Below are 57,671 nucleotides of genomic sequence, written 5' to 3'. Positions count from 1 at the left end.
CCGACAGTGAAGAAGGTGGCGCTTGAACTCGGTGGCAAGAACCCCAATGTCGTGTTCGCCGACGCTGACTTCGACGCTGCCCTCGACAACGCCCTCAACGCCGGATTCCTGGATTCCGGCCTGGTGTGCTCGGCAGGGACCCGTCTGATCGTGCAGGACACGATCAAGGAGAAGTTCGTCGACGAGCTCGTCCGGCGTGCCGAGGGCATTGTCCTCGGCGGGCCATTCGATGACACGGCCGAGGCCGGTCCTCTGATCTCCGAGGAGCACCGCGACAAGGTCACCGACTACGTCAAGCGTGGTGTCGAGGCAGGTGCCGTCCTGCGCACCGGCGGAAACTGGGGCGGCCCGGACTTGGAGAAGGGCTGCTTCTACCGCCCCACGGTGCTGGACAACTGCACCAGTGACAACCCGGCCGTCGTCGAGGAAGGCTTCGGTCCCGTGATCACCGTGGAAACCTTCACGACCGAGGAGGAAGCGGTCACGATCGCCAACGACACCGAATACGGTCTGGCCGGTGCGGTCTGGACGTCCAACCGTGGGGTGGCCAACCGGGTGTCCCGTGCACTACGGCACGGGACGATCTGGATCAACGACTACCACCCCTATGTCCCGCAGGCGGAGTGGGGTGGTTTCAAGGCGTCCGGCAACGGCCGTGAGTTGGGGCACACCGGTCTCGAGGAGTACCGGGAGGCCAAGCACATCTACGAGAACACCGAACCAGCCGCGACCGGTTGGTTCCCGGCAAAGTAAGAGAAACACAGGAGACACAGGAGACATGGGAGATACCGTGTGTGACAACTACGACTACATCGTCGTCGGGGCCGGCTCGTCCGGCGCTGTCGTGGCCGCCCGACTCAGCGAGGATCCGGAAGTGACCGTCGCACTCATCGAGGCCGGCCCCACCGACGTCGACAAGCCGGAGGTCCTCAACCTCGACGAGTGGCCCGGACTGCTGGAGTCCGGCTATGACTGGGACTACCCGATCGAACCGCAGGAGAACGGTAACTCCTTCATGCGTCACGCCCGCGCCAAGGTGCTCGGCGGATGTTCGTCCCACAACTCCTGCATCGCCTTCCACACCCCGGCACAGGACCTGGACAACTGGGTGACCCTGGGGGCCACCGGCTGGGACTCGGAGACCGTCCTTCCGCTGATCAAGCGTCTCGAGAACAATGAGCGCGGGGGAGACCACCACGGCCACGATGGCCCGGTGCGCCTTCGCTCGGCGAACTCCGGTGACCCGGTCGGCACGGCTGTCCTCAAGGCCTGTGAGGAGCAGGGGCTGCCTACCGTCCCCTTCAACGAGGGTGAGACGGTCAACCATGGTGCGGACTGGTTCCAGATCAACGCCAGCGACGAGGGAACCCGAGGTTCATCCTCGGTGTCCTACCTGCACCCGATCCTGGACCGGGATAATCTGGACATCCTCACCGACCGCCAGGTCTCGCGTGTGCTGATCGAGGACGGTACGGCAACCGGAATCGAGTACCTGGACAACCCCTTCGGTCGACTCAAGACCCTCGACGCCAACCGGGAGGTCATCGTGTCTGCCGGGGCCATCGACAGTCCGAAGCTGTTGATGCTCTCCGGTATCGGTCCGGCCGAACATCTCGCCGAGTTCGGTATCGACGTCCTGGTGGACAGCCCCGGGGTCGGATCCCACCTGCAGGACCACCCGGAGGCCGTGATCTCCTGGGAGTCGAAGGTTCCGATGACAAGGAACTCGTCCCAGTGGTGGGAGATCGGTGTCTTCACCCAGGTCGACGAGGGGGGTGCCAGCGGCCTGGGGTTGCCTGACCTGATGATGCACTACGGTTCCATGCCTTTCGACATGCACACTCGACGCCAGGGGTACCCGACGGCAGACGAGTCCTTCTGCCTGACCCCGAACATCACACATTCCAAGGGCCGGGGTACTGTCCGTCTGCGCTCGACCGACTTCCGCGACAAGCCGAAGGTCGATCCCCGGTATTTCACCGACGAGGAGGGCTACGACATGCACATCGCAGTGGAGGGCATCAAGCTCGCCCGCAAGATAGCCGCGCAGCCAGCTCTTTCCGAGTACACCGGACGTGAACTCTTCCCGGGCGCAGATGTCCAGTCCGACGAGGACATCGCCGACTACGTCTCAAAGACCCACAACACGGTCTATCACCCGGCGGGCACGGTGCGCATGGGCGCGGTCGACGACGACCAGTCGCCGCTGGACCCGGAGCTGAAGGTCAAGGGTGTCACCGGTCTTCGTGTGGTAGATGCCTCGGTGATGCCGCAGCTGACCGCGGTGAACCCGAACATCACCTGCTACCTGATCGGGGAGCGGGCCGCAGACCTGATCCGTGGCTAGTCACTGCTGGAAGTCCTGCTGGCAGGACGCCACGGTGCCGTTGGTGTAGCCGGTGGTGAACCACTGCTCGCGCTGCTCGGAGGAGCCGTGGGTCCAGGCGTCCGGGTTGACCTCTGCGCCACTTCCGCTCTGGATGGCGTCATCGCCGATCGCCTGGGCCGAGGTGATCGCCTGGCGGACCTGCTCCTCGGTCACCGGGTCGAGGACGGCATTGTCGCCCTTGTCGGCGTGCGCGGCCCACACCCCGGCGTAGCAGTCGGCCTGCAGTTCCATCTTCACCGCATTGGAGTCCTCACCGGGGTCGTCGTAGTCCGACAGTCCGAGGTTTCCCTCCAGGTGCTGGATGTGGTGGCCGAACTCGTGGGCGACGACGTACATCTGGGCGAACGGGCCGTCCGACCCGCCCATCTGCTTCAGCTGGGCGAAGAAGTCGTCGCCGATGTAGACGGTCTCGTCACCGGGGCAGTAGAATGGGCCGGTCTGGGCGGTGGAGGCGGTACCGCACCCGGTGTTGACCGTGCCGTCGCCGATGGTGATGGCTGGTTCGACGTAGTCGATACCGGCCTGTTCGGGCAGTAGCTCGGTCCACACCTGGTCGAGGGAGATGGCGGTGCCCTCGATACGGCAGTCATCGTAGTTGTTGGCGTCCACGGGCGTCTGGCAGTGGTCGAGACTGCCGCCGGACTGGCTGGAGACGTTGCTGTTCTGGCTCCCCCCGTTGCTCCCATTTCCCTGGGTGAACAATCCGAGTCCACCGTTGACGAAGAAGAGGATCACGCCGACGATGAGGATGCCGGGGATACCGATGCGCCTGCCCATCCGACTCACCAGCAGCATGGTCAGCAGGTTGCTGCCGCCACCACGGCGGTTGTTGCCACCGACGAAGCCGGGTCCTCCGCCACGCCTGCCGCCCCCGCGACTGCCCCCGGACGATGCGCGTTTACCCATGCCGGAGAGATTGTTGTTGAAAGTCATGGATGAAGTGTAGCGGGGGACGGCGTCGGCTGCGGGTACGTCTACAGTGGACAGCATGACTGACGCCACCGCCTCGCCTGTGTCCGCTGCTGATGTCGCCCTCGTCTGTGAGGGCGGTGGTGCCCGCAACAGTTTCACCGCTGCCACCGTCCACGAGTTCATGGCCTGCGGCGTGCGCTTCGGCTGGATCGGTGGAGTGTCCGCCGGAGCGTCCCACACGGTCAACTACCTGGGGCACGGTCTTGACCGGACACGGGAGAGCTTCGTGGAGTTCACCGCGTCCCCGGCTTCCGGCGGGGTGGGGTCCTTCATCCGAGGCGACGGCTACTTCGACGCCGAGTACATCTACGAGACCTCCGGACTGCCGGGCAGCGATCTGCCGTACGACTTCGACGCCTTCCTCGCCGACCCGACCCCCTTCCGGATCGAGGCGACGAATGCGTTGACCGGCGAGTCCGTGCGGTGGGGCAGGGAGGACATCACCGACCGCGAGTCGCTCTTCAAGCGGGTCCGTGCGTCCTCGACCCTGCCGGTGATCATGAACACCCCGGAGGTCGACGGGATCCCCTATGTCGACGGTGCACTCAGCGGCTCGGGTGGGATTCCAGTCGATGCCGCCGAGGATGACGGCTTCGAGCGGTTCATCGTGTTGTGTACACGTCCCCGCGACTACGTCCGTCCCCAGGTGAAGTACCCGGCGGCGATCCGCCGGCTGCTGGCCCGTCACCCCGCGGTCGCCGAAGCGGTGCTGGGACGCCCCGACCTCTACAATGCGACGAAGCGGCGGCTGTTCGAGCTGGAGAAGCAGGGCAGGGCGCTGTTGTTCTTCCCCGAGCAGATGCGGATCTCGAACACGGAGCGCAACCTCGACAAGCTCAAGGCCAGCTACTACGACGGGATGGTGCAGACCTCCCGGGACTGGGATCGGATGATGGAGTTCATCAGTGACTGACCAGGCCTGACCGGGGATCACGGGGGACGGTCCTCGCCCTCGGTGTCGGCACCGCCCCCCCCCAGGCGCTTGCGCAGGACGAGCCGACACCCCAGGTCGACATCGATCTCGGTGGCCTCAGCGACCTGCTGGAGAACGAGGTCATCCTCGACTACATCGAAGCCTGTCAGACCGGCGACGGAGTCGCCCCAGCAGTCGACCCTGATGTCGCCCCGGTCACCCTCGGCAACGACATCATGTGGATCCGCGAGCAGCTGGGTTAACTTACGCTACCGGCCCTGGGCCCGTAACTACTGCGGGTCGGGCTCGACCAGGGTCGCGTCGAAGATGGTGGCGATCTCCCCGCAGCCGTCGCTACCCAGTTCATCGGTGGGGCCGCAGTCGAAGACCCAGTTCTTTCCCATCACCACGCCCGGGGTCTCCGGGGAGCGTTGGAAGGTCACCGTCGCCGTCGAGGTGGGGTTTTCGGTGATGTGCACCCCGTGGATCCCACGGTCGTCCGGCAGCGTGAGCCCTGCGTCCTGTGCCGGATCGGCGCCGGAACTGGTGCCGGCGTCCGATCCGGAACCGGTATCGGCATCGTCCCCACCGCCGCAGGCGGTGAGGGCCACCGCCAAGGCGGAGGTGACGGTGAGCCGGAGCGTCCTGCGAAGAAAATGCCCCTTTTTTCGAGAGGCTACCGGTCAGCTCAGTCCGACACGGTGAAAGTGACCGACTGGGTGGTCACGACACCGTAACGGTCGGTGCCTGTGATCGTCGCGGTGTGCTCACCGGCCGCCAGGTCCGCCGGCAGCGCCAGGCGCCACACGTGGGGGCTTCCCGCCGGAGCACTGCCGCTCTCGGAAACCAGGTTGTGCGTGGCTGTGATCGTCTCCGCGTACTCCAGGTCATCATTGAGCGCCTCGCCTTCAGCAGGCTGGGTGTGCTCGGCAGGCTGGGTGGTGCCATCCAGCTCAACCTCGACCGTCGACTCGGTGGAACCGCCGAAGAAGGTGGTGGACAGGAAAGTTTCGCCACCGGCCAGGTCCGCGCGGGCGACCTCCAGCGGGTTGATCTCCTCCGGGGCGTCTCCGACCTGGTCGTTCTCCTGCCACTGCTGGGCGTCCGCAGCCCATTCGCGCCAGCTCGGGGAGTTCACGCCGGTGAGGAACTGGTGATCCTGGTCCTCGTTGCGCACCGTGTAGTACTCGCTGCGTCCGTCGGGGCGGAACTGGAAAGTGAGGATTCCGGGCTCGGACGCGTCCTTCATGTAGGCGTGGGGGACGCCGTTGTCGTTGAGCTCGCCAGAGTACCAGTCGCCCGAGACCGCGCCGGCCACGATCTGGTCGTGGGTCAGCTCGCTGATCGGGCTCTCGGCGTGTTCTGCCCACTCTGCGCGCTGATCACCGGCAATGAGGTGCTCGAGGGTGTGGGTGTGACCACCGACGGTCACCGCGTTCGGGTAGTCGGCGAGGATCTCGTAGAGCTCGTTGGCGTTGTCGGTGACGACGTCAACGTAGTTGACGATCGGGGCGTGGGCGGCGACGACGATCTGCTGGTCATTGTCGACCGTGGCCAGGTCGTTACGCAGCCATTCCAGCTGCTTCTCGTCGATCTTCTCCAGGTAGCCGCCGTTGCCGGAGCCGTCGTCGCCGTTGTAGATGATGTTGTCCAGGGCGACGAAGTGGGTCTCACCGACGTCGTAGGAGTAGTACGGGGCACCGAAGTCACGGCGGTAGGTGTCGGTGGAGTTCACGTCGTCGGCGGCGTCGAAGTCGAGGTCGTGATTACCCGGCAGGGCGCGGACCGGGCCGTTGGCATCGGCGTAGAGCTGTTTGAGATCCGGGTTCAGCGAGAGGTCGTCTCCGACGTTGTCGCCGAGCAGCAGGATCCCGCAGCCGGCGTAGTCGGTGCGCTGTGCCAGATCCGCAGGGGCTCCCTTGCTCGCGTAACCGACCTCCTCTTTGTCGTAGGTCTGGGTGTCGGCGGCCATCGGGCAGGACTGCTCGGCGGCGGCAGTGGCGTCGGACGCAGCCAGCGGGAAGTTCACCGCGGTGGGGACGTCCCCGGTGGGGTCCAGTCCGCCGAACGTCAGGTCGGGTGACCCTTCGGGGTAGTGCTCGTAGCTGAATTGGGCGAAGTTGTGCTCGTCGACAGGGGTCTGCCAGCCGGCAGGCTGGGTGACGGACACCGACATGTTGCCGCGGACCGGGAGTTCGTAGCGTCCCTCGGTGTCGGTGCTCACCACGTCGATGCCGTTGGTGACGTTGACTCCTTCGATGCCGGACTCGTCATCGTCGAGGACGGAGTTCTTGTTGACGTCGTCGAAGACCTGGCCGGTGATGACCTGCTGGTTGTCGGCGGCACCATCGACGACCTGGATGGATCCCTCGTAGAGTCCGTCGTTGGTGGTGGGGGAGTCGGGTGTCGAGGAACCGGGGACTGAGGACCCCGGGAGGGCTCTTGAGAGTGAACCTCCGGTCGAATCCTGATTCGAGACGGCATTGGGGTCCCCGTCGGATTCCTGGCTGGATTCCTGGCTGGACCCCTGGTCGGAGCCGGGGAGGTCGGGGTTCTCCTGGGCGTGTGTGGGTGTGATGGTGAGGATGACGGCGGCGGCGAGTGCGGCGCCGGCGGGCATGCGGAATCTCCGCGGGGACATGGGCAATCTCCTGGTCAGAACGTGAGGGGTGTGACGTGCACGGTCGTGCGCGGTAGTGCGCGGTCGTGCACGGGACACGCTAAACGGACGAGGTGGACCACAGGTGAACGGCAAGGGGACGCGCGGACAACGTCCGGCGACACAGGGCTTCTTTTCGTCTCGACATCATCTATTCGAACACGTGGTTGACAGTCAAGATCTGGCCGACTAGTGTTTTCGGTAGTAAACGTAATGGTGGAGGACGAGGGGAGGTGCTTGACGATGACAGTCGATGTCGGAACCGGGTCATTGTCGGCGGTGCTCAACACCACGGCTGGCGAACTGTCTGGTCATCTCAATCGCGGCGAGATGGCGCTGACGCTTGTTCTGGCGGACCAGCCGGAGGACGTGCGGTGCTCATTGGCGGAATCCTCTCGGGGCCGGGGGCGCGCAGAGGCCGTCCGCTTCGCTCATGCGGCCGATATGGTCCTGCGCATACCGGAGACCTTCATCTGCGTCGCGGAGTCCGGACGGTTCAGCGTGGCTCACCTCGACATGATCTACGTCCGCATCCAGCGCCACATGCGCTCGGTTGCCAGTGCGATGCGCAACGAGGTCCGGACAGTGCTGGACGCGGCCGTGGATGCGGCGCTGTCCTCCTGGCTGTCTGAGGGGGCGGCCGAGGGGGCGGTCGTACACCTCAAAGTCGTCCAGGACCTGGTGGACGCGGTGTTCGCCGAGGTGGCGACCGATATTGCGGAGGCCACCGATCGGCGGGAGGCGGATTCGGCGGAACTGACCCGTTCAGGGACGTCGCTGCGGCTCAACTGCGGTTCGGAGACCATCGCCACCGCGACCTGGGACGCGATCACCCAACGGGCACTCGAGATGCACACCGAGCTCTCGGATGCTGCAGAGAAGGTCGGCCTGGATCTTGACCCTGCGGAGGCGGCTGCCGACGGCACGATAGAGGTGTCCGCCGCGACGGCAGTGGTTCCGACGCTGGGCGAATGCCGCGCACGCGTCCTTCTCGACCTGTTGGGTGATACCGCCGAGACGATGAAGGTCCAGGTGAACCTCTTCCGGCTGTCGACTGACGGAAAAACCGGGGTGGGGCCGGGGTACGTCATTGGCCAGGGTTGGGTCAGTGAAGGTACCGCAGCAATGCTGGAAACCGCGGCCACGAAGACGGTTGTCCTGGAGGATGTCGACGAGGTGTTGTGCGCCGAGTCGGAGCAGTACCGCTTCCCCTTCGTTACTCAGCTGCAGATGGAGGGTCGCGACGGATTCTGCCGGTTCCCGGGATGTGAGGTCCCAGCGTGCCGATGCGACCACGACCACATCGTGGCCTCGTCCCATACCGACCCCGGGTCGGACGGGCCGACGAGCCTGGCGAATGGCATGTGTTTGTGTCGGCGACACCACGTGTTGAAGACACGGGGAATCTGGCGACCGGTCACCGAGGACGGTGGTCTCACCGTGGAGTGGACCGGGCCCGACGGAGAGAAGGTCATCACCCGGGCCTCGGGACCGCTGGCCCAGGTGATGCGACGAGAGATGGAGTCATCCGATCCGGACCCGCCGGATACATCAGACCCGCCGGATACGCCGGGGTCATCGGAACCAGATGGGTGAAACTCTCGTGCGGGGATGCAGAATGTGCCCCAGGTGAGGGAGGGGGAGTGGCGCCGATGTGCCCTCCCCGGGACTTACCTCCGGGGTTTACGGGCGGTAGTTCGACCACGCATTGGGGATCACGGCATCGAGCATGCGACTGAGTGCGTCCCAATTGTTGAAGGCGAACCAGTCAGCCCGACCCAGGAGGGGGTCATTGGCGGCGGAGATCAGGAAGTCAATGTTCATGCCGCACACCGTAACAGGTGTACGGCACGATTGTTGTGTTACTGGAGTGAAAGATGTGACGGAGCTACATCACCCCGGCGCCCTTGAGGTCACTGCCGATACGGGACAGCAAGATACCGATGATCGACAACATGCTGATGATCAGGAAGGCGATCCCGGCCAGCAGTGAGTTGTCGGAATCCACAATTGCACCGATGATGATCGCGATGGTCGCCGCTACCGCGGAGATCCACAGTGCTATCTGGCAGACCAGCCAGAAAAACCGGTAGGGGTCCCGGCGGTCCAAAGGGGTGACCACGGTGTCTTCCAGCGTCACCTGGTCTGGGATCCCGTCGGAATCAGGGTGGTGTGGTGTGGGATCGGGTTGTGTGTTGTCGGTGCGATCGGTCATCGCGAAATTCCCTCCAGTCAGGGCAGTGGACGTGTTACCCCTCCAGCATGCCACCACTGTTCCCAGGGCGGCGGCTGGGTAGTAGGATGAAGCGTCGTTACACGCATGCTTTCGGGGGTGTGCCCCAGAAGTGTGCCTCGGACGGGACGGGGACCGGCAGAATGCCGGTTTCCTTTCGTCCGGACCTCGACATGACCGGGCCGGCCGAGCTGACTGACCGGACAGAACGACTTGAAAGGACAATGCGACGTGCTTCGCACCCATCTCTGTGGTGATCTTCGCCCTGACCACATCGGCGAGGAGGTCACCCTCACCGGTTGGGTCTCCCGTCGTCGGGACCACGGTGGCGTGATCTTCGTCGACCTGCGTGACCGGTCCGGACTTGCCCAGGTCGTGTTCCGCGAGAATGAGGTCGCCGAGCGTGCCCACGCCCTGCGCAGCGAGTACTGCCTGAAGGTCACCGGTGTCATCGAGGCACGTCCGGAAGGCTCCGAGAACCCGAACCTCGCCTCTGGTGGGGTGGAAGTCAACGTCTCGGCCCTGGAGATCCTCAACGAGTCTGCGGCTCTGCCGTTCCAGATCGACGACTCCGCCGCCGGCGGCGAGGTCGGCGAGGAGACCCGCCTGAAGTACCGCTACCTCGACCTGCGCCGTGAGAACCAGGCCCGAGCCCTGCGTCTGCGCTCCAAGGTCAGCGCCGCGGCCCGCAACGTCCTGCTGGACGAGGACTTCACCGAGATCGAGACCCCAACCCTCACCCGTTCCACCCCTGAGGGTGCACGCGACTTCCTGGTCCCGGCACGCCTGCGTCCGGGCAGCTTCTACGCCCTGCCGCAGTCCCCGCAGCTGTTCAAGCAGCTGCTCATGGTCAGCGGCATGGAGCGCTACTTCCAGATCGCCCGCTGCTACCGTGACGAGGACTTCCGCGCCGACCGTCAGCCGGAGTTCACCCAGCTGGACGTCGAGATGAGCTTCGTCGACCAGGAGGACGTCATCGCCCTGGCCGAGCAGATTCTCGCTGCGGTCTGGAAGGAGATCGGCTACGAGCTCACCGGCCCGATCCCGCGCATCACCTACGCCGACGCCATGCGGCGCTACGGCTCGGACAAGCCGGACCTGCGCTTCGACATCGAGATCACCGAATGCACCGAGTTCTTCCAGGACACCACCTTCCGCGTCTTCAAGGCGCCCTACGTCGGTGCCGTGGTGATGGAGGGTGGTGCGTCCCAGCCGCGACGTACCCTCGACGGCTGGCAGGAGTGGGCGAAGCAGCGCGGCGCCAAGGGCCTGGCCTACATCCTCGTCGGTGAGGACGGCACCCTGTCCGGCCCCGTCGCCAAGAACATCACCGATGCTGAGCGCGAGGGCATCGCTGCCCACGTCGGTGCGAAGCCCGGCGACTGCATCTTCTTCGGCGCCGGCGAGGTCAAGTCCTCCCGCGCCCTGCTGGGTGCTGCCCGTGGCGAGATCGCCGAGCGTCTCGGCCTGATCAAGGAAGGCGACTGGGCCTTCACCTGGGTCGTCGACGCTCCGCTGTTCGAGCCTGCCGCCGACGCCACCGCCTCCGGCGACGTGGCGCTGGGCAACTCGGCCTGGACCGCCGTGCACCACGCCTTCACCTCCCCGAAGCCGGAGTGGATCGACAGCTTCGACGAGAACCCGGGCGAGGCCACCGCCTACGCCTACGACATCGTCTGCAACGGCAACGAGATCGGCGGCGGCTCCATCCGTATCCACCGCCGCGACATCCAGGAGCGGGTTTTCGCGGTCATGGGTATCTCCGAGGAGGAGGCCCGTGAGAAGTTCGGCTTCCTGTTGGACGCCTTCGCCTTCGGCGCCCCGCCGCACGGCGGCATCGCCTTCGGTTGGGACCGTATCGTCTCGCTGCTGGGAGGCTACGAGTCCATCCGCGACGTCATCGCCTTCCCGAAGTCCGGCGGCGGAGTCGATCCCCTGACCGACGCCCCGGGTGAGATCACCGCCCAGCAGCGTAAGGAGTCGGGCATCGACGTCAAGCCGAAGAAGAAGGCGCCCCAGCAGGCACAGCAGACGCAGCAGGCTGAGCAGACTCAGCAGGCTCATCAGGCTGAGGCCTGACAACACCCCCACGAGGGAGGACATGGACGTGCTCAACATCGATTCTGCGCTGGGGAGCGCCACGCATCTTCTGGCGAACCGATTCGGCGGAACCCCCGAGCTGACCCACCCCGAGGATCTCGGCGGCAGCGGGGATTCGCTGGTGATCCGTGTGCGGGTCACACCGAACCCGTTCCTGCAGGAACGCACCGTGGTGATCAAGCAGCTGCCCCCGGTGGCTGAGGACGCCGACAGCTCCGAGGCGACCGCCGCGCTGATCCGTGAGGTCGTGGCCTACCAGTACACCAACACGCTGGCTGAGGGGCACCGCCCCGGTCCGCAGTTGCTGGCCCACGACATCGACGGCCGACTCATGGTGCTCTCCGATGCGGGTGACGGTCGTAGTTACGCCGACATCCTGGCCTCCGACGACGAGGACGAGCGGTCCTCCGCTCTGCGCAAGCTCGGTCGAGCACTGGGTCGGATGCATGTGGCGACCGCCGACGGGCATGATGCCTTCGACACCCTGAACCGTCGGCTGTATTCCCGGCACGGTCTGCCTGCCGAGCAGACCGGCGACCGGGACGTCAACGTCCCAGCCTTGATCGAACAGGGTCTCGACCTGCTGGCCCGCAGCGGTGTCGAGGTGGACGAGACGGTGCGTGAGTTTGCCGCCGAGGCCGGCAACCGGCAGCACCGGTCACGGCTGCAGGCGTTCACGCCTTTCGACCTGACCCCGGACAACATCATGCTCTCCGACTCGGTGGTCTTCCTGGACTACGAATGGGCCGGTTTCCGCGATGTGGTTTCCGACGTGACCTGCGTGCTGGCAGGTTTCCCGCATGACACCACGACGCCGCTGATGGAGCCCCTGGAACTGCGCGAGTTCGTGGAGTCCTGGAGTTCCGAGGTCGCGTCCGTCTGGCCGGCGGTGCGCGAGGAAGGTCGCCTGGAGCGGGCGCTGATGGCCTCGCTCATCGGCTGGGCGTTGATGAGTCTGTCGTTGCTGTACCACGGCACCCTCGCCGTCATCGATGTGGAGGGTTCAGCCGCTGACCGGGCCCGGCGCCTCGACCGGATGCCCCGCGAGCACCTGGCCGACCTGGCCACCACCGTCGAAGCGATCCGTCGTTTCGCCGTGCAGCATGTCGAGGTCGACGACCGCTTCCCGAAGGTCGAGTCTTTCGCCGGCGAGCTGCTGTCGATCCTGGGAAAACTCGGGGCATACCCGCAGACCTGGTAGCCGCATCCTGCGGGGCGACATGCCGCGGTTACACTGGGTGCCATGAGTGACGACAGCCTGTTCGAGGTGCCGGGGGAGCAGGCCGGGTCCGTCGGTAACGCGGCCGACTCCTACTTCCACCCGGGTGCCCACGCCCCGCTGGCGGTGCGGATGCGTCCGCGCACGCTGGATGAGGTGGTCGGACAGTCTCATGTGCTGGGGGAGGGCTCGCCATTGCGTCGGCTCGTGGATGGTCGGGGTGATTCCTCGGTCATTCTCTACGGCCCCCCGGGGACCGGCAAGACCACCATCGCCTCCCTGGTCGCCGGGACGTCCGGACGCCGCTTCGCCGCCCTGTCGGCGCTCAACGCCGGTGTCAAGGAGGTGCGTGCGGTCATCGACGAGGCGCGTCGCCGACTGGTGCACGGTGAGTCCACGGTGTTGTTCATCGACGAGGTGCACCGGTTCTCCAAGACGCAGCAGGACGCACTGCTCGGGGCCGTGGAGAACCGCACCGTCCTGCTGGTCGCGGCGACGACGGAGAACCCGAGTTTCTCGGTGGTTGCCCCACTGCTGTCCCGTTCGCTGCTGGTGCAGCTCACGCCGTTGGCCGATGCGGACATCTCCACCCTGCTCCGCCGGGCGGTGACCGACCCGCGTGGCTACGGCGGACGTTTTGTCCTCACCGATGAAGCCTGTGAGCTGCTCACTGCATTGTCCGCCGGTGATGCCCGACGGGCGCTGACCTACCTGGAGGCCGCGGCGGAGAGCGTGGAGTCCACCGAGTCGGGGAAGCTGACTCCCGACGACGTCCGTCGGTCCACTGACCGTGCGATCGCGCGTTACGACCGCGACGGTGACCAGCACTACGACGTGACCAGTGCCTTCATCAAGTCGATCCGGGGTTCTGACCCTGATGCCGCACTGCACTACCTGGCCCGGATGATCGACGCGGGGGAGGATCCCCGGTTCATCGCCCGGCGGCTGGTGGTCCACGCCTCCGAGGACATCGGGCTGGCGGACCCCTCCGCACTGCAGGCCGCTGTGGCGGCACACCAGGCCGTGAGCTTCATCGGCATGCCCGAGGGGCGAATTCCGCTTGCGCAGGCGACGGTGCACCTGGCGACGGCAGCGAAGTCGAATGCCGTGATCGCCGGGATCGACGCCGCCCTGGCCGATGTCCGTCAGGGCAAGGGGTCGGTGGTTCCGGCCCACCTGCGCGACGGTCACTACTCCGGGGCCGAAGCCATGGGTAATGCGGTGGGGTACCGCTATCCGCACGACGATCCGCGCGGGGTGCTGCGACAGGACTACCTGCCGGAGGACCTCGTCGACGCCCGTTACTACCGGCCCACCGACCACGGCCGGGAGAACGCTCTGGGCCAGCGGGTGGAGACCCTTCGCGGCATCGTCCGGGGAAGCGGGTAGACTGTGTCCGGTTAAGCCCGAATTGAGCCCGACAGATGTACCGGCAGAGCTACCGGCACGAGCAATGAGAAGGTCCGAAGAACTGTGCAGACGCATGAGATCCGTGAGAGATTCATCAACCACTTCGTGGCGCAGGGTCACACCGAGGTCCCGAGCGCCTCGCTGATCCTGGATGACCCGAACCTGCTGTTCGTCAATGCCGGCATGGTGCCCTTCAAGCCGTTCTTCCTCGGCGAGCAGACTCCGCCGTACTCCCGGGCCACCTCGATCCAGAAGTGCGTGCGCACACTGGACATCGAGGAGGTGGGCATCACCACCCGCCACAACACCTTCTTCCAGATGGCCGGTAACTTCTCCTTCGGTGACTACTTCAAGCGCGAGGTTATCCATTTCGCCTGGTCACTGTTGACCACCCCGGTCGCCGAGGGCGGCCTTGGCATCGACCCCGGGCGGCTGTGGCCCACCGTCTTCCTCACCGACGACGAGGCTTTCGGCATCTGGCGTGACGAGATCGGTGTGCCCGCCGAGCGGATCCAGCGCCGCGACGGCGAAGACAACTACTGGGACATGGGCGTCCCGGGCCCCGGTGGCCCCTGCTCGGAGATCTTCTACGACCGCGGCCCGGAGTACGGTGCCGACGGCGGCCCGGTGGCCGATGAGAACCGGTTCATCGAGATCTGGAACCTGGTCTTCATGCAGGACATCCGGGGCGAGCTCAGCCCGAAGCAGGGCCACGACCCGATCGGTGAGCTGCCGCAGAAGAACATCGACACCGGTATGGGCATCGAGCGTGTCGCCTGCATCCTGCAGGGTGTCGACAATGTCTACGAGACCGACCTGCTGGCGCCGGTCATCCGCGTTGCCGAGGAGCTCACCGGTTCCCGCTACGGTGCCGCCGACGCCCCCGACACCATCGATGATGTCCGCTTCCGCGTCATCGCCGACCACGCCCGTACCGGCCTGATGCTCATCCTGGACGGTGTGACCCCGGGCAACGAGGGCCGCGGCTACATCCTGCGCCGTCTACTGCGCCGGATCATCCGTTCGGCCCGTCTGCTCGGCGCCACCGGTGCGACCATGGAACGCTTCATGGACACCGTGCGCGAGACGATGACCCCGTCCTACCCGGAGATCGCCGACAACTGGGAGCGCATCCGCGCAGTCTCCGTCGGCGAGGAGACCGCCTTCCTGAAGACCCTGGAGTCCGGCACCCACCTCTTCGAGCGTGAGGCCGCCAAGGTCAAGGCGGCCGGCGGGACGGAGCTGGGTGGCCGTGAGGCGTTCACCCTGCACGACACCCACGGTTTCCCGATCGACCTGACCGTGGAGATGGCCGCTGAGGAGGGCCTGACCGTCGATGTCGACGGTGCGGACGGCTTCACCGCCCACATGGCGCAGCAGCGTGCCCGGGCCAAGGCCGACAACCGGGCGAAGAAGCAGGTCCACGCCGATGTGTCGGTGTACCGATCCTTCGTCGACGGTCACCCCACGGTATTCACCGGCTACGAGCACCGCGATGATGAGGGCCGCATCCTCGGCCTCGTCGTCGACGGCACCCTGGTCGACCGCGCCGCGGAAGGCGCCCACGCCGAGGTCATCCTGGACCGGACCCCGTTCTACGCCGAGTCCGGTGGACAGATGGCGGACCGCGGCACACTCACCGGTCCTGGTGGCATGGCCACGGTGGAGGACGTCCAGAAGACCGGCCGAAAGGTCTGGCTGCACCGGGTCGTCGTCTCCGGTGGTGAGTTGGCGGTCGGCGACACCGTCGCCGCGCACGTCGACCACACCTGGCGTCACCAGGCGCGTCAGGCGCACACCGGAACCCACCTGATCCACGCCGCACTGCGTGATGTCCTCGGGCCCACCGCGGTGCAGGCCGGTTCGTTGAACAAGCCGGGTTACCTGCGTTTCGATTTCACCTACCCCTCACAGCTCACCGGCGACCAGCTGCAGCGCATCGAGAACATCGCCAATGAGGCGGTCGACACCGACTACTCGGTCAACACCATCGAGACCAGCCTGGAGGAGGCCAAGTCGATGGGTGCGATGGCGCTCTTCGGCGAGAACTACGGCTCCCAGGTGCGCGTGGTGGAGATCGGTGGCCCGTTCTCCATGGAGCTGTGTGGCGGTATCCACGTCGACCACTCCTCCCAGATCGGCCCGGTCACCGTGCTCGGCGAGTCATCGGTCGGTTCGGGTACCCGGCGTATCGAGGCCTACACCGGCCTGGACTCCTTCCGCTACCTCGCCGGCCAGCACCGCGTGGCCGACAACCTGGCGTCCCGCCTGCGGATCCCGAACGAGGAACTGCCGGAGCGCTTCGAGCAGATGACCGAGCGACTGAACCTCGCCGAGAAGCGCATCGAACAGTTCCGCAGCGCCGAGCTGACCGCGAAGGTCGGTGACTACGTCGCCGAGTTCTACGATGTCGACGGTGTGCGGGTCGTCGCTGCCCGGCTGCCCGACGGTGTCGCCGGCGGTGACCTGCGCACCATCGCCAATGATGCGAAGGGCCGGTTCGGCACCGATGAGGCGCTCATCGTCTTCGCCTCGGTGGACCCGGAGTCCGGCAAGGTGCCGTTCATCGCCGCAGCCACCGACGCTGCCGTGAAGCGCGGCCTCGCCGCCGGCGACGTCGTCAAGGCGATCGGCCCGCACGTCGGCGGCCGTGGCGGCGGCAAGCCCGCCATGGCCCAGGGCTCCGGTTCGGACGTGTCCGGTGTGGACGCCGCGATCGCCGCCGTGCGCGACTACGTCTCCTCCGTGACCTCGACTACCGGAGGCGCCCGCTGATGAGCGGCGGAGCTCCCCAGGCGGACCGGCCTGGTGACGACGACCCGGGCCGGGGCCGCCGGCTGGGTCTGGACGTCGGGACGGTCCGCATCGGCGTGTCGCTGTCGGATCCTGACGGCATCCTCGCCACCCCGCTGGAGACCGTCGACGCGAAGGGCGGTGACCCGGCCGCCCTGGACCGGATCGGGGTTCTCATCGAGGAGAACTTCGTGGTCGAGGTTGTCGTCGGACTGCCGGTGAGCATGCGCTCGAAACGCACCCAGAGTACCGCCCGCGCCGAGAAATATGCCTCTCATCTGCGACAACGTCTGGAGAATATTCCGGTCCGTCTGGTGGACGAGCGGATGTCGACGGTGGCGGCGACCAGTGCGATGCACGCCTCGGGTGTCAGCGAGAAGAAGGGCCGGTCGCGGATCGACCAGGCCGCCGCAGTGCATATCCTGCAGGGCTGGCTGGATGCCCGGCGGTCCCGGGGATCGACTTTTCCGGGTGTCTGATCCCGGTGGCCAGCCCCGGCATGTAAGAATGTCAGTCACTGACGTGCTCATACCCTCATCCGGACCCTGAAACCCCGGTGCGCCCGATGCACCCGGAGTACCCCGTGTACCCGGTGGCGTCGGGGACCACGGAGAATACGGAGACTACCTTGCCTCGAAAATCCATCAGTCAGCCTCGCTACCGGCGTCGACGCCAGTGGGCGATGGCGATCAGTCTTGGACTGGTGCTGCTCCTGGTGTTCGTCGTCGCCTATGTCTACTACCAGCGCGAGGTGGTCGGCACCCGCGACTACGAGGGGCAGGGCAATGGCAATGTCGTGCTGGTTCGTGTGGGCGAGGGCGACACGGTCTCCGGGTTGATCCCCCAGCTGCTGGATGACGGCGTGGTCGGATCCCGCTCGGCGATGCTCTCTGCCGCCGAAAACGCCGAGCAGACCGGCGACAGCCGTGGTCTCGAGGCCGGCTACTACGCCCTGCAGGAGGAGATGTCGGCGGAGAACGCGATGGCGGCATTGACCGACGATGAACGACGGCTGGGCGTGGTGGACATCCCGACCGGGTCCACCCTCGAGGACGTGGCCGTGGTCGGTGGTGACACCCGCGCCGGTATCTTCACCTCCATCGCCGACAACTCCTGCCGTGAGGGGTTGACCGACGGGCTCGAGGACTGTGTGAATGTGGAGGAACTGCGCGAGACGATCGTCTCGTCCAGCGCCGCCGAACTCGGCGTGCCCGAGTGGGCCACCGAGGCCGTCGATGCCCGCCCAGATGATCCCCGCCGGATCGAGGGGCTCATCGCCCCCGGTGTGCACCTGTTCGACCCGACGTCCTCGGCGTCGGAGATCGTCAACAGTCTGCTGACGAACTCCGCGGAGATCTATGAGGGCACCGGCCTGTTGGAGGCCCAGGACTCCGTGGGACTCTCGGCCTACGAGATCATCACGGCCGCCTCCCTGGTGGAGCGGGAGGCCCCGGACGGGGACTTCGACAAGGTCGCCCGTGTGATCATGAACCGTCTGGACATCGACCAGCGCCTGGAGTTCGATTCCACGGTCAACTACGACGTCTCCGCCCAGGAGGTCGCCACCACCGACGCCGACCGTGCCCGGAGAACCCCGTGGAACACGTACGCGAAGAACGGGCTGCCGGACACCCCGATCGCCTCGCCGGGTGTCACTGCCCTGCAGGCGATGGAGCACCCGGCCGAGGGCGACTGGCTGTACTTCGTCACCGTGGATCTGGACGGACGTACCGTGTTCAACCGTGATTTCAAGGACCATGAGGACGCCATCGAGGAGTCCCGTCGCAACGGTGTGCTGGACAGTGCCCGATGAGTGCAAAGGCTACCACCGTGAACGAGACCTCCGGCGTGTCCGGCGTCTTTGACGTCGACGGGTTCCTGGCACTGGCCGCGGACACCGAGGGACCGGTCTGTGCGGTGCTGGGGAGGCCGGTCGAGCATTCCCTGTCCCCGGTGATCCACCAGGGAAGTGCCGGGGCACTCGGGGTTGACCCTTTCACCTATGTGCGGGTGGAGGCCGGCGAGCCCCGTGAGGTGCGACGCCTGCTGGCCAAGGCGCCGGACTCGGTCGCCGGATTCTCGGTGACCATGCCGGGCAAGTCTGCGGCGCACGACCTGGCTGACGAGATCACCGACCGGGCGCAGCGGATCGGCAGCGCCAATACGCTGGTGCCGCTGGGTCAGGGCCGCTGGCAGGCCGACAACACCGATGTCGACGGGGTGTCGACCTGCCTGGCCCACGTCGCCCCTGGGGGACTCTCCGGCGGACACGGGGTGGTCGTGGGCAACGGTGGGACGGCACGTCCTGCTGTCGCGGCGATGGCCGCCGCCGGTATCGGCTCGGTGACGGTGCTGGCCCGTTCCGAACGGGCGTTGAACCTGCAGTCACTGGTCGAGTCCTACGGTATGACCTTCGACTGGGCCAGGTTGGACGATCCGACGGTCACCATCGTGTGTGCCGCCGCGGACGTGTTGGTCTCCACGGTGCCGGCGCAGGGGGTGGACCGGGAGTCCGGTCTGGCCGACGCCTTCGCCAGGGCGGCGGCGGTCGTCGACGTCATCTATGATCCGTACCCCACCGACGTGCTGTCGGCGGCCCGGGAGGCCGGACGGCCCGTCGCCGACGGTCTGCTGATGCTCGCCGGTCAGGGCGCCGAGCAGTTCGAAGCGTTCACCGGGGTGCGGCCGGTGGTGACGGACATGTACCGCCTGCTGCTCGCTCACCGCGGTCTGGAGTAGCTGGGGCACAGGGGCACAGGGGCACAGGGGCACAGGGGCACAGGGGCACACAGGGGAATGGGGGACGGTATGGCGGGGTCGGGGACCGGGCTACTGCTGTGGTTGTTCCTGTGGGGTGGGCTGGGGGTGTGGACGGTGGCCCTGGTGGTCACCGACCTGCGTTCCCGTCGGCTCCCTGATGTTCTGACCGTGCCGGCGGCCGTGTTCGCCGCGGTGTGGGCGGTGGTTACCGGAGTGCCGGTGGCCGTGCTCGGCGGCGTCGGCTGGTTTCTGCTGTCCGTGCTGCCGGGCCTGTTGTCGCGCCGGTTGGCTGCCGGGGGAGGGGACGCGAAGCTCGCCCTGTCCCTGGGCACCGTCGCCGCGGGCGTGGGTGGGGTGTTCGGCTGGTTGCTGGTCGTCGGGGCGGCGTCGGCGGTGACCGTGCTTCTGGTGCTGGTCCCGGCGGTGCGTTCGGGTGGGGAGGGGCTGCCGCATGGGCCGGGGATGTTGCTGGCGACCTGGGCTCTGGTGGTGATCACGATCACAAACGCCGGGGGGTGGTGACCTGTGTGGTGCGCACATGGAACAATGGGGCCATGTTTCGATGGACGACTGCCGGGGAATCGCACGGCCAGGCCCTTGTTTCCGTGATCGAGGACATTCCGGCGGGGGTCTCCGTGACCCGCGCCGAGGTGTCCCGACAGCTTGCTCGACGGCGCCTCGGCTACGGCCGCGGCGCCCGCATGAAGTTCGAGGCCGATGAGGTGACATTCCTCGGCGGTGTCCGTCACGGGAAGACCTTGGGCTCGCCGGTGGCGGTGATGATCGGCAACACCGAGTGGCCGAAGTGGACCACCATCATGTCCGCCGACCCGGTGGACCTGGAGGATGAGACGGTCGCCAAGGAGATGAACTCCGGTCGCGGTGCCCGCCTGACCCGGCCCCGTCCCGGCCACGCCGACTTCTCCGGCATGGTGAAGTACGGCCACGACGAGGCCCGTCCGATCCTGGAGCGTTCCAGCGCCCGGGAGACCGCCGCCCGTGTCGCCGCCGGCACCTTCGCCCGCGGCCTGCTGCGGGAGGTCACCGGTGCCGAGGTCGTCAGCCACGTGCTGTCGATCGGACCGTCCGACACCTATCGGGGACCGGCGCCGACCGCCGCGGACCTGGACGCCGTGGACGCCTCCCCGGTGCGTGCTTTCACCGTGCACGGTGATGCGCACGAGAAGTCGATGATCGAACAGATCGAGGCCGCCCGGAAGTCCGGCGACACCCTCGGCGGAGTCGTCGAGGTCGTCGTCTCCGGCCTGCCCGTCGGACTCGGCACCCACACCACCTGGGACGGGCGACTGGACGCCCAGCTCGCTCAGGCACTGATGAGTATCCAGGCGATCAAGGGTGTCGAGATCGGTGACGGCTTCGAGGAGGCCCGCCGCCGCGGCTCCGAGGCGCACGACGAGATCGACCGCATCGACGGTGCGTCCGGCGTCGCCCGTCGCACCAACCGGGCAGGCGGTGTCGAGGGCGGCATGACCAACGGTGAGCAGCTGCGGGTACGTGCCGCGATGAAGCCGATCTCCACGGTGCCGCGTGCGCTGGCCACCGTCGACATGGACGACGGCCAGGCTGCCACCGGCATCCACCAGCGTTCCGACGTCTGCGCCGTGCCGGCCGCCGGTGTCGTCGCCGAGTCGATGGTCGCCCTGATCCTGGCCCGTGCGGTGCTGGAGAAGTTCGGTGGTGACAGCATCGCCGAGACCCGCCGGAACTACGAGGCCTACCTCGACGACGTGAAGCAGCGTCTGACCTGGGGAGTGGAGTAGATGACCGCCACGATCAACCGCCCGCGCGTCGTGCTCGTCGGCCCTCCCGGTTCCGGTAAGACCACGGTGGGACGCAGTCTCGCCGAGGTCATGCGGTGCGGGCTGGTCGACACCGACCAGATGCTCGAGGACGCTGCCGGTACCAGCTGCGGCGAGTTGTTCACCGAGCTGGGGGAGCCGGAGTTCCGCCGCCGTGAGGAGAAGGTCGTCGCTGAGGCACTGCGCACCACCGGCGTGGTCTCCCTCGGTGGCGGAGCAGTGCTCTCCACGGCGGCCCGGGAGCTGTTGGCCGGGCACACCGTGGTGTATCTACGGGTGTCGGTTGAGGAGGGCGTACGCCGCACCGCCGGGTCGGCGACCCGTCCGGTGCTCGCCGCCGAACCGGGCGCGGACCCGGCTGATCGTTACCGGGAGATCCTCACCGAGCGCGAGTCGCTCTACACAGAGGTCGCCACCCACGTCATCGACGGCGACGGCCGGGCGCCCCGACACACCGTCGGCGAGGCCCTGGCACTGCTGGGCCTGCACCAGGAGTCCACCGCCTCTGCCGTGCGCGTGGAGTCCGACAACCCCTATGACGTGGTCATCGGACGGGAGCTGACCGACCGGGTCGCCGAGGCCGTGCCGGGTGCCCGACGGGCCGTCGTGCTGCACCAGCCGCCACTGGCGCAGCTGGCCGGCCGGGTCGCCGCACGCCTTCGTGCCGCCGGGATCGAACCGGTGCTGCACGAGACCCCGGACGCCGAGGCGGCGAAGACCTTCGCCGGCGCCGCGGAGTGCTGGGACGTCTGCGCCTCGGCCGGACTGTCCCGTCAGGACGTCATCGTCGGTGTCGGTGGTGGCGCAACCACCGACCTCGCCGGGTTCATCGCCGCCACCTGGATGCGGGGCATCCGGGTCGTGCAGTACCCGACCACGCTGCTGGCCATGGTCGATGCCGCTGTCGGCGGCAAGACCGGTATCAATACCCCGGCCGGCAAGAACCTGGTCGGTGCCTTCCACGAGCCCGCCGCGGTGCTGGTCGACCTCGAGGTCCTCGAGACCCTGCCCACGGCGGAGATCATCGCGGGCAGCGCCGAGATCATCAAGGCTGGTTTCATCCGTGACCCGCGGATCCTGGAGATCTACGAGGCAGACCCAGCTGCCGCCCTGGACCCGAAGGGCAGCCTGCCGGAACTCATCGAGGCGGCGGTGCGGGTCAAGGCCGAGGTCGTCGGTCAGGACCTCCGCGAGTCCTCTCTGCGTGAGATCCTCAACTACGGACACACCTACGGTCATGCTGTCGAACAGCACGAGAACTACATCTGGCGTCACGGCCACGCCGTGGCGGTGGGCATGGTCTTCGAGGCGGAGCTCGCCCACGCAGCCGGTCTGCTCAGCGCGGCCGGGGTGGCACAGCACCGTCGCATCCTGGAGAGCGTGGGGCTGCCCACCTCCTACGACGGCGCGCCGCTGGAGGTGCTCCTGGAGGTCATGGGACGGGACAAGAAGAACAAGGACGGTGCGCTGCGCATCGTCGTGGTCACCGATGCCGGCACCGACGCAACAGCCACCGGTGGATACAACCCGCACCGTCTCGTCGACCCGGAGGCTGCCGAGCTCGAGGCCGCCTACATCGCGACCCAGACACCGCAGACACCGCAGACTCCGGAGGCACACCAGTGACCCGCGTCCTGGTCCTCAACGGTCCGAACCTCAACCGCCTCGGAAAGCGCCAACCCGAGATCTACGGCTCCACCACCCTGGCCGACATCGAGGCTGGTCTGTCCGAGCACGCCGCCCGGCTCGGTGTCGGTATCGACTTCCTGCAGTCCAACCACGAGGGCGAGCTGATCGACCGCATCCACCAGGCCGCTGATGCCGGCGAGTCCGTGATCATCAACCCCGGCGGGTTCACCCACACCTCGGTCGCGCTGCGGGATGCCCTGGCGGAGATCGCCGACGGTCCCGGGTTCGTGGAGGTGCACATCTCCAACGTGCACGCCCGCGAGGACTTCCGGCACCACAGCTACCTGTCCCCGGTGGCCCGCGGTGTGATCGCCGGACTGGGTGTCCACGGGTACCACGCGGCACTGGAGTACCTGGCAGCGTAACGTTGCCGGCATGACCGACTCCCACTCGACCAACAACGTCCCCACGAAGGCCCGCCGTGCGTCGGTGGCCGCCGCGATCGCCGCAGCCGGCCACGACCACCTGCTGGTGACCGACCTGAAGAACGTCCGCTACCTCACCGGGTTCAGCGGCTCCAACGCCGCGCTGCTGGTTCCGGCGGACCCGGACGCCGAGGCGACGCTGGTCACCGACGGACGCTACGACACCCAGGTGCGACAGGAGACCGCCGGGGACCCCGGCATCGGGGTGCGGATCACCCGTGACCTCGTCGGTGAGCTGCTCGAGGTCGCCGGCGAGGACGCGACCGTCGCCGTCGAGCCGGGAATGACCGTGGCACAGGCCCGTGCGATCGGGGAACCGCCGGTGCTGGACCGCGCGGTGGAGGATGCTCGGCTGGTCAAGGGCGCCGACGAGATTGCCGCCCTGCGTGCCGCCGGTGAGTTGGCTGACACCGTGTTCACCGAGTTCATCGAGGCCGGCGGTATCCGTGAGGGCATCACCGAGATCGCCGCCGCCGCCGACCTGGAGCACCGCCTGCGCGTCGCCGGCGCCGACGGGTTGAGTTTCGACACGATCCTCGCCTCCGGGGTCAACGGCGCCAAACCGCATGCCGGTGTCTCCCGCGACATCATCGTCCCCGGCCTGGTCACCCTGGACTTCGGCGTGTGGTTGGACGGCTACGCCTCCGACCAGACCCGCACGGTGTGCGTCGGGGAGCCGGACGCCCTGTCCGTCGAACTCTACGATCTGGTGCACCGCTCCTTCACCGCTGGAACTGAGGCGGTGCGTCCCGGTGCCGGGCTGTTTGCCGTGGACAAGGTGTGCCGCGACATCATCGCCGAGGCCGGCTACGGGGAGTACTTCGTCCACTCCACCGGCCATGGTGTCGGCCTCGACGTGCATGAGGCCCCGTACGCGGCCTCCCGAACCCCGGAGGACAAGACGCTGGCCGAGGGGATGACCCTGACCGTGGAACCCGGGGTGTACCTGCCGGGCCGTACCGGCCTGCGGATCGAGAACACCTACGTCGTCACCGCGGACGGTGCCGAGACCCTGAATCCGTCGTCGACGGAGTTACGGATCGTCTAGGGCGAACTGCTAGACTGGCGGGCTGTTCACCCTTTGCACATTACGACGACGCTTACCCCAGGAGTACACACGTGGCGACTACCGCGGATTTCAAGAACGGCCTTGTGCTGAAGATTGACAACAAGCTTCAGCAGATCATCGAGTTCCAGCACGTCAAGCCCGGTAAGGGGCCCGCTTTCGTGCGTACCAAGCTCAAGGACGTCGTCAGCGGCAAGAACATCGACAAGACCTTCAACGCCGGTGTCAAGGTCGAGACCGCCACCGTGGACCGTCGCGACATGACCTACCTGTACAACGACGGCGAGAACTTCGTCGTCATGGACGACAAGGACTTCGAGCAGTTCGAGGTCCCCGCCGACAAGTTCGGTGACGCCGGCCAGTTCCTGCTGGAGAACATGCGCGTCCAGCTGTCCTTCCACGAGGGCGAGATCCTCTTCGCCGACCTGCCGGTCTCCGTCGACCTGTCCATCCAGCACACCGACCCGGGTCTGCAGGGCGACCGCTCCACCGGTGGCACCAAGCCCGCCACCCTGGAGACCGGTGCCGAGATCCAGGTCCCGCTGTTCCTGAACACCGGTGATGTCGTCAAGGTCGACACCCGCACCGGCGAGTACCTCTCCCGCGTCAACAACTAAGACGACAACTGAGACCATGACAGACAGCACGCACCGCCACGGTCCGCGGCACGCGGCCCGTCAGCGCGCGGTGGACATCCTCTTCGAGGCCGAGTTCCGCGACACCGACCCAGTCGGCATCGTCGAGGAGCGCATCGACCTGTCCCGCGACGAGTCGAACCAGGTCAAGAGAGTTCCGGAGTACACCACCGCGATCGTCCCGGGGGTCGCCCAGGCCCTCGACGAGATCGATGACGCCATCGCGGCACACCTGTCGAGCACCTGGCGTCTCGAGCGCCTTCCCGCCGTGGACCGCGCCGTCCTGCGCGTCGCAGCCTGGGAACTGCTCTACAACCCGGAAGTGCCGGTGAAGGTCGCCCTCAAGGAGGGTATCCACCTCGCCGGTGAATATTCGCACGACAAGGCCCCGTCCTACGTCAACGCGGTCCTGGACGGTATCGCCCGGGACAAGCGGCTGGCGGATGAGGCGTCCGAGGCTGCTGCTGCGGAGGCGAGCGCCGCGGCAGCAGCCGCGGAGACCGCCGAATCCGAGGCGCAGACGGATGCCCTGATCGAGGGGATCGTCGACGGGGGTTCCGACACCCACCCGTGATAGGATCAGTCATCGACACCATCCTTTAACGATCCGTCCAGTGAGGCGGGGAAGGAGGTCACGATGGGCACCATCATGGACGCCGACGACGTCGGTCGTACCATTGCACGCATCGCGCACCAGATCATCGAGAAAACGGCACTAGACGCACCGGGGGCAGGACAGGTTGTCCTGCTGGGTATCCCGTCGGGGGGAGTGCCGCTGGCGGCGCGTCTCGCCTCGCGGATCGAGGAGTTCAGCGGGGTGTCCGTCTTCCACGGCGCACTCGACGTCACCCTCTACCGTGACGACCTGACCACCTCGCCGCACCGGGCGCTCAAACCCACCAGCATCCCGCGTGAGGGCATCGACGGGACCACGGTGATCCTCGTCGACGATGTCCTCTATTCCGGACGCACCATCCGCGCCGCGCTCGACGCCCTGCGCGACATTGGCCGGGCACGGGTCGTGCAGCTGGCCGTCCTGGTCGACCGCGGCCACCGCGACCTGCCGATCCGGGCGGACTACGTGGGCAAGAACATCCCCACCGCCGCCACCGAGGATGTGCGGGTCAGTCTCGCCGAGATCGACGGTGACGACCGGGTGGACCTGCTCCGCGACACTGCGGACTCCGCCACCGACAGCGAGGAGACCGGAGAATGAAGCACCTGCTCAGCATCGCCGACCTGACCGCCGGGGAGATCACCGGCCTGTTGGACGAGGCGGACCGGTTCGCCGAGTCGCTGCGTGACCGGGAAGTGAAGAAGCTGCCGACCCTGCGGGGCCGTACGGTCTTCACCCTGTTCTACGAGAACTCCACCCGCACCCGGTCCAGTTTCGAGACCGCCGGCAAGTGGATGAGCGCGGACGTCATCAACATCTCGGCATCTTCCTCAAGCGTGAAGAAGGGCGAGTCGCTCAAGGACACTGCCTTGACGTTGCGGGCGATCGGCGCGGACGCCATCATCATGCGCCACCCGTCCTCCGGTGCGGCCCGCCAGGTCGCCAACTGGGTGGGACACGGCCCGGACGGCATCAGCGTGCTCAACGCCGGTGACGGCCTGCACGAGCACCCCACCCAGGCCCTGCTCGACGCGGTGACCCTGCGCAACCGCCTCGCCGGGGACAACGGCGACCTGACCGGAAGCCACGTCGTGATCGTCGGCGACATCCTGCACTCGCGCGTCGCACGGTCCAACGCCCTGCTGCTCACCGGACTGGGGGTCGACGTCACCTTCGTCGCCCCGCCAACCCTTCTGCCGCTGGGTGTGACCAACTGGATCCATCCCGAGGGCTCCGGCACGGTCCAGGTCAGCCACGACATGGACCCCGCCCTGACCGGTGCGGACGCGGTGATGATGCTGCGCGTGCAGGCCGAGCGGATGGACGGCGGGTTCTTCCCCTCGCACCGCGAGTACGCCACCCGCTACGGTCTGTCCCGTGCCCGGCTCGACTGCCTGGACGACGACGTCATCGTGCTGCACCCTGGCCCGATGCTGCGCGGCATGGAGATCAGCGATGCCGTCGCCGACGCGCCCCAGGCCGTGGTGCTCGACCAGGTCACCGCCGGTGTGCACGTCCGCATGGCGGCACTGTTCACCCTGCTGGTCGGAACCGGTGGCGATACGGGGGAGGCCACACTGTGAGCAACCGGAACACTGCACAGGACACGACACGAGAGAAAGTGAACACCGTGAACGACTACCCGGCCACCGGAGTGCTCCACGACGTCCAACCGGGCGAGGTCCTGCTCCGCGGCGTCCTCGTCTACGGCGAGGGCGACCCCGCGGACGTCCTGGTCCGTGACGGTGTCATCGCAGAGATCGCCGCCGCCGGCGAGTTGGAGACCAGCGCCGAAGGTGCGGAGACCCTCGACCTCGACGGCCAGGTCCTGCTGCCCGGCCTGGTGGACATGCACGTCCACCTGCGTGAGCCCGGCCGTGAGGACACCGAGACCATCGCCACCGGTTCCGCCGCCGCCGCCCGCGGTGGCTTCACCGCGGTATTCACCATGGCCAACACCGACCCGGTGACCGACACCCCGGCGATCGCCGAGATGGTGTGGCTCAAGGGCCAGCAGACCAACCTCTGCGACGTCCACCCCGTCGGCTCGATCAGCCGTGGACTCAAGGGCAGTGAGCTGACCGAGTTCGGCATGATGGCCGACTCGGACGCCAAGGTCCGCATGTTCTCCGACGACGGCAAGTGCGTCGACGACCCACGCCTGATGCGTCGGGCCGTCGAGTACGCCGGCGGCCTGGACGTGCTGCTCGCCCAGCACTGTGAGGAGCACCGGCTCACCGAGGGAGCGGTCGCCCACGAGGGTGACACCGCCGCCCGGCTCGGCCTGTGTGGCTGGCCGCGCGTCGCCGAGGAGTCCATCGTCATCCGGGACGCCCTGCTGGCCCGCGACTACGGCGGACGCCTGCACATCTGCCACGCCTCCACCGAGGGCACCGTGGAACTGCTGGCCTGGGCCAAGGACCACGACATCCCGCTCTCGGCCGAGGTCACCCCGCACCACCTCATCCTCACCGATGAGAAGCTGGAGACCTACGACGGGCACTACCGGGTCAACCCGCCGCTGCGCGAGACCCAGGACACCCTGGCACTGCGCCAGGCGCTGATCGACGGCACGGTGGACTGTGTCGCCACCGACCACGCCCCGCACGGCTCCGAGGAGAAGTGCTGCGAGTTCGACCAGGCCCGCCCCGGCATGCTGGGCCTGGAGACATCGCTGCCGATCATCGCCGGCCTGTTCGTCACCGACGTACCTGAAGGTCTCGAGGCACAGGACTGGCGCTTCGTGGCGAAGGTCATGTCGGAGCGCCCCGCCGAGATTCTCAAGCTGCCCGGCCACGGCCGTCCCGTGGCGGTGGGGGAGCCGGCGAACCTCTGCGTCGTCGACACCGGCCGCAGCTGGACCGCTCACGGCGAGGACCTGGCGTCCAAGTCGTCCAACACCCCCTACGAGGGGATGGAACTGCCGGTGAAGGTGTCCACGACCCTGCTCCGCGGCCGGGTGACCTGCCGCGACGGCGAGGTCGACGCCTAGATGACCGACCAGACCGCACACAGATCACATACAACTAGTTCCGCTAATTCCGCGACAGAGAAGAGTACTGCTGTGAGTTCCTCCCGCACCCCCGCGCTGCTGGTGCTGGCCGACGGACGGGTGTTCCGTGGCCGCGCCGTCGGTGCGACCGGCACCACCCTGGGTGAGGCCGTGTTCACGACCGCGCTGACCGGCTACCAGGAAACCCTGACCGACCCCTCCTACCACCGGCAGATCATCGTGGCGACGGCCCCGCAGATCGGCAACACCGGCTGGAACGACGAGGACTCCGAGTCCCACAACGGCAAGATCTGGGCCGCCGGCCTGGTCATCCGCGATCTCTCCCGCTCCGTGTCGAACTGGCGTGCAGCCCGCTCGCTGCCCGAGGAGATGGAGAAGCAGGGGCTGATCGGGATCCAGGGTATCGACACCCGCGCACTGGTGCGCCACCTGCGCGACCAGGGTGCCGTCGCCGCCGGCATCTTCTCCGGGGAGGCCGCCGAACGTCCCGTCGAGGAGCTCATCGCCGAGGTCGCCGCACAGCCGACCATGGTCGGCTCGAACCTCGCCGTCGAGGCATCCACCGACGAGGTCTACGTTGTCGAGCCCGAGGGTGAGGCCAGGTACACCGTGCTGGCCTACGACATGGGCATCAAGACCAACACCCCGTCCAACTTCGCCTCCCGCGGGGTGCGTACCGTCGTCGTCCCGGCCGAGTCCCCGGTCGAGCCGCTGCTGGAGCAGTACCAGCCTGACGGTGTCTTCATCTCCAACGGCCCCGGCGACCCCGCCACCGCCGATGTCATGGTGCAGCAGGTCCAGACCGTCATCGAGAGGAAGATCCCGCTGTTCGGCATCTGCTTCGGCAACCAGATCCTGGGCCGTGCCCTGGGCATGGACACCTACAAGCTGAAGTTCGGCCACCGCGGCACCAACGTGCCCGTGCTCAACCACCTCACCGGCCAGATCTTCATCACCTCGCAGAACCACGGCTTCGCCCTGCGCGGTCGACCCGGCGAGCCCTTCGACACGCCCTACGGCACCGCCCAGGTCACCCACACCTGCCTCAACGATGACTGCGTCGAAGGTGTCGCCCTCGACAACGGACTCGCCTTCTCCGTCCAGTACCACCCCGAGGCCGCCGCCGGCCCCCACGATGCCAACCCGCTGTTCGACCAGTTCATCGAACTGATGGAAGGGAACAACTAAATGCCGAAGCGCAACGACATCAACCACGTCCTCGTCATCGGCTCGGGCCCGATCGTGATCGGCCAGGCCTGTGAGTTCGACTACTCCGGCACCCAGGCCTGCCGCGCACTGAAGACCGAGGGCCTGCGGGTCTCCCTGATCAACTCCAACCCGGCCACCATCATGACCGACCCGGAGTTCGCCGACCACACCTACATCGAGCCGATCACCCCGGAGTACATCGACAAGATCTTCACCGCCGAGAAGGAGGCCGGCCACCCGATCGACGCCGTGCTGGCCACCCTCGGTGGACAGACCGCACTGAACGCCGCCATCCAGATGGACCGCCTCGGTCTGCTGGAGAAGCACGGCGTGGAGCTCATCGGCGCCGACATCGACGCCATCGAGCGCGGTGAAGACCGCCAGAAGTTCAAGGACATCGTCGCTTCCATCGGTGGCGAGTCCGCCCGCTCCGCGGTGTGCCACAACATGGACGAGGTCCACGCCACCGTCGCCGATCTCGGTCTGCCGGTCGTCGTCCGTCCGTCCTTCACCATGGGCGGCCTGGGCTCCGGCCTGGCCTTCACCTACGAAGACCTCGACCGTATCGCCGGTGGCGGTCTCGCAGCATCCCCGGAGGCGAACGTCCTGATCGAGGAGTCCATCCTCGGCTGGAAGGAGTTCGAGCTGGAGCTGATGCGTGACGGTGACGACAACACCGTGGTCGTCTGCTCCATCGAGAACGTCGACGCCCTCGGCGTGCACACCGGTGACTCGGTCACGGTCGCCCCCTCGATGACCCTGACCGACCGCGAGTTCCAGAAGATGCGCGACCAGGGTATCGCCATCATCCGCGAGGTCGGTGTCGACACCGGTGGCTGCAACATCCAGTTCGCCATCAACCCGGACGACGGCCGCATCATCACCATCGAGATGAACCCGCGCGTCTCCCGGTCCTCCGCCCTGGCCTCCAAGGCCACCGGCTTCCCGATCGCCAAGATCGCCGCCCTGCTCGCCATCGGCTACACCCTCGACGAGCTGCGCAACGACATCACCCAGGTCACCCCGGCAGCTTTCGAGCCGACCCAGGACTACGTCATCGTCAAGGCACCGCGCTTTGCCTTCGAGAAGTTCCCCGGCGCCGACGACACCCTGACCACCACCATGAAGGCCGTCGGTGAGGCGATGGCCATCGGACGCAACTACATCTCCGCCCTGAACAAGGTGCTGCGCTCCATGGAGACCAAGCCGGCCGGGTTCTGGACCACCTCCGACGAGTACTTCGCCGGAGACCGCGCCCGCGACCTCAACGCCGTGCTCGACGACCTGGGCCGTCCCACCGAGGGCCGCATGTACGACATGGAGCTCGCCCTGCGCCTCGGCGCATCCGTCGACGAGGTCCACCGGGCCTCCGTCGGGGTCGACCCCTGGTTCCTCTACGAGCTCAAGGCACTGGTCGACTTCCGGGACGAGCTCGAGGCAGCCCCGGTGCTCACCGAGGAGCTGCTGCGTGAGGCGAAGTACCTGGGCCTCGGCGACGCCGAGATCGCCGCGGTGCGCCCGGAGCTCGCCGGTGAGGACGGGGTGCGTACCCTGCGCTGGTCGCTGGGCATCCGCCCGGTGTTCAAGACCGTCGACACCTGCTCGGCGGAGTTCGAGGCGAAGACCCCGTACCACTACTCGGCCTATGAGCTCGATCCGGCCGCCGAGTCCGAGGTCGCCCCGCAGACCGAGAAGCCGAAGGTCCTGATCCTCGGCTCCGGCCCGAACCGCATCGGCCAGGGCATCGAGTTCGACTACTCCTGCGTCCACGCCGCCCTGGAGCTCTCCCGCGTCGGCTACGAGACCGTGATGGTCAACTGCAACCCGGAGACCGTCTCCACCGACTACGACACGGCCGACCGTCTCTACTTCGAGCCGCTGACCTTCGAGGACGTCATGGAGGTCTACCACGCCGAGCAGGAGTCCGGCGAGGTCGCCGGGGTCATCGTCCAGCTCGGTGGGCAGACCCCGCTGGGACTGGCAGAGCGACTGACCGCCGCCGGTGTGCCGGTGATCGGCACCTCCGCCGCCGCCATCGACCTCGCCGAGGACCGCGGCGAGTTCGGCAAGGTCCTGGAGCGGGCCGAACTGCCCGCCCCCGCCTTCGGCACCGCCACCACCTTCGACGAGGCCAAGGATGTCGCCGGCCGGATCGGCTACCCGGTCCTGGTCCGTCCGTCCTACGTCCTCGGCGGACGCGGCATGGAGATCGTCTACGACGAGGCCTCCCTGGAGAACTACATCGCCCGCGCCACCGAGATCACCGAGGACCACCCGGTGCTCGTCGACCGTTTCCTCGACAACGCCATCGAGATCGACGTCGACGCCCTGTGCGACGGCGACGAGGTCTACCTCGCCGGCGTGATGGAGCACATCGAGGAGGCCGGTATCCACTCCGGTGACTCCGCATGTGCACTCCCGCCGATGACGCTGGGGGAGTCGGACATCGAGAACGTCCGCCGCTCCACCGCGGCCCTGGCCCACGGCATCGGCGTCAAGGGCCTGATGAACGTGCAGTTCGCCCTTAAGGACGACATCCTCTACGTCATCGAGGCCAACCCGCGTGCCTCCCGCACCGTCCCGTTCGTCTCCAAGGCCACCGGTGTGCCGCTGGCCAAGGCCGCGTCCCGGATCATGACCGGCACCTGCATCCGCGAACTGATTGCCGAGGGGCTTATCCCCGGTGACCGTGACGGTGGCTCGCTGCCGCTGGGCCACCCCATCGCGGTGAAGGAGGCGGTCATGCCCTTCAACCGCTTCCGCAACGCCGCCGGTGAGATGGTCGACAGCCTGCTCAGCCCGGAGATGAAGTCCACCGGTGAGGTCATGGGCCTGGACTCCGACTTCGGCACCGCCTTCGCCAAGTCGCAGGAGGCCGCCACCGGCTCGCTGCCGACCAGCGGCACAGTGTTCGTCTCGGTGGCCAACCGTGACAAGCGCACCATGATCATGCCGATCCAGCGCCTGGCCTCCCTCGGCTTCAACCTGGTCGCCACCAGCGGTACGGCGAATATGCTGCGGCGCAACGGCATCGAGTGCACCACCGTGGCCAAGCAGACCGACCTCGCCGCCGGCACCAACCCGGACGACCTGCGGTCAGTGGTCGACCTGATCAACGACGGTGAGATCGACTTCATCCTCAACACCCCGGCCTCCACCGCCGCCGCCCGCGGCGACGGCTACGACATCCGTGCCGCGGCCACCTCCCAGGGCGTGTCCTGCGTGACCACCGTCCAGGGCGCCGTTGCCGCTGTCCAGGCCATCGAGGCACTGAAGGACACGACCACCGTGGTCCGCGCCATCCAGGACGTCGAACATGACCGCTGAGAAGCGCTCCGGCGTCTCTGACACCGGCACGTTCGGGCAGCGCTACCTGGCGCGTTCGGAGGAGTTGGGACGGCTGTGCGTCGGGTTGGACCCGCACCCCGGCATCCTGGAGTCCTGGGGTCTGACGGTGGACGCCGCCGGGCTGGCGGAGTTCACCCGCCGTTGTGTGGAGGCCTTCGCCGACACCGCCTGTGTGGTCAAGCCCCAGGTCGCCTTCTACGAGATGTTCGGCTCGGCGGGTTTTGCTGTGCTGGAGGACGCCCTGGCGGCCTTCCGCGCCGCCGGGACACTCGTCATCGCAGACGCCAAACGCGGCGACATCGGCTCCACCATGGCCGGGTACGCCCGGGCGTGGCTGTCCGATGATTCACCGCTGCAGGCCGATGCGGTGACGGTGTCGCCGTACCTGGGCCTGGACTCGTTGACCCCGGCGCTGGATGCCGCGGTCGCCACCGGCCGATCGGTGATCGTGCTGTCAGCGACCTCCAACCCGGAGGGGCCGCAGTTCCAGACCCTGACCACCCCGAACGGGGTCAGTGTGTCGCAGGAGGTCGTCGACTGGGCGGCCTCCCACAATGCGGCCCATTCCGCCGGCACCGTCGGTGTGGTTGTCGGTGCGACAGTCACTTCTGCGCCGGATCTTTCCGAGGTCGGTGGCCCGGTGCTGATGCCCGGCGTCGGTGCCCAGGGTGGTGCGGCCGACGACATCGCCCGGATTGCCGGACCTGCTGAACGGTGGGCCAACCCCAATATGTCGCGGTCGATTCTGCAGTGCGGCCCGGATGTTGGGGAACTGCGTGCCGCAGTCACCGAGGCTGCGTCCGCGTTCCCGCAGGTCGGGAACTAGGACGCGCCGAGTGCGAACTGGGGGTTTGTTCATCTTCCGTTCGCCGGAGTGCTACACTTGGCGCGTTGTTTCATGGTCGCGACCTGCACCAGCGTCCCGGGGTCACCCCGGGGGGACGGGCACAGGTCACCGACGTCGCCACAGTTGCGCAGTGGCACGGCGAATCGCTACGATTCGTCTCTGACTTCGGCAGGCCGAGCGTTTGCCGAATGGAACACCTGCAAGATCCCGCAAGACCCTGTAAGTCTTAACCAAACACAATTCCCAACCCCAAGACGGAGGAACCCGTGGCCCTTCCCCAGTTGACCCCGGAGCAGCGTGCAGAAGCCCTGAAGAAGGCCGCTGAGGCCCGCAAGGCCCGTGCCGAGCTCAAGGAGAAGCTCAAGCGTGGCGGCACCGACCTGAAGCAGGTCCTGGCCGACGCTGACGAGGACCCGATCATCGGCAAGATGAAGGTCTCCGCCCTCCTCGAGGCCCTGCCGAAGGTGGGCAAGGTCAAGGCACAGGAGATCATGACCGAGCTCGAGATCGCCCCGACCCGCCGTCTGCGCGGCCTGGGCGACCGTCAGTGTCGCGCTCTGCTGGAGCGCTTCGGTTACGAGGCATAGTCGCCTTGAGCCCGGAACCGCGCCTGGTGGTTCTTGCCGGACCGTCCGCCGTCGGTAAGTCGACGGTCGTGGCGGGCCTGCGTGAGAGTGTGCCTGATCTTTTCTTCAGCGTGTCCTGGACGACCAGGGATCCGCGGCCGGATGAGGTCGACGGACGGGACTACCACTACGTGTCCCGCGACCGCTTCCGCGAGGAGGTGGACGCCGGCCTGATGCTTGAATGGGCCGAGATCCACGGCGGACTGCAACTGTCCGGCACGCCCCGGCGTCCCGTCGGTGGCGCGCTGGAGGAGGGCCGTCCGGTCCTCGTGGAGGTCGACCTCGTGGGCGCCCGGAACATCAAGAAGATGATGCCGGAGGCCCTCACCGTCTTCCTGGCACCCCCGTCGTGGGAGGTGCTCGTTGACCGGCTGACCGGCCGCGGTACCGAGAGCGAGGACGTGATCCGTCGTCGTCTCGAGACCGCGGAAGAGGAACTCGCCTCCCAGAGTGAGTTCGACCGCGTCGTCGTCAACGAGGACGTGGACTCGGCGGTGGCCGAGATCGGTGGCCTGCTCACCGGCAGTACACAGCCCTAGAACCAACGAATACAAAGGTGTGTCAGTGGATACCAACGACAACTCATCCGTCTTCGACCAGCCGGTCGGCATCACCAATCCTCCGATTGACGAGCTGCTGACCAAGGTTTCCTCGAAGTACGCCCTGGCGATCTTCGCCGCCAAGCGCGCGCGTCAGATCAACGAATACTTCCAGACCGTCGGCGACGGGGTCTTCGAGTTCGTCGGCCCGCTGGTCACCCCGGATGCCCAGGAGAAGCCGCTCTCGATCGCCCTGCGCGAGATCGAGGGCGACCTGCTGGAGCACACCGAAGGCTAGCCCGGCCGTCACCTGTGACGCCACGAGCGCCCGTCCCCGTCATCGGGGACGGGTGCTCTGTCGTCTGCGGTCGTATTCGGTCCTGTGCGGTCGTGTGCGGTCCTGTGCGGTCCAGTGCGGTCCAGTGCGGTTCCGTCTCGGTTCCGTCGCGTAAGCTGGGGTGCCGTGAACGACAACAGACTCAAGATCCTCGTCGGGGTGGGCGGGGGCATCGCCGCCTACAAGGCCTGCGCGCTGGTGCGCTACTTCACTGAAGCCGGCCATGAGGTCCACGTGGTACCCACCGACTCCGCCCTGCGGTTCGTCGGCGCGGCGACATTCGAGGCGCTCTCCGGCAACCCGGTGTCCACCACCGCCTTCGACGCCGTGGACGAGGTCCGCCATGTGCGACTGGGCCAGGAGGCCGACCTCATGGTCGTCGCCCCGGCCACCGCCGACCTCATGGCACGCCTGGCGCAGGGCAGGGCGGACGACCTGCTCACCGCCAGTGCCCTGGTCGTCGACGACTGCCCGGTCGTGCTGGCCCCGGCGATGCACACCGAGATGTGGCGCCATCCGGCGACACGCGACAATGTGGCGGCCCTGCGCCGCCGCGGCACCGTAGTCCTGGAGCCGGCCCACGGCCGGTTGACCGGCACCGACACCGGTCCCGGACGCCTGCCCGACCCGGAACACATCGGTGCCCTGGCACTGGCCGCCGCCGAACGTTCCGGCGTCTTCCGCCAGTCCCTGGCCGGACGGCGCGTGCTCATCACCGCCGGTGGCACCCACGAGGCGCTCGACCCGGTGCGTTTCCTCGGCAACGCCTCCTCGGGCCGCCAAGGGTTCGCCCTGGCCGACATCGCCGTCCAACGCGGTGCCGAGGTGGAACTGGTGGCAGGGCACACCGACGAGTTGCCGGTGCCATCCGGTGCACGCATCACCCAGGTCAGCAGCGCCCGCGATCTGGAGTCCGCCGTCGCCGAACTTGCTCCCGGGGTCGATGCCGTCGTCATGGCCGCCGCCGTCGCCGACTACCGTCCCGCCCAGCGGGCCGAGGCGAAGATGAAGAAGGGTACCGACGACGACGGGCTGGCGAATCTGGCGTTGACCGAGAACCCGGACATCCTCAAGGGGCTGGTGGAGCGTCGCCGCACCGGTGAGTTGCCGGAGGATCTGGTGATCGCCGGTTTCGCCGCAGAGACCGGCGACGCCACCCACAGTCCGTTGGACCACGCCCGCGCCAAGTTGGCCCGCAAGGGCTGCGACCTGCTGATGTGTAATGCGGTGGGTGAGGGGGTCGTCTTCGGCCAGCAGGACAGCTCCGGCTGGATCCTGGTGCCGGGTGACCGCCCCGGGGCCGAGGACGTCACCGAGGTCGCGACCTCCTCCAAGCTGGTGGTCGCCGCCCACATCCTCGACGCGCTCGAGGGACTTCTCTAGAGCCCCTGTCCGGGACGCTCTCCGGGGCCTTCTCCCAAAAAGACAGCTTGGTCTAGTATGGTGAACGTCCTGAAGGGCTGACTGCACTTCGACATGCACTACAACAGAAAGCCGATACATCGTGACCACCCCGTCCTCTGCGTCCGCAGCGTCTTCCACCCGTGCGAACTCCCGTCTGTTCACCAGTGAGTCGGTGACTGAGGGGCACCCCGACAAGATCTGCGACGCTATCTCGGACACCATCCTCGATGCCCTGCTCGCCGCGGACCCGCAGTCCCGGGTCGCCGTGGAGACCCTGGTCACCACCGGCCAGGTGCACGTCGCCGGTGAGGTGCGCACCAGTGGCTACGTGGAGATCCCGCAGCTGGTGCGTGACACCATCTGCAACATCGGCTTCACCTCCTCCGACGTCGGCTTCGACGGCTCCACCTGTGGAGTCAACATCGCCATCGGCGAGCAGTCCCCGGAGATCGGCGACGGCGTGGACACCTCCCACGAGGTGCGCAGCGCCGTCGAGGGCCAGGAGCACGAGGAATTCGACAAGGCCGGTGCCGGTGACCAGGGTCTGATGTTCGGCTACGCCACCAACGAGACCCGGGAACTGATGCCGCTGCCGATCGCCACGGCCCACCGCCTGTCCCGTCGGCTGACCCAGGTGCGCAAGGAAGGCATCGTCGAGCGACTGCGTCCCGACGGCAAGACCCAGGTCACGTTCGCCTACGACGCCGAAGGTCGTCCTTCGCACCTCGACACCGTGGTGATCTCCACCCAGCACGACAAGGGTTTCGAGCAGGACGACCTGGCCGCAGCACTGCGCACCCACGTCATCGACTGGGTCATCAAGGACGCCGGTCTCGAGAGCTTCGTCACCGACGAGCTCACCGTGCTGATCAATCCGTCGGGCTCCTTCATCCTCGGCGGCCCGATGGGCGACGCCGGACTGACCGGCCGCAAGATCATCGTCGACACCTACGGCGGCATGGCCCGCCACGGCGGCGGTGCCTTCTCCGGCAAGGACCCCAGCAAGGTGGACCGCTCGGCGGCCTACGCCATGCGCTGGGTGGCCAAGAACATCGTCGCCGCCGGCCTCGCCGCCCGCGCCGAGGTCCAGGTGGCCTACGCCATCGGCCGTGCGCGACCGGTCGGTCTCTACGTCGAGACCTTCGGCACCGCCACCGGTGGGCGCACCGACGAGCAGATCCAGCAGGCCGTCGCCGAGGTCTTCGACCTGCGCCCCGGGGCGATCATCCGGGACCTGGACCTGCTGCGTCCGATCTACGCCCAGACCGCGGCCTACGGCCACTTCGGACGCACCGACCTCGACCTCCCGTGGGAGAACACCGACCGCGCCGAGGCGCTGCGCGCCGCCGCCGAGCAGATCGGTGTCCCGGTCGCACAGTAGGCTCGGCCCGTAGACAAGGTCAGTAGAATCGGATGATGTGACCAACCCCGTTGCCCGGGTACTCCCACTGTTGGGGATGCCCCACCTCGACCGACTCTTCGACTACGCCGTTCCGGAGAAATGGGACGCCGAGGCACAGCCGGGGGTCAAGGTCCGGGTTCGGTTCGCCGGACGGCTGGTGGACGCCCTGCTGGTCGAACGCCGTCGCACCACCGACCACGTCGGCGACCTGTCACCGCTCAACCGGGTGATCAGCCCGGTGCAGATCCTCCCGCCGCACCTGTGGGAACTGGTCAACCGGTTGGCCGACCGGTACGCCGGTACCCGCTCCGACGTGATCCGCGCGATCGTCCCGGCCCGCCACGCCACCGCGGAGAAGTCCGGACTCTTCGGCGGCGGGGCCTCGTGGGAGGACCTCTACGGCTCCCTGGTGGCCCGTGACGACCTCATCGCCGCCCCGCGCGAGGCCGCCGCAGCGGGGTGGGCCGCCTACCGACACGCCGACAGTTTCCTCGCCGCCGTTCTCGCGGCCCGTCCGGGCAGCCCTGCCCGGGCCTCGTGGCTGTGGACACCGGGGGAGGACTGGGCCGCACGCCTGGCTGAGATGGCCGCCACCGTGGCCTGGGACGGCGGTGGGGTCCTGCTCGTTGCTCCGGACCAACGGGACGTCGACCGGATCACCGCCGCACTACGCCGCTTCCTGTCGGCAGCCCAGATCACCGAGCTGACCGCCCAGGTCGGCCCCGCCGCGCGCTACCGGCGACACCTCGCGGTACTGGCGGGACAGGGGCGTGTGGTCGTCGGCACCCGCTCGGCCGCCAGCGCCCCGGTGCAGAACCTCCGCCTGGCCGTGCTGGTCGGCGACGGGGAGGACGCCCTGGTGGATCCACGTGCACCATACCTTCACGCCCGCGACGTGCTCCGGATGCGCTCCGAACTGGAGGAATGTGCCCTGCTCGTCGGTGGGGCACACCGCACCGCGGAAGTCCAGCAGTGGGTCGAGCAGGGATTCACCCCGACCTTGCGTCCCGAACCCACCGCACTACGAGACCGGATGCCGTGGATCCACGCCCTCGACGACACCCATGACGCCCACCAGAACTACTCCCGGATGCCCTCGGCCGGGTACAAGGCGATCCGCCGGACCCTGGACGCCGGGCACCCGGTGCTGGTCCAGGTGCCCCGGCGTGGCTACGCCCCGTCGGTGGCCTGTTCGTCCTGTCGTACACCCGCGCGTTGCCGACGGTGCAATGGCCCGTTGGAGATTCCCCGTGGAGGTTCCGATGCGCAGGATTCTGCGGCAGCCGCAGCAGCACCGCACTGTCGGTGGTGCGGGGCGATGGAAGGCAACTTCACCTGCACCAGCTGTGGTGGACATGCTCTGCGCATGACCGTCATCGGCCAGGAACGCACCGCCGAGGAGCTCGGCCGGGCCTTCCCCGGGGTCGGGGTCACCGTCTCCGGTGGGGGACAGGTCAAGGATGTCATCGCCGACGCACCCCGCCTGGTCGTCGCCACCCCAGGTGCCGAACCACTGGTGGACGGTGGTCTCTATGGGGCGGCGGTGCTCATGGACACCTGGCTGAGTCTGGGGCGGGCCGACCTGCGCGCCACCGAGCAGACCCTGCGCCAGTGGATGGAAGCGTCCTGCCTGGTCGCAGCGCGTGAGGACGCCGGTGAGGTGGTGCTCGTCGCACCCACCAGCGACCCGACGGCCCAGCAGCTGATCCGCTGGGATCCCGAGGGGGCAGCGGCCGCCGAGCTCGCCACCCGGGTGGAGGCGGGCTTCCCACCGGCGGTGACGCTCGTCGCCGCCGACGGCACGGCGGCGTCGCTGGACCAGCTGCAGGACGCCTGGACACCCCCGTCGTCGGTCGTCGACGACGGGGATGTGGAACTGCTGGGACCGGTGGAACTGCCCGTCGGGGTACGACGTCCGGCCGGGCTGGGCGACACCGAGGCTGAACTGGCCCGACGGCTGATCATCCGGGTGCCCGCCGGGCACGAGGAAGAGGTCGGGGCCAGCCTGCGGGCCGCGCTGTCGCTCCGGGCGACACGGCGGCAGAACGACCCGCTACGCGTCGTCGTGGACCCGGTGCGGGTCGGATAGGATGGGCAGACATGACCGTTCTGACTATCCGGCTGTTCGGGGACCCCGTCCTGCGCACCGCCGCCGAGCCCGTGGTCGATCCCGCGGGTGACCCCACCCTGCGCACCCTCGTCGACGACATGCTGGAGACCATGGACCATGCCGGCGGTGTCGGCCTGGCCGCCAACCAGGTGGGGCTGACCCAACGGGTGTTCGTCTACGACTGTGAGGGCGATCGCGGCCACATCATCAACCCGGTGTGGGAGGCGGTCGGGGAGGACACCCAGACCGGACGCGAGGGCTGCCTGTCGGTGCCGGAGGCCGGCGGTGACGTCACCCGGGCTCAGTCGGTGCGGGTACGCGGGGTGACCGTCGACGGGGATACGGTGGACCGCGAGGTCACCGGCCTGATGGCCCGCTGTGCGCAGCACGAGACCGACCATCTGGACGGCGTGATGTTCTTCCAGCGCATGGAGCCCGCCGGTCGGCGCGCCGTGATGGCCGAGATCCGGGGAAGCGAGTGGTTCAACCGATGAAGATCCTGTTCGCCGGGACCCCGGAACCAGCTGCGGTAACCCTGGAGTACCTGCTGGACGATCCGTCCCACGAGGTCGTCGCCGTGCTCACCCAGCCTGATGCCCGTCGTGGCCGGGGGAGGACGCTGCACCCCTCCAAGGTGGCCGACGTCGCCGGTACCCACGGGGTGCCGGTCCACAAGTTCACTTCGCTGAAGCCCGACGCCGAGGACGCTGCGGATGTCCGCAAGGTGCTGTCCGGTTACGCCGCCGACGGTGTCGAGGCAGTGGCCGTGGTGGCCTACGGGCAGATCCTGCCGGCCGACGTACTCGACATCTTCCGCCACGGGTGGATTAACCTGCACTTCTCGCTGCTGCCACGCTGGCGCGGCGCCGCACCGGTGCAGGCGGCGATCGCCGCCGGGGACACCACCACCGGGGCGACCACGTTCCGTATCGTCCCGGCCCTCGACGCCGGGCCGACCACCGGCACGGTCACCGAGGAGATCGGCCTGACCGACACCGCCGACGACCTGCTGACCCGGCTGACCTACGCCGGCCGTGAACTGCTCGCCGAGACCCTCACCGGGCTGGGCACCGGTGAGATCGTTCCCGAACCGCAGCCGGGGGAGGGGGCGACCTACGCCGCGAAGATCACCTCCGCCGATGCGAGGGTGGACTGGACCCGGGCCGCCGCAGAGATCCAGCGGGTCACCCGGGCACACACCCCGGCACCGGGACCATGGACGATGCTCGACGGGGAACGCTACAAGCTGGGGCTGCTGCGCCACACTGAGCCGGGGAGCGCCGGTACCGCCGGCACCGACGGCGGAGTCCCGGCGTCCCTTGCCCCGGGGGAGTTGGCGGCCACCAAGGACGCGCTGTACGTCGGAACCGGTGATCGCGAACTGCAGATCACCCGGATCCAGCCGCCGGGCAAGAAGATGATGGATGCCGATGCCTGGGTGCGCGGCCGTGGCGACCTCTTCGACGGTAACGGTAGCGACGGTAACTCTGACACCGCGGTGTTCGAGACCGCCGACACGACACAAGGAGATAAGTGATGGGTGGATTCCGGTCCCGGTCGACCTCAGGCGACAAGAACAGTGGCGACAAGAACAGCGGCGACAAGCGCGCCTCGTCACAGGGCGGCGGTAGGGGCCATGCCGATCGTCGGCGCGGCGGCGGGCAGTCCGGCTACCGCCGCAAGAGTGAGACCCACCGTAAGGAGCGTGCGGACGCCCGCGACACCCGCGGCTCCGGCGATGTGGTCCGTGACCTCGTGCTGTCGGTGCTGCGACAGGTGTCCTCCGGCGACGCCTACGCCAACCTGGTGCTGCCCAAGGCGCTGACCCGGGCGAAGATGTCCGGACGCGACGCCGCCTTCGCCACCGAACTGACCTACGGCACCCTGCGGGCCCAGGGACTCCTGGACGCGGTGATTGCCGAGGCCGCGGGCCGTCCGGTCTCCCGGATCGACGAGACGGTGCTGGACGTGCTGCGTCTGGGCACCTACCAGATCCTGCGCACCCGGGTGGACGACCACGCGGCGGTGAACACCAGTGTCGAACTGGTGAAGGCCAACGGCGAGGAGAAGGCCGCCGGGTTCACCAACGGGGTGTTGCGGTCGATCACGCGAACCCCGGCGAAGAAGTGGCTGGCGAAGATCACCGCCGACCTTGGGGACCCGGTCGAGGAGATCGCCCTGCAGCACTCGCACCCGAGGTGGATCGCCGGAGTGTTCAACACGGCGCTGGGTGGCACGGAGCAGACTCCCGCCGCAGACCTGGAAGAGGCACTCGCCGCCGATGACGCCCGACCGCTGGTGCACCTGGCGGCACGTCCCGGGCAGATGTCGGGGGAGGAGCTCGCCCTGGTCACCGGTGGTGACGAGGGAAAATGGTCACCGTATGCGGTGTACCTCTCGGAAGGGAACCCCGGTTCCCTGCCTCCGGTGCAGGATGGTCTCGCCTCGGTGCAGGACGAAGGCTCCCAGCTCATCGCTCTGGCCGTCACCCGTGCCCAGGTCGATGACGATGCCGGTCGTTGGCTGGACCTGTGTTCCGGGCCGGGCGGGAAGACGGCGTTCATCGCCGCTTGGGGTTCCGGCGACGGGGTGACCGTGGATGCGGTGGAACCGGCGGAGCACCGCGCCGACCTGGTGCGTAAGGCCACCGACGGCCTTCCGGTGCGGGTGCATGTCGGTGACGGCCGCGAACCGAGGTCCGTTGACGGGCTGGACGTTCCGGCCGAAGGCTTCGACAGGGTCCTGGTCGATGCCCCGTGCACCGGGTTGGGCGCGCTGCGTCGGCGTCCGGAGGCCCGGTGGCGCAAGACCGCCGATGATGTTCCGCCGCTGGTGTCGCTGCAGCGTGATCTGCTGCGCGCGGCCCTGAGCGTGACGAAGCCGGGCGGGGTGGTCGTCTACTCGACGTGTTCACCCCACCCGGCGGAGACCGTGGAGGTCGCAGGCTCGGTGGCGGAGGAGACCGGCGCGGTCATCGAGGACGCCACGGCCCTGTTCCCGGAGCTGGCCGGGGCGGGCCTGGATTCTGCACCGTTCGTCCAGCTGTGGCCGCACCGGCACGGCACCGACGCGATGTTCTTCGCGGTGCTGCGCAAGGCCTAGTACAGCTGGATCAGATGATCGAGGTGCCCGACTCCCGGGCCTTCTTCGCGTCACGGATGAATCCCTTGGCGATGACGCCCATGACGACGGCGACCAGGACCGGCCAGATGAGGAAGTAGATGGTGAGCAGGATAGGGGACATGGGTTAACTCCTGTCGTGGGCGGTGTCGTCGGGGTTGGGAAGCTCGTCGGCGGGCTCCGCGGAACCGTCTTCCGGGGTGTCGAAGTTACCGGTGACCGAGGAGATCGTGTCGAAGTCGAAGTTCATCTTGGACCGGACGGACATGCCCCAGCAGACGAGGAACGAGACCGCGTAGGCGACCAGTGAGCCGGACAGCGTCTCGTAGTCACGCAGGAAGTCAAAGCCGAACGGCAGCATGGCGGCCGTGGCGATGCCACCGACCCACACTGCGACGGTCTTTCCGAAGTACCCGAACGCCATGATGCCCAGGACCACACCCACACCGATGATGGAGAGGGCCTCGACGATGATGCCCCAGACACCGGTTGCAGGGATCCACGCGAAGCGCACCGGGAGGAAGACGACGAGGGCTGCGAGCACGGAGACCGTGAACGCTGCGTTGGTGACCTTCTTCCAGTAGAAGGAGGCGATGACGGGGAAGACCAGGCAACCCCACAGCGCACCGACGAAGACCAGCAGATCGAGGATGTTGAACCGGGCGGTGGCGAAGAACAACGCTGCCGCCGTCGCCACGATCATCGTGACGCGTCCCAGCCACAGCATCGTCTTCGGGTCGGCCTTGCCGCGTCCCTTGGACTGGCCGTAGATGTCGGCCATCACGATGGAGCTCAGGGCGGACAGGTCCGAGTCAGAGGTCGAGGACAGTGAACCGATGATCATGATGAAGGCGAGGGCCAGCAGTCCGATCGGCAGGAACTCGGCGCTCATCTGCGGTAGCAGGTTGTTGACGTCGTCGTCCATCGGCTGGATGCCGAGGTAGAGGGCCATGGCGCCCACCATGCCGATGCCGATCACGGTGGCACCGTAACCCAGGGTCGCGGTGATGAAGGTGGGCTTGATCAGGTCCTCACGCACGGCGAAGAGACGCTGTGCGATGGTCTGGTTACCGATCGCGTAGGCCAGCACCGCGGCGATGTAGGGCGCGCCCTGGTTCATGAAGGCGTCGGAGGAGAAGAAGCTCTCCTGCTGGGAGGTGACGTTGCCCGCGGCGCGGCCGGCCTCGAACATGTCCGGGCCACCGGCGGCGAAGAAGATCACCGGGATGATGATCGCCGCCGCACCCATCATGGCCATTACCTGGACGAAGTCGGTGAGGACCGAGGCGCGGAAACCGGACCAGAGCGTGTAGAGGAGCACGCCGCCGGCGACCATCAGGATGCCGCCGCCGAAGCTGATCGGCGACAGGATCGAGATGATCGCGCCACCGGCGATGAAGTTCGATGTCAGCGAGATGACCGAACCCAGCACATTGGAGCCGGCGAGCATGAGCTGCGAGGAGCGGCCGTGGCGGGCGTACATGACCTCCGCCAGGGTGTGCGCCTTGGGTGCGACCTTCCGGATGCGCTTGCCGAAGGGGTAGATGAAGAGGATCATCAGTGCGCCCCAGAGCCCGTAGTGGATCGGGCCGGAGACACCGTAGTTGTAACCCGCTTCGACCGAGGCGTACATCGAGGATGCCCAGATCCAGGTCGCGGTCATGGATGCGGCGGAGACACCGAATCCAATCTTGTTGCCGGCGGTCATGTAGCCGTCGGCGTTCTCTTTGCGCTTCGAGATCCGTACGGCCATCCACATCGTGCCGCCGTAGAAGAGCAGAAGGAGAAGGAGGATCGCCGGGGTGCCCAACTGAGTGAGGGCGGAACCATCTGCGGCCAACACCATCGAAATTCCAATCGGTAGGGGACGGGTGAACTCCGTGCTTTCCCGATCGAGCCGGCGTGGGGCTGGGCCCGGACGGCTCCTTCAGGAAAACACAAGGTTTATATGTTAGCGCATCGCTGATATCTCGTTAGAGCTAGGTGTGAATAAGGCTCACCTATCGACGGGCGACGGAACCGGGGAGAGAGCACGTCAGTACACGTCAGTACACGTCGCGTACATAGCGCTTCTCCTTCTTCATCGTCGTCAGATAGTCCTGGGCGGCGTCGGCGGAGCACCCGGACTGCTCGGCGATGACATCCAGCAGGGCGTCCTCCACGTCCTTGGCCATGCGCGAGGCATCACCACAGACATAGAAGTAGGCACCGTCCTCCAGCCACTGGAACAGCTCGGCGGCCTCCTCACGCATCTTGGTCTGCACGTACACCTTCTCCGCCTGGTCACGGGAGAACGCCAGCGACATCTTCGTCAGCACGCCGGAGTCCGCCATCCCGGTGAGCTCCTCGGAGTAGATGAAGTCGGAGGAGCGGTGCTGGTCGCCGAAGAACAACCAGTTGGGACCGGTCGCCCCTGCCTGGGAGCGCTCGTGCAGGAAGCCACGGAAGGGTGCGATACCGGTGCCCGGACCGACCATGATCACCGGTGTCCCCGGGTCCTCCGGCACGCTGAACGCCGCATTCGGCTGTGGGTAGATGCCCACCGTCTGGGTGCAGTCCTCGCCGAACTCCAGACGGTCCGACAGGAAGGTCGAGCACACGCCGCCGTGCTTGCGCTCCTCGCTGTCGGCGACCTTCTCCGGTCCTTCGTGGCGGACTGCGGCAATGGTGAGGTGGATGCTGTCCGGGCTCTGCAGCGGGCTCGAGGAGATCGAGTACTGGCGGGCCTGCAGTGGACGCATCACCTCGGAGAGCTCCGCAGGGGTGAAGGTCACCGTCGGTGCCTCGTTGAGCAGGTCAAGAACGTCGCGTCCCCAGAGGTAGGAGTCCAGCGCATCGCGGTCGTCACGGCGGACGACATCGGCGAGAACGCTGTCCTGCGCGACCTCGGAGAGGCGGGTGATCAGCTCCTTCGACGGAGTCCGGATCTCCCACTCGAACGTCAGCAGATCGGCCAGGGTCCGGCCGTCTGTGTCGTCCGCCTGCTGGTCGCCGTCGAGCCCCAGGCGGATCAGGATGGCCTCGACCAGGCTGTCGTCGTTGACGGGCATGACAGCCAGGGCGTCCCCGGCGGCGTAGGTGATGCCGGAGTCGCCCAGGTCGAATTCGAAGTGGCGGATCTCCTTGCCACTGTCCTCACCCGACAGCAGCCGGTTGACGGTGAGACGGGACGGGTAGGGGTTGCGGCGGTTCCACTGGGACCGCTTCGGGGTAGGGGACGAGCCGGTGGCCGTGGGTGCGCCGGCACCACCGGCCGGTGCCAGTGCGCCCAGGGCCGCGGTCACCTCGGCGACCCATGCCTCGGCCGGCTCCTCGAAGTCGACGTCGCAGTCCACCCGTGCGGCGATCCGGGACGCGCCCAACTGCTCCAGGCGGACGTCGATGTCCTTGCCTGCCTGGCAGAAGTCGTCGTAGCCGGAGTCGCCCAGGGCGAGCACGGAGTAGGAGAGCTCCTCCAGTCGCGGCATTTCGGCCGACGACAGTGACTCCCAGAACAGTTCGGCGTTGTCGGGCATCTCGCCCTCGCCGTAGGTCGAGGTCACCACGAGCACGTGCCCGGCCGTCGCCAGTCCGTCGGTGCCCGCGGAATCCAGCTCGGAGACGTTCGCGCCCAGGCCGACGCCCTGCAACGCGCCGGCGAGCTGGTCGGCGAGGAACTGGCAGTTGCCGGTCTGGCTGCCCACCAGGATCTCCACGGTCATGGTTGCTACCGGGCCCTGGAAACGGTCCTTGGCCAGGTCCATCCCGGCGAAGAAGCCGTCCAGCCAGGTCTGCTGGTCCGCCGAGAACGGTGCATCGGAGGGGATGAAGCCCAACGAGGGCTGGGCAGGCAGGGACGGCAGGGAGGGGGAAACAGGGAGCGTCATGCGTTCACACCTTTCGTCTCGCGCCAGTCGGCGACGAGGTCGTCGAGGGAGGCGGTGGCGATGGCCCGGTCAAAGGCCTCGTGGTCGATCAGGCCGGCGTTCTTGGCGTTCTGGAAGATGATCCAGCCGTAGGTCGCCGGGGCGTCGATGCCGCGGACGTTGCGTCGCGACAGGGACTCCTTGTAGTCGTCCAGCCGCTTCACCGCGATCATGGCGGCGAGTTGCTCGTCGGGGAAGGCGTCCAGGGCGTCGCGCAGGTAGCGGACGACCTTCTGCATCACGAAGAAGTCCTCGGTGAGGATCAGGTTGCGCACCATCTCCTCGATACGCGGGTCGTCCGGACCGACCGCGCCGGTGACCCGCTCGCGGGCGATCTCGCGGGCGGCCGACAGAATCGTGTAGGACGCCAGCAGCGAGAACATGTCCGGCGAGCCGGTCTGTCCCGGGGCCCGGCCGTCGAGCAGCAGCTTCTGGTCACGGAAGTCCAACTTGAACTCCCGCAGTCGGGAGGACGCCACGGCGGTGGCCAGCTCGTCCATCAGCTCACGGCGGGACGCGGCGCCGAGGATCTCGTCGGCGTCCTGGTAGAGCAGCAGCGCACGCGGCATGCAGCAGACGATCGATTCGCGGGTGGTGTCCCACTCATCGCGCAGCGTGGTGGCGTAGACCGAGCCGGTGGCCTCGATGTGCCAGTCGAGCATCATGCGCACCGCGGCCTCGTGGAAGGGCTCCGCCTGAACCAGCGGGAAGGTGACCAGGGAGTCGGCGCTGACGGTGGCGGCGACCCGGCCGTCCGGATCGTACTGGTAGAGGAAACCGCCGCTCATTCCGTTGCCGAGGCCCTTGCCGCAGGCACCGAGGTTCAGCACGGTGCCGTTGGTCATGTACTCGCACCCGAACTCGCCGAAGCCTTCGACCACGGCGGTGGCACCGGAGTTCCGCACGGCGAAGCGGTCGCCGGCCTCACCCTCGACGAACAGGCGTCCGCCGGTGGCACCGAAGAGGGCGAAGTTGCCGATCAGGACGTTTCCGCCGGCCTCGGGGGAGCCGCCGCCGGGGGAACGCACGATCACCGTTCCGCCGGACTGGCTCTTGCCGACACCGTCGTTGGCGGTACCGGAGTGGGACAGGGTGATGCCGTCGTTGCAGAAGACACCGTAGGACTGGCCGGCCGACCCGGAGGTGTGGACGGTCACGGCCCCGTCGCTGAAGGAGGCCCGGCCACGGTCGTCGTGCTGGGTCGACGGCAGGGCGTCGACCTCTTCGTCGGTCAGCTCGTGGTTGAGCAGCCGCTCGATGTCGACGGACAGCTGGCCGCCGACCGACTTGTTCCAGTTGAACAGCTCGACCGGGGTCTCGGCGCCGATGACGACGCTGTCGGCAGGATCGGCACCGTCGACCAGGGCACGGCGCACCTCGGCGAGGAGGTCCTCGTCGACGTCGAAGTTCTTCTCCAGGTACACCGGCTCGCTGACGGTTTTCTCCGGGACGATGGCGAGCATGTCGCGCATGTCCAGGTCGCCGACACTTGCCGGGTGCTCCAGCAACTGCAGCAGGTCGGTACGTCCGCGGGCCTCCCGTAGCGAGCGTAGGCCGAGGCGGGCAAGCAGCTCCCTGACATCGTGGGCGATGTTGAGCAGGTACTGGGCCAGGGCGCGCGGGTCGCCGTCGAAGGCCTCGGAGTTGGTGGTCAGCCCGGCCGGGCACTTGATGTTGCAGTTCTTCGCCATCACGCAGCGCAGCATCATCAGTGCGGTGGTGCCGAACTCGAAGGAGTCGCCGCCGAGCAGGGCGGAGACCAGGACGTCGCGTCCGGTCTGGTGGGCGCCGGAGCAGCGCAGCACCACCTTGTCGCGCAGGCCGTTGGCCAGAAGGGCCTGGTGAACCTCGGCGACGCCGATCTCCGCGGAGCGTCCTGCGTACTTCAGGCTGGTCACCGCGGCAGCGCCGGTACCACCGGTGTTGCCGGCGACGTTGATGACGTCGGCGCCGGCCTTCGCCACACCGACGGCGATCGTGCCGATGCCTTCGGAGGACACCAGCTTGACGATGACGCGGACGCGGGCGGCCTTGCAGTCGTGGATCAGCTGGGCGAGATCCTCGATGGAGTAGGTGTCGTGGTGCGGGGGAGGTGAGACCAACTCGATGCCCGGGGTACCGCCACGGGCAGCGGCGATGTCCACGGTGACCTTCGGTGCCGGCAGCTGTCCGCCTTCACCTGGCTTGGCGCCTTGACCGATCTTGATCTCCAGTTCCTGGAGCTGCGGGTCGGCGAGGTAGCCGGCGCAGATGCCGAAGCGTCCGGAGGCGAACTGCTTGATCCGCGAGCCGCGGATGGTGCCGGCACGGGAGAAGTGCTCGCCGCCTTCGCCACAGTTCGACATGCCGCCGACCATGTTGGTGCCGTGGGCGACGGCCTCGTGGGCCGAAGCGACCAGGGCGCCGTGGCTCATCGCACCGGAGGCAAGGGTGCGGGTGATCTCGTGGGCGGGCTGGATCTCGTCCAGTGACAGTGCCGCAGGCGCCTCAGTGACCAGTCCGAACAGGATCGCGGCGCGACCGGTGGCCCGCAGCGTGATCGAGGAGTCGGTGATGTGCAGGTCGTGGATGTCGCGTCCCATCACGCTGCGCAGCCAGACCATGAACTCGCAGTGGGTGGACAAGTCGCCGTCGAGCAGGCGGATGGTGGTGGTGCCGTCGGCGCCCGGGGTCTGCTCCAACCGCAGTCCGCGGATGCACAGGGAGGTGTTGCCGGACAGGGAGAACCGCTCCAGCTCACGGGAGAAGTCCTCGGCGCTGCGCATCCCGGTGACATCCGCCGGGAGGGTCAGCACGTCACGCAGGGCAGACGGGCGACGGTGCCGCTCGGCGCGGGTGTTCGACACGAAGTCGCGGTAGCCCGGGGTGATGCGGAAGGCGTCGATCCGGTCGTCAGGGACCGGGCCGAAACCGGCGTTCTGGTAGGCCTCGTCGGTCAGGCCGAATGAGTCCTCCAGCTGGCCGAGGGTGAGCAGGCGCAGTGCGTCGGTGTTCGCCGGCTTCTTCGCGTCCTTGTATTCGGCGTTGACCATGATCTTTTCGTCGGTCAGTCCGGTGAAGCCACGCACGGCCGTGGTGCCGAAGGAGTGGCCGGCACCCTCCGAGCGCTCCTTGAACAGGCCGAGCAGCGGGATGTCACCGCTCTCGTCGACGGCGCGGGCACGCTGGTGCCAGTCCGAGGACGCCCGGGCGATGCGGGTGAAACCGACACCACCGACCGGGGCCTTCATGTGCGGGAAGCAGCGGGCCAGTCGCGGATCACGGGTGTCGAGGTAGTTGGGCTCGAAGAACTCGCCACCGATGTAGCTCTCGACGGTGCACAGTCCCACGCGGCCCATGGTCTTGCCGAGCTGCTTGAGCGCGGCCTTACGGAACTTGTTGAAGGCACGGTCGGTGTCCGTCATCTCGCCGGCCGGACCGGCGGGACTCGGGTACTTCTCCTCGGCACGCAGTCGGGCGCTGATGCTGTAGACCGCGGCGGCCCCGAAACCGAGGGCGGAGGCGATGTGGTGCGAGCTGGGCAGCTGGCCGCTGTCGGCGATGACCGAGGCCCGCATGCGTAGACCGTCGCGGATCAGCCGCTGGTTCACCGCGGCGATGGCCAACAGCAGCGGCACCGGTGCATGCTCGGTGTCGACCCCGCGGTCGGTCAGGACCACGATGCCGCCCTTCTCCTCGGCGAAGGCGGCGACCCGGTCACACAGCTGGTCGAGGGCGTCGGTGACGGCGACGGCATTGGCCTCGTCGTCATCGTCGACCGGCGTGTAGAGCAGGTCGGCGTAGGTGACCGGCACCATGGTCTGCTCGCGGATCCGGAGCATGTCGAGCTGGCTGAGGATCGGGGTGTCGAGCACGATCTGGTGGGTCGGTCCTGTTCCACCGGAGGCCTCCACGGTCTCCTGGCCGTCCGGCTTGGCACCGAGGGCGACGCGGAAGGTCATGCCGTCGGCCTCGCGGATGCTGTCCAGCGGCGGGTTGGTGACCTGGGCGAAGCGCTGGGAGAAGTACTTGGCCAGGCCACCCTCCTGGTCACTCAGGGCGTTGATGGCGTTGCCGTAGCCCATCGCGGTGATGCGCTCGGCGCCCTGGGCGAGCATCGGGTCCATCATGAACCGGAAGCTCTCCTGGTTCAGGGAGTAGGAGACGTAGCGTCCGGACACCGGGAGGTCGCCGTCGTAGCCCAGGGTGGAGGTGCCGCGGTCGAGACCGGTGACCGGGATGTCGTCGATGTGGGTGCGGGCACCCTTGAGCAGGGTGGCGTAGTCGCGGGCGGTCGCGAGATCCTCGAGGGTCTGGCGGGTGTCGCGGATCTGTCCGGTCCGGTGGTCGAGCGACAGCATGCCGCCGGCCTCGATGCGTCCGCGGCGAAGGACCTCGTCGGACGGCGCACCGAGCTGGCCGGCCTCGGAGGAGACCATGAGGTAGTCGCCGGTCTCCACGGTGCGTAGCGGACGCAGCCCCAGGCGGTCCAGGCGTGCACCGACGACGTCACCGTCGTTGAAGATCAGGGCGGCGGGGCCGTCGTTCTTTTCCTCGTAGAGGGAGAAGTACTCCAGCATGTCCCGGACCGGCTGCGACAGGGTGGTGTCATTCTCCCAGGCCGGGGGCATGAGGGTGACGACGGCCTCCACCGTGCCGAGGCCGTCGTCGAAGACGCGGCTCTGCAGGGTCTGGTCGAGACGGCTCGAGTCACTCTGCCCGGGGGGACGCACGATGGTGCGGTGCCGGGCGGCGGCGAAGGCGTCGTCGTTGATGCGGTTCTTGCGGTCGGTGTTGAGCTCGCCGTTGTGCGCCATCAGGCGGAAAGGCTGCGCCATGGTGGGGTGCGGTTCGGTGTTGGTGGAGAACCGGGTGTGGAAGTACAGGGTGCGCACACTGTGCCGGGGGTCGACCAGGTCACGGAAGTAGGGGATGACCTCGTCCGCGTTGAGCCGGCCCTTGAGTACCTGGGTGCGGGTGGACAGTGACAGCGGGTAGAGGCCGGTGTACTCCGCAGTGCGGTAGGCCTCGGCCTCGATACCCAGCAGGGCGTCGTTCGCCGCGCGGTCGGCCTGCTCCGGGGTCATCCCGGGGGCGGTGAACACCCACTGGGTGATGGGGAACTGGTACCCGACGGCGGCGGGACGCAGCACGCTGTCGTCGACGGGCACCTCACGCACGTGGACGATCTCCAGCCCCTCGGCCTGCAGGCCGGCGGCGACCAGGTCGCGGGCGGCCTGCTCATGGGAACGGTCCTCGGGCAGGAAGAAGTTCGCCACGCCGAAGTGGCGCTCGGTCAGCTGACGTCCGGTGACGGCACTGAAGAACTCGACGGACAGGTCGATGTTCACTCCGGCGCCGTCGCCGACGCCCTCCGAGGACATGCCGCCGCGGTGGGGAATGGCGCACAGGGCCTCATGGCCCCTGACGAGGACGTCGTGGGTGGGGTGGCCGTCCTTGCGGGTTAGGAAGCCGACGCCGCAGGCGCTGTGCTCTGCGGTGGGGTCGTACAATCCGAATGTCGAACTCATGTGCGATAGGTCCTTGGTCTCTCATGGGCCCGACCCGGCTTGTCGCCGCTTGTGGCGGACACTGACAGCGGGTGCAGGGGGTCTGTCTCGATCAGGCAACACTAACCCACCGGAATGTCCGTGCACTAATCGAACATCCGCACGATACGCTGCGGAAATACCGGCGTAATCCCGTGGAAACATATGCCCCCGGATGGTGTGACGTACCATGACAACCATGACTCGACAGCCGCTGATTGCCCCCTCCATCCTCGCCTCCGATTTCGCCCGTCTCGCCGAGAGCATCGACCGTGTCCCCGGGGCGGACTGGTTGCACATCGACGTGATGGACGGCCACTTCGTGCCGAACCTGAGCTTCGGGCTGCCGGTGGCGAATGCCGTCAAGGGGGTCTCGGAGAAGTTCCTCGACGTCCACCTGATGATCGAGGACCCGGCACGCTGGGCGCCGGACTACGCCGCCTTCGGCAATGTGACCTTTCACCTCGAGGCCGTCGAGGACAGGGGGGACGCCGGGGTGGCCGCGGCAGTGGAGCTCGCCGCGACCCTGCGTGAGGCCGGTACCCGCGCCGGTGTGAGTGTGAAGCCGGGGACTCCGGTCGAGCCGCTGCTGGACCACCTCGAGGCTTTTGACCTGGTTCTGGTGATGAGCGTGGAGCCCGGTTTCGGCGGACAGTCCTTCATGCCGGAGGTGCTCGACAAGGTCCGTGCGTTGCGCGCCCGGATCGACGCGGACGGCCTGGACACCTTGGTCGAGATCGACGGCGGTATCGGGCCGGACACGACCGCGGTCTCCGCCGAGGCCGGGGTTGACGTCTACGTCGCCGGCTCCAGCGTCTTCGGTGCCGCTGACCCGGAGGCCCGCGTCACGGAGCTCCGGGAGCTCGCCGGTGGAGCTTAGCCCGGAGATTCGGGATGCCGTGGCGGCCGCCGATGCGGCCGGCCATGCGGTGAAGGGGTCCACCAGCCCGAACCCTCCGGTCGGTGCGGTGATCCTGGACGCCGAAGGAAACATCGTGGGTACCGGCGGGACGCGTCCGGCCGGGGGAGCACATGCCGAGGTGGTCGCCCTGGCCGAGGCCGGCGAGTGCGCGGCCGGGGGTACGGCGGTGGTGACGCTGGAGCCCTGCAACCACACCGGACGTACCGGCCCGTGTTCCCACGCGCTCGTCGAGGCCGGGGTCGACCGGGTGGTCTTCGTATTCGCCGATCCCGGAGAGCAGGCCGGCGGCGGGGCGGGATACCTGCGCGACCACGGGGTCGAGGTTACCGGGCCGCTGATCGCCGAGGAGACAGACCTGACCGGGGTGCCGGAGTTCAGTGTCGAGGCATGGTTGACCGCCCAGCGGCTGGGACGTCCGCGGGTGACGATCAAGTACGCAGGGACGCTGGACGGTTTCGCCGCGGCCACCGACGGGGCCTCCCAGTGGATCACCGGGGAGAAGGCACGGGCCCGGGTTCATCTGGACCGGTCGCGGCGCGATGCCATCCTCATCGGTACCGGCACATTGGTCGCGGATAACCCGCGTCTGACTGCACGGCGCCCGGACGGGTCATTGAGCGACCACCAGCCGCTGCGGGTGGTGGTCGGGCAGACCCCGGTGCCGGAGGATGCGGCCGTGCGTCCGGCGCTGCATCTGGCTGAACGTGATGTCACGGTGGTGTTGCAGGAGTTGTGGTCCCGCGGCGTGGTGGACGTGCTTGTCGAAGGTGGGCCGCGGTTGACCGCCGCGTTCCTGGCGGCCGGCGTGGTGGATTCGGTGCACAGTTACATCGCCCCGGCGCTACTGGGTGCAGGGGTTCCGACAGTGGACCAGCGCAGCGGAATGGCCAGCACGATGGCAGACATCACCCGACAGGTGTTGAGGGAGACCCGCCCCCTCGGAAGTGATATTTTCATCAATTCAACCCGGCGGCTTCCGAACCGGGCGACGTAGCCTAGACTCTTATTCCATGTTCACCGGAATTGTTGAGGAGATCGGCTCGATCGGCGCCGTCGAGCGCACACCGGATGCCGAACGCATCAGAGTCAGCTGCCGCACCGTCGTCTCCGACGCGGTCCACGGTGCCTCCATCGCCGTCAACGGCGTCTGCCTGACCGTCACTGAGTGTGATGTGTCAGGGGACGAGCCGGGCTTCTGGGCCGATGTCATGAAGGTCACCCTCGACTACACCGCGCTGGGAGATGCCGTCGTCGGTACCCCGGTCAACCTGGAGCGTGCCACCCCGGCCGGCGGACGACTCGGCGGACACATCGTACAGGGTCACGTGGACGGCACCGCCGTCCTGCAGTCGCGCACCGCGGGCACCGAGTGGGAGGTCTTCCGGTTCGTCCTCGAGGATCCCGCCCTGGCCCGCTATGTCGCCAAGAAGGGGAGTATCGCCGTCAACGGCACCTCCTTGACCGTGGCCGAGGTCGGGGGTCCGGAGGTGGCCTGGTTCGAGGTCTCGTTGATCCCGACCACGCTGACCGAGACCGTGCTGGGCACCCTGGCCGTCGGCGACCGGGTCAACATCGAGTGCGATGTGCTGGCCAAGTACGTCGAACGCCTTGCAGCAGCAGACTCCGCACCCACCGCAGCAGAGGAGAAGGAACAGTGAGCAACGGTAACGGAGCAGAGCAGCCGCAGCGGACCTCGCTGCTGGACCCGGTGGAGGACGCCATTGCCGACATCGCCGCCGGCAAGCCGGTCGTGGTCGTCGACGACGAGGACCGGGAGAACGAGGGCGACATCATCTTCGCCGCCGCCAAGGCCACCCCGGAGGTCGTCGCCTTCACCGTGCGGCACTCCTCGGGCTACATCTGTGCTGCGGTACCCGACAGTGAGGCCGACCGTCTGGGCCTGCCGCCGATGGTCGCCCGCAACGAGGACGTCCGCGGCACCGCCTACACGGTCACCGTCGACGCCGCCGAGGGCATCACCACCGGCATCAGCGCCCACGACCGTGCCCACACCCTGCGCCTGCTCGCCGATCCGGAATCCACCCGGGAGAGCTTCCACCGGCCCGGCCACGTCGTACCGCTGCGCGCCCGCCGCGGTGGGGTGCTGGAGCGCGGTGGACACACCGAGGCCTCCGTCGACCTGGCACGCGCCGCCGGGCTGCCTGCCGCCGGCGTGCTCTGCGAGGTCGTCTCCGAGGAGGACCCTTCGGGCATGGCACGTCTGCCGGAGTTGCGCCGCTTCTGCGACACCCACGGACTGTCGCTGATCTCCATCGAGCAGCTCGCCGACTGGCGTCGCGTCCACACCCCGGTGGTCACCCGTAACGTCGAGTCACGGCTGCCCACCCGCCACGGCGACTTCCACGTCGTGGGCTACACCGGCCTGATCGACGGGGTCGAGCACATCGCCCTGGTCGCCGGTGACGTCGCCGACGACGACGGGCAGGACGTCCTGGTGCGGGTGCACTCCGAGTGTCTGACCGGGGACATCTTCGGCTCCCGACGCTGCGACTGCGGCGAACAGCTCTCCACCTCCCTCGACCTCATCGCCGAGGCTGGCCGCGGAGTACTGGTGTACCTGCGTGGCCAGGAGGGACGCGGGATCGGCCTGGTGCCGAAGCTGCGGGCCTACAACCTGCAGGACGAGGGGCTGGACACCGTCGACGCCAACACCGCCCAGGGACTGCCGGTCGACACCCGCGAGTACAGCGCGGCCGCCCAGATCCTCACCGACCTGGGGGTGAACTCCGTGGCGCTGATGTCCAATAACCCGGAGAAGCGGCTCGGCCTGGAACGCCACGGCATCCCCGTCGTCCGGCGGATCCCCGTGGAACTGCCGTCGAACCCGGAGAACGAGGCCTACCTCCGGACCAAGCGCGACCGGATGGGCCACCAGCTCGACTCCCTGAGCGTCCCGAACTGAGCGTCCTGACCTGAAGACCAACCACCACTGAGGAGCGTCCCATGCCCGCCGAAGGACTCGCCGACATCACCATCACCCCGGGTTCCGGGGCCGGACTGCGCATCGCCGTGGTCTCGGCGTCCTGGAACCCGGAGATCACCGACCGGCTCCACGAGCACGCCGTGGCCGCCCTGACCGAGGCCGGTGTGCTCGTCTCACAGTGGCGCGTCGCCGGGGCGGTGGAACTGCCCGTCGTCGCCGCCGAGGCGGCGAGGACCTTCGACGCCGTGGTCGCCAACGGCTGCGTGATCCGGGGCGCGACCGCCCACTTCGACCACGTCTGCAATGCGGTGACCTACGGCCTGACCCGGGTGTCACTGGACTCCGGCAAGCCGGTCGGCAACGGTGTGCTCACCGTGGAGAACCACCAGCAGGCCGTCGACCGTTCCGGTGCCCCGGGCGCAGTGGAGGACAAGGGTCGCGACGCGGCCAACGCCGCCCTGCATACCCTGCTGGTGCTCAAGGACGTCCGCTCGCGCGGGTGACCGTCACCGTTTAACTCCCCGGGGGTCAGGGAGGTAGGCTGGGTACCCGTGAGCAGCTCTGAATCGGTCACCGACACCACCTCGACGACAACCCGCACCTCCGCCGACAACGGCGAATGGTTGCTGACCGTCACCTCGCCCACGCTGAAGCGGTGGGCGTGGGGCGGTGCGTTGGTCGTGCTGCTGGTGCACATCTTCATGGCGGTCGTCTCCGC

General features: G+C 67.7%; 47 protein-coding genes and 1 pseudogene (2 of these 48 cut by a window edge). 39 read left to right on the top strand and 9 right to left on the bottom strand.

Annotated features, from left to right (window positions below; genetic code table 11):
• Both ACTXPP_RS00490 and ACTXPP_RS00485 read left to right on the top strand, forming a co-directional pair.
• Positions 1-753, top strand: the 3' portion of a protein-coding gene (locus ACTXPP_RS00490) for an aldehyde dehydrogenase family protein (protein WP_443340418.1). The gene continues 741 nt to the left of window position 1, outside the view; 753 of the gene's 1,494 nt are visible here — the last part of the coding sequence; its start codon lies off the left edge, out of view; its stop codon occupies positions 751-753.
• 25 nt (positions 754-778) lie between these two features.
• Positions 779-2,347 (top strand): GMC family oxidoreductase, encoded by a 1,569-nt coding sequence (locus tag ACTXPP_RS00485; protein WP_301520197.1) that lies wholly within the window; start codon positions 779-781, stop codon positions 2,345-2,347.
• Here ACTXPP_RS00485 and ypfJ read toward each other — a convergent pair whose 3' ends face one another.
• Positions 2,348-3,322, bottom strand: coding sequence for a KPN_02809 family neutral zinc metallopeptidase (ypfJ, locus tag ACTXPP_RS00480; protein ID WP_443340417.1), 975 nt, complete (start codon positions 3,320-3,322; stop codon positions 2,348-2,350). It lies immediately after the preceding gene.
• A 55-nt stretch (positions 3,323-3,377) separates the two neighbouring features.
• Here ypfJ and ACTXPP_RS00475 point away from each other — a divergent pair, with 55 nt between their 5' ends.
• Positions 3,378-4,274 carry a patatin-like phospholipase family protein gene (locus ACTXPP_RS00475; protein WP_443340416.1) on the top strand — a complete coding sequence of 299 codons (897 nt, stop codon included), beginning with the start codon at positions 3,378-3,380 and terminating at the stop codon, positions 4,272-4,274.
• Positions 4,275-4,564: 290 nt separating this feature from the next.
• Here ACTXPP_RS00475 and ACTXPP_RS00470 read toward each other — a convergent pair whose 3' ends face one another.
• Both ACTXPP_RS00470 and ACTXPP_RS00465 read right to left on the bottom strand, forming a co-directional pair.
• Positions 4,565-4,891 (bottom strand): hypothetical protein, encoded by a 327-nt coding sequence (locus tag ACTXPP_RS00470; protein WP_443340415.1) that lies wholly within the window; start codon positions 4,889-4,891, stop codon positions 4,565-4,567.
• A 71-nt stretch (positions 4,892-4,962) separates the two neighbouring features.
• Positions 4,963-6,915, bottom strand: coding sequence for a calcineurin-like phosphoesterase C-terminal domain-containing protein (locus tag ACTXPP_RS00465; protein WP_443340414.1), 1,953 nt, complete (start codon positions 6,913-6,915; stop codon positions 4,963-4,965).
• Positions 6,916-7,176: 261 nt separating this feature from the next.
• Between ACTXPP_RS00465 and ACTXPP_RS00460 the strand changes: the two genes are divergently transcribed.
• The gene (locus ACTXPP_RS00460; protein WP_443340413.1) at positions 7,177-8,529 is read left to right on the top strand and encodes an HNH endonuclease signature motif containing protein; all 1,353 of its coding nucleotides are present in this window, start codon (positions 7,177-7,179) and stop codon (positions 8,527-8,529) included.
• 87 nt (positions 8,530-8,616) lie between these two features.
• Here the strand turns inward: ACTXPP_RS00460 and ACTXPP_RS00455 are convergent, their stop codons facing one another.
• Together ACTXPP_RS00455 and ACTXPP_RS00450 are read right to left on the bottom strand one after the other, a co-directional pair.
• Positions 8,617-8,757: a hypothetical protein gene (locus tag ACTXPP_RS00455; protein WP_301496814.1), complete on the bottom strand. Its 141-nt coding sequence runs from the start codon at positions 8,755-8,757 to the stop codon at positions 8,617-8,619.
• A gap of 64 nt (positions 8,758-8,821) precedes the next feature.
• Complete coding sequence (locus tag ACTXPP_RS00450) at positions 8,822-9,148, bottom strand: hypothetical protein (protein ID WP_301496816.1); 327 nt, start codon at positions 9,146-9,148, stop codon at positions 8,822-8,824.
• A 249-nt stretch (positions 9,149-9,397) separates the two neighbouring features.
• Here ACTXPP_RS00450 and aspS point away from each other — a divergent pair, with 249 nt between their 5' ends.
• The 29 genes and pseudogenes from aspS to ACTXPP_RS00305 all read left to right on the top strand — a co-directional run bounded on the left by aspS (position 9,398) and on the right by ACTXPP_RS00305 (position 43,636).
• Positions 9,398-11,245: an aspartate--tRNA ligase gene (gene aspS, locus ACTXPP_RS00445; RefSeq protein ID WP_301496817.1), complete on the top strand. Its 1,848-nt coding sequence runs from the start codon at positions 9,398-9,400 to the stop codon at positions 11,243-11,245.
• 28 nt (positions 11,246-11,273) lie between these two features.
• Positions 11,274-12,467: a phosphotransferase gene (locus tag ACTXPP_RS00440; RefSeq protein ID WP_301496819.1), complete on the top strand. Its 1,194-nt coding sequence runs from the start codon at positions 11,274-11,276 to the stop codon at positions 12,465-12,467.
• Positions 12,468-12,509: 42 nt separating this feature from the next.
• Entirely contained in the window at positions 12,510-13,874 is a 1,365-nt protein-coding gene (locus ACTXPP_RS00435) for a replication-associated recombination protein A (protein WP_443340412.1), read from the top strand.
• Between the two features lie 84 nt (positions 13,875-13,958).
• A complete protein-coding gene (alaS, locus tag ACTXPP_RS00430) occupies positions 13,959-16,670 on the top strand; it encodes an alanine--tRNA ligase (protein WP_443340411.1) in 2,712 nt (903 codons plus the stop codon).
• Entirely contained in the window at positions 16,670-17,167 is a 498-nt protein-coding gene (ruvX, locus tag ACTXPP_RS00425) for a Holliday junction resolvase RuvX (protein ID WP_301498835.1), read from the top strand. The genes alaS and ruvX overlap by 1 nt, the downstream gene beginning before the upstream one ends.
• A gap of 149 nt (positions 17,168-17,316) precedes the next feature.
• Entirely contained in the window at positions 17,317-18,501 is a 1,185-nt protein-coding gene (gene mltG / locus ACTXPP_RS00420; protein WP_443340410.1) for an endolytic transglycosylase MltG, read from the top strand.
• Positions 18,498-19,427, top strand: a complete 930-nt coding sequence (locus ACTXPP_RS00415) for a shikimate dehydrogenase (RefSeq protein ID WP_443340408.1) — start codon at positions 18,498-18,500, stop codon at positions 19,425-19,427. Before mltG ends, ACTXPP_RS00415 begins: the two co-directional genes overlap by 4 nt.
• Before the next feature lie 69 nt (positions 19,428-19,496).
• Entirely contained in the window at positions 19,497-19,970 is a 474-nt protein-coding gene (locus ACTXPP_RS00410) for a prepilin peptidase (protein WP_443340407.1), read from the top strand.
• Positions 19,971-20,002: 32 nt separating this feature from the next.
• Positions 20,003-21,229: a chorismate synthase gene (gene aroC, locus ACTXPP_RS00405; protein ID WP_301495634.1), complete on the top strand. Its 1,227-nt coding sequence runs from the start codon at positions 20,003-20,005 to the stop codon at positions 21,227-21,229.
• Positions 21,230-22,894 (top strand): 3-dehydroquinate synthase, encoded by a 1,665-nt coding sequence (gene aroB / locus ACTXPP_RS00400; protein WP_443340406.1) that lies wholly within the window; start codon positions 21,230-21,232, stop codon positions 22,892-22,894. It begins immediately after the preceding gene.
• Complete coding sequence (gene aroQ / locus ACTXPP_RS00395; RefSeq protein WP_301495628.1) at positions 22,891-23,322, top strand: type II 3-dehydroquinate dehydratase; 432 nt, start codon at positions 22,891-22,893, stop codon at positions 23,320-23,322. Before aroB ends, aroQ begins: the two co-directional genes overlap by 4 nt.
• A 10-nt stretch (positions 23,323-23,332) precedes the next feature.
• Positions 23,333-24,430 carry a M24 family metallopeptidase gene (locus tag ACTXPP_RS00390; protein ID WP_301495626.1) on the top strand — a complete coding sequence of 366 codons (1,098 nt, stop codon included), beginning with the start codon at positions 23,333-23,335 and terminating at the stop codon, positions 24,428-24,430.
• Between the two features lie 71 nt (positions 24,431-24,501).
• A complete protein-coding gene (gene efp, locus ACTXPP_RS00385) occupies positions 24,502-25,065 on the top strand; it encodes an elongation factor P (protein ID WP_301495624.1) in 564 nt (187 codons plus the stop codon).
• A 16-nt stretch (positions 25,066-25,081) separates the two neighbouring features.
• Entirely contained in the window at positions 25,082-25,657 is a 576-nt protein-coding gene (gene nusB / locus ACTXPP_RS00380; protein ID WP_301495622.1) for a transcription antitermination factor NusB, read from the top strand.
• Between the two features lie 21 nt (positions 25,658-25,678).
• Positions 25,679-26,299: pseudogene (pyrR, locus tag ACTXPP_RS00375) on the top strand (bifunctional pyr operon transcriptional regulator/uracil phosphoribosyltransferase PyrR); the annotation flags it as partial.
• On the top strand, positions 26,296-27,282 hold the full coding sequence (locus tag ACTXPP_RS00370) for an aspartate carbamoyltransferase catalytic subunit (RefSeq protein WP_443340405.1): 987 nt from the start codon (positions 26,296-26,298) through the stop codon (positions 27,280-27,282). The pseudogene pyrR and the gene ACTXPP_RS00370, both read left to right, overlap by 4 nt.
• Positions 27,279-28,691, top strand: a complete 1,413-nt coding sequence (locus ACTXPP_RS00365) for a dihydroorotase (protein ID WP_443340404.1) — start codon at positions 27,279-27,281, stop codon at positions 28,689-28,691. The genes ACTXPP_RS00370 and ACTXPP_RS00365 overlap by 4 nt, the downstream gene beginning before the upstream one ends.
• A 72-nt stretch (positions 28,692-28,763) precedes the next feature.
• Positions 28,764-29,900 (top strand): glutamine-hydrolyzing carbamoyl-phosphate synthase small subunit, encoded by a 1,137-nt coding sequence (carA, locus tag ACTXPP_RS00360; RefSeq protein ID WP_443340403.1) that lies wholly within the window; start codon positions 28,764-28,766, stop codon positions 29,898-29,900.
• Positions 29,901-33,248 (top strand): carbamoyl-phosphate synthase large subunit, encoded by a 3,348-nt coding sequence (carB, locus tag ACTXPP_RS00355; RefSeq protein WP_301495614.1) that lies wholly within the window; start codon positions 29,901-29,903, stop codon positions 33,246-33,248.
• Positions 33,238-34,095 (top strand): orotidine-5'-phosphate decarboxylase, encoded by an 858-nt coding sequence (gene pyrF, locus ACTXPP_RS00350; RefSeq protein ID WP_301495612.1) that lies wholly within the window; start codon positions 33,238-33,240, stop codon positions 34,093-34,095. The genes carB and pyrF overlap by 11 nt, the downstream gene beginning before the upstream one ends.
• 287 nt (positions 34,096-34,382) lie before the next feature.
• Positions 34,383-34,703, top strand: coding sequence for an integration host factor, actinobacterial type (gene mihF, locus ACTXPP_RS00345; RefSeq protein ID WP_301495610.1), 321 nt, complete (start codon positions 34,383-34,385; stop codon positions 34,701-34,703).
• Complete coding sequence (gmk, locus tag ACTXPP_RS00340) at positions 34,700-35,281, top strand: guanylate kinase (protein ID WP_301495632.1); 582 nt, start codon at positions 34,700-34,702, stop codon at positions 35,279-35,281. Before mihF ends, gmk begins: the two co-directional genes overlap by 4 nt.
• A gap of 25 nt (positions 35,282-35,306) precedes the next feature.
• Positions 35,307-35,579 carry a DNA-directed RNA polymerase subunit omega gene (gene rpoZ / locus ACTXPP_RS00335; protein WP_443340402.1) on the top strand — a complete coding sequence of 91 codons (273 nt, stop codon included), beginning with the start codon at positions 35,307-35,309 and terminating at the stop codon, positions 35,577-35,579.
• A gap of 165 nt (positions 35,580-35,744) precedes the next feature.
• Positions 35,745-37,001 carry a bifunctional phosphopantothenoylcysteine decarboxylase/phosphopantothenate--cysteine ligase CoaBC gene (coaBC, locus tag ACTXPP_RS00330; protein ID WP_443340401.1) on the top strand — a complete coding sequence of 419 codons (1,257 nt, stop codon included), beginning with the start codon at positions 35,745-35,747 and terminating at the stop codon, positions 36,999-37,001.
• A 121-nt stretch (positions 37,002-37,122) separates the two neighbouring features.
• Positions 37,123-38,403 carry a methionine adenosyltransferase gene (gene metK / locus ACTXPP_RS00325; RefSeq protein WP_301497535.1) on the top strand — a complete coding sequence of 427 codons (1,281 nt, stop codon included), beginning with the start codon at positions 37,123-37,125 and terminating at the stop codon, positions 38,401-38,403.
• Between the two features lie 37 nt (positions 38,404-38,440).
• A complete protein-coding gene (locus tag ACTXPP_RS00320; protein ID WP_301497533.1) occupies positions 38,441-40,513 on the top strand; it encodes a primosomal protein N' in 2,073 nt (690 codons plus the stop codon).
• 11 nt (positions 40,514-40,524) lie between these two features.
• Positions 40,525-41,028 carry a peptide deformylase gene (gene def / locus ACTXPP_RS00315; RefSeq protein ID WP_301497532.1) on the top strand — a complete coding sequence of 168 codons (504 nt, stop codon included), beginning with the start codon at positions 40,525-40,527 and terminating at the stop codon, positions 41,026-41,028.
• Positions 41,025-42,071 (top strand): methionyl-tRNA formyltransferase, encoded by a 1,047-nt coding sequence (fmt, locus tag ACTXPP_RS00310; RefSeq protein ID WP_301497530.1) that lies wholly within the window; start codon positions 41,025-41,027, stop codon positions 42,069-42,071. The genes def and fmt overlap by 4 nt, the downstream gene beginning before the upstream one ends.
• Entirely contained in the window at positions 42,071-43,636 is a 1,566-nt protein-coding gene (locus ACTXPP_RS00305; protein WP_443340400.1) for an RsmB/NOP family class I SAM-dependent RNA methyltransferase, read from the top strand. Before fmt ends, ACTXPP_RS00305 begins: the two co-directional genes overlap by 1 nt.
• A 10-nt stretch (positions 43,637-43,646) precedes the next feature.
• Here the strand turns inward: ACTXPP_RS00305 and ACTXPP_RS00300 are convergent, their stop codons facing one another.
• The 4 genes from ACTXPP_RS00300 to ACTXPP_RS00285 form a co-directional block, all read right to left on the bottom strand.
• On the bottom strand, positions 43,647-43,778 hold the full coding sequence (locus ACTXPP_RS00300; RefSeq protein ID WP_301495731.1) for a putative transporter small subunit: 132 nt from the start codon (positions 43,776-43,778) through the stop codon (positions 43,647-43,649).
• Positions 43,779-43,781: 3 nt separating this feature from the next.
• Positions 43,782-45,497: a sodium:solute symporter family protein gene (locus ACTXPP_RS00295; protein WP_443340399.1), complete on the bottom strand. Its 1,716-nt coding sequence runs from the start codon at positions 45,495-45,497 to the stop codon at positions 43,782-43,784.
• Between the two features lie 202 nt (positions 45,498-45,699).
• Positions 45,700-47,520: a diflavin oxidoreductase gene (locus ACTXPP_RS00290; RefSeq protein WP_443340398.1), complete on the bottom strand. Its 1,821-nt coding sequence runs from the start codon at positions 47,518-47,520 to the stop codon at positions 45,700-45,702.
• Entirely contained in the window at positions 47,517-53,069 is a 5,553-nt protein-coding gene (locus ACTXPP_RS00285) for a glutamate synthase-related protein (protein WP_443340397.1), read from the bottom strand. The genes ACTXPP_RS00290 and ACTXPP_RS00285 overlap by 4 nt, the downstream gene beginning before the upstream one ends.
• A gap of 217 nt (positions 53,070-53,286) precedes the next feature.
• Between ACTXPP_RS00285 and rpe the strand changes: the two genes are divergently transcribed.
• The 6 genes in view from rpe to ACTXPP_RS00255 are tightly spaced (at most 48 nt apart) and all read left to right on the top strand, a layout consistent with a single transcriptional unit that may run on beyond the window.
• On the top strand, positions 53,287-53,967 hold the full coding sequence (rpe, locus tag ACTXPP_RS00280; RefSeq protein ID WP_301495723.1) for a ribulose-phosphate 3-epimerase: 681 nt from the start codon (positions 53,287-53,289) through the stop codon (positions 53,965-53,967).
• Positions 53,957-55,003, top strand: a complete 1,047-nt coding sequence (ribD, locus tag ACTXPP_RS00275; RefSeq protein WP_301520515.1) for a bifunctional diaminohydroxyphosphoribosylaminopyrimidine deaminase/5-amino-6-(5-phosphoribosylamino)uracil reductase RibD — start codon at positions 53,957-53,959, stop codon at positions 55,001-55,003. The genes rpe and ribD overlap by 11 nt, the downstream gene beginning before the upstream one ends.
• A gap of 16 nt (positions 55,004-55,019) precedes the next feature.
• On the top strand, positions 55,020-55,667 hold the full coding sequence (locus tag ACTXPP_RS00270) for a riboflavin synthase (protein ID WP_301495719.1): 648 nt from the start codon (positions 55,020-55,022) through the stop codon (positions 55,665-55,667).
• Positions 55,664-56,932 carry a bifunctional 3,4-dihydroxy-2-butanone-4-phosphate synthase/GTP cyclohydrolase II gene (locus tag ACTXPP_RS00265; protein WP_443340396.1) on the top strand — a complete coding sequence of 423 codons (1,269 nt, stop codon included), beginning with the start codon at positions 55,664-55,666 and terminating at the stop codon, positions 56,930-56,932. The genes ACTXPP_RS00270 and ACTXPP_RS00265 overlap by 4 nt, the downstream gene beginning before the upstream one ends.
• Before the next feature lie 41 nt (positions 56,933-56,973).
• Positions 56,974-57,456 (top strand): 6,7-dimethyl-8-ribityllumazine synthase, encoded by a 483-nt coding sequence (gene ribH, locus ACTXPP_RS00260; protein WP_301495717.1) that lies wholly within the window; start codon positions 56,974-56,976, stop codon positions 57,454-57,456.
• Between the two features lie 48 nt (positions 57,457-57,504).
• Positions 57,505-57,671 carry the start of a PH domain-containing protein gene (locus ACTXPP_RS00255; protein WP_443340394.1) on the top strand. Its footprint extends 337 nt past the window's final position, so only the first 167 of its 504 coding nucleotides appear in the window; the start codon lies at positions 57,505-57,507; its stop codon lies beyond the right edge, outside the window.

Source organism: Candidatus Corynebacterium faecigallinarum (assembly GCF_052264515.1).
Classification (GTDB): Bacteria; Actinomycetota; Actinomycetes; order Mycobacteriales; family Mycobacteriaceae; genus Corynebacterium; species Corynebacterium faecigallinarum.
This window is presented reverse-complemented; position numbering and strand designations above follow the sequence as displayed.

Coding starts and splice junctions, on each gene's coding strand:
- ACTXPP_RS00485 (WP_301520197.1), top strand. CDS start 779: ATGGGAGATACCGTGTGTGACAACTACGACTACATCGTCGTCGGGGCC.
- ypfJ (WP_443340417.1), bottom strand. CDS start 3,322: ATGACTTTCAACAACAATCTCTCCGGCATGGGTAAACGCGCATCGTCC.
- ACTXPP_RS00475 (WP_443340416.1), top strand. CDS start 3,378: ATGACTGACGCCACCGCCTCGCCTGTGTCCGCTGCTGATGTCGCCCTC.
- ACTXPP_RS00465 (WP_443340414.1), bottom strand. CDS start 6,915: ATGTCCCCGCGGAGATTCCGCATGCCCGCCGGCGCCGCACTCGCCGCC.
- ACTXPP_RS00460 (WP_443340413.1), top strand. CDS start 7,177: ATGACAGTCGATGTCGGAACCGGGTCATTGTCGGCGGTGCTCAACACC.
- ACTXPP_RS00455 (WP_301496814.1), bottom strand. CDS start 8,757: ATGAACATTGACTTCCTGATCTCCGCCGCCAATGACCCCCTCCTGGGT.
- ACTXPP_RS00450 (WP_301496816.1), bottom strand. CDS start 9,148: ATGACCGATCGCACCGACAACACACAACCCGATCCCACACCACACCAC.
- ACTXPP_RS00435 (WP_443340412.1), top strand. CDS start 12,510: ATGAGTGACGACAGCCTGTTCGAGGTGCCGGGGGAGCAGGCCGGGTCC.
- ruvX (WP_301498835.1), top strand. CDS start 16,670: ATGAGCGGCGGAGCTCCCCAGGCGGACCGGCCTGGTGACGACGACCCG.
- ACTXPP_RS00415 (WP_443340408.1), top strand. CDS start 18,498: ATGAGTGCAAAGGCTACCACCGTGAACGAGACCTCCGGCGTGTCCGGC.
- ACTXPP_RS00410 (WP_443340407.1), top strand. CDS start 19,497: ATGGCGGGGTCGGGGACCGGGCTACTGCTGTGGTTGTTCCTGTGGGGT.
- aroC (WP_301495634.1), top strand. CDS start 20,003: ATGTTTCGATGGACGACTGCCGGGGAATCGCACGGCCAGGCCCTTGTT.
- aroB (WP_443340406.1), top strand. CDS start 21,230: ATGACCGCCACGATCAACCGCCCGCGCGTCGTGCTCGTCGGCCCTCCC.
- ACTXPP_RS00390 (WP_301495626.1), top strand. CDS start 23,333: ATGACCGACTCCCACTCGACCAACAACGTCCCCACGAAGGCCCGCCGT.
- nusB (WP_301495622.1), top strand. CDS start 25,082: ATGACAGACAGCACGCACCGCCACGGTCCGCGGCACGCGGCCCGTCAG.
- ACTXPP_RS00370 (WP_443340405.1), top strand. CDS start 26,296: ATGAAGCACCTGCTCAGCATCGCCGACCTGACCGCCGGGGAGATCACC.
- carB (WP_301495614.1), top strand. CDS start 29,901: ATGCCGAAGCGCAACGACATCAACCACGTCCTCGTCATCGGCTCGGGC.
- pyrF (WP_301495612.1), top strand. CDS start 33,238: ATGACCGCTGAGAAGCGCTCCGGCGTCTCTGACACCGGCACGTTCGGG.
- def (WP_301497532.1), top strand. CDS start 40,525: ATGACCGTTCTGACTATCCGGCTGTTCGGGGACCCCGTCCTGCGCACC.
- fmt (WP_301497530.1), top strand. CDS start 41,025: ATGAAGATCCTGTTCGCCGGGACCCCGGAACCAGCTGCGGTAACCCTG.
- ACTXPP_RS00305 (WP_443340400.1), top strand. CDS start 42,071: ATGGGTGGATTCCGGTCCCGGTCGACCTCAGGCGACAAGAACAGTGGC.
- ACTXPP_RS00300 (WP_301495731.1), bottom strand. CDS start 43,778: ATGTCCCCTATCCTGCTCACCATCTACTTCCTCATCTGGCCGGTCCTG.
- ACTXPP_RS00290 (WP_443340398.1), bottom strand. CDS start 47,520: ATGACGCTCCCTGTTTCCCCCTCCCTGCCGTCCCTGCCTGCCCAGCCC.
- ACTXPP_RS00285 (WP_443340397.1), bottom strand. CDS start 53,069: ATGAGTTCGACATTCGGATTGTACGACCCCACCGCAGAGCACAGCGCC.
- rpe (WP_301495723.1), top strand. CDS start 53,287: ATGACTCGACAGCCGCTGATTGCCCCCTCCATCCTCGCCTCCGATTTC.
- ACTXPP_RS00270 (WP_301495719.1), top strand. CDS start 55,020: ATGTTCACCGGAATTGTTGAGGAGATCGGCTCGATCGGCGCCGTCGAG.
- ribH (WP_301495717.1), top strand. CDS start 56,974: ATGCCCGCCGAAGGACTCGCCGACATCACCATCACCCCGGGTTCCGGG.